Origin of the sequence: Labrenzia sp. THAF35 (assembly GCF_009363595.1) — a bacterium.
GTDB lineage: Bacteria > Pseudomonadota > Alphaproteobacteria > Rhizobiales > Stappiaceae > Roseibium > Roseibium algicola.
This window is the reverse complement of sequence record NZ_CP045381.1, coordinates 172461-229111: the sequence shown is the minus strand read 5'-3', so window position 1 is coordinate 229111 and position 56651 is coordinate 172461. Positions and strand designations below refer to the sequence as shown.

Annotated in this window: 57 protein-coding genes (2 of these 57 cut by a window edge); 27 read left to right on the top strand and 30 right to left on the bottom strand. The window is 59.1% G+C overall.

The genetic code is table 11. From position 1 onward, the window contains the following. From FIU93_RS29410 to FIU93_RS29400, 3 genes are all read right to left on the bottom strand, one after another. Positions 1-819, bottom strand: the 5' portion of a protein-coding gene (locus tag FIU93_RS29410) for an alpha/beta fold hydrolase (RefSeq protein WP_152507881.1). The gene continues 204 nt to the left of window position 1, outside the view; 819 of the gene's 1023 nt are visible here — the first part of the coding sequence; the start codon lies at positions 817-819; its stop codon lies beyond the left edge, outside the window. A 57-nt stretch (positions 820-876) separates the two neighbouring features. Further along, a complete protein-coding gene (locus FIU93_RS29405; RefSeq protein WP_077294379.1) occupies positions 877-2193 on the bottom strand; it encodes a cytosine permease in 1317 nt (438 codons plus the stop codon). Positions 2194-2676: 483 nt separating this feature from the next. Then, positions 2677-3984 carry an NtaA/DmoA family FMN-dependent monooxygenase gene (locus tag FIU93_RS29400; RefSeq protein ID WP_152507880.1) on the bottom strand — a complete coding sequence of 436 codons (1308 nt, stop codon included), beginning with the start codon at positions 3982-3984 and terminating at the stop codon, positions 2677-2679. Between the two features lie 112 nt (positions 3985-4096). On the opposite strand from FIU93_RS29400, the gene FIU93_RS29395 reads away from it, so the two are divergent. The 6 genes from FIU93_RS29395 to FIU93_RS29370 all read left to right on the top strand — a co-directional run bounded on the left by FIU93_RS29395 (position 4097) and on the right by FIU93_RS29370 (position 12686). Next, a complete protein-coding gene (locus FIU93_RS29395; RefSeq protein ID WP_286202454.1) occupies positions 4097-4882 on the top strand; it encodes an ABC transporter ATP-binding protein in 786 nt (261 codons plus the stop codon). Then, entirely contained in the window at positions 4882-5895 is a 1014-nt protein-coding gene (locus tag FIU93_RS29390) for an iron ABC transporter permease (RefSeq protein ID WP_152507878.1), read from the top strand. Before FIU93_RS29395 ends, FIU93_RS29390 begins: the two co-directional genes overlap by 1 nt. After that, on the top strand, positions 5895-6959 hold the full coding sequence (locus FIU93_RS29385) for an iron ABC transporter permease (protein ID WP_152508005.1): 1065 nt from the start codon (positions 5895-5897) through the stop codon (positions 6957-6959). Before FIU93_RS29390 ends, FIU93_RS29385 begins: the two co-directional genes overlap by 1 nt. A gap of 10 nt (positions 6960-6969) precedes the next feature. After that, a complete protein-coding gene (locus FIU93_RS29380; protein WP_152507877.1) occupies positions 6970-7935 on the top strand; it encodes an ABC transporter substrate-binding protein in 966 nt (321 codons plus the stop codon). Between the two features lie 299 nt (positions 7936-8234). Next, on the top strand, positions 8235-11258 hold the full coding sequence (locus FIU93_RS29375) for a condensation domain-containing protein (RefSeq protein WP_173017456.1): 3024 nt from the start codon (positions 8235-8237) through the stop codon (positions 11256-11258). Positions 11259-11597: 339 nt separating this feature from the next. Beyond that, on the top strand, positions 11598-12686 hold the full coding sequence (locus tag FIU93_RS29370) for a fatty acid desaturase (protein WP_152507875.1): 1089 nt from the start codon (positions 11598-11600) through the stop codon (positions 12684-12686). Positions 12687-12959: 273 nt separating this feature from the next. On the opposite strand, the gene FIU93_RS29365 is transcribed toward FIU93_RS29370, so the two are convergent. Both FIU93_RS29365 and FIU93_RS29360 read right to left on the bottom strand, forming a co-directional pair. After that, a complete protein-coding gene (locus FIU93_RS29365) occupies positions 12960-13667 on the bottom strand; it encodes a response regulator transcription factor (RefSeq protein ID WP_152507874.1) in 708 nt (235 codons plus the stop codon). Positions 13668-14245: 578 nt separating this feature from the next. Further along, complete coding sequence (locus tag FIU93_RS29360; RefSeq protein WP_023001383.1) at positions 14246-14470, bottom strand: DUF4287 domain-containing protein; 225 nt, start codon at positions 14468-14470, stop codon at positions 14246-14248. Between the two features lie 117 nt (positions 14471-14587). On the opposite strand from FIU93_RS29360, the gene FIU93_RS29355 reads away from it, so the two are divergent. The 7 genes from FIU93_RS29355 (at position 14588) to FIU93_RS29325 (ending at position 18552) form a co-directional block, all read left to right on the top strand. Then, on the top strand, positions 14588-15109 hold the full coding sequence (locus FIU93_RS29355; protein WP_023001384.1) for a MarR family transcriptional regulator: 522 nt from the start codon (positions 14588-14590) through the stop codon (positions 15107-15109). Positions 15110-15204: 95 nt separating this feature from the next. Continuing rightward, a complete protein-coding gene (locus tag FIU93_RS29350) occupies positions 15205-15582 on the top strand; it encodes a YciI family protein (protein ID WP_077294637.1) in 378 nt (125 codons plus the stop codon). Then, positions 15569-16822, top strand: coding sequence for an RNA polymerase sigma factor (locus FIU93_RS29345; RefSeq protein WP_152507873.1), 1254 nt, complete (start codon positions 15569-15571; stop codon positions 16820-16822). The genes FIU93_RS29350 and FIU93_RS29345 overlap by 14 nt, the downstream gene beginning before the upstream one ends. 71 nt (positions 16823-16893) lie before the next feature. Then, positions 16894-17358 carry an SRPBCC family protein gene (locus tag FIU93_RS29340; RefSeq protein ID WP_152507872.1) on the top strand — a complete coding sequence of 155 codons (465 nt, stop codon included), beginning with the start codon at positions 16894-16896 and terminating at the stop codon, positions 17356-17358. Between the two features lie 11 nt (positions 17359-17369). Further along, positions 17370-17765 carry a DoxX family protein gene (locus tag FIU93_RS29335; RefSeq protein WP_286202453.1) on the top strand — a complete coding sequence of 132 codons (396 nt, stop codon included), beginning with the start codon at positions 17370-17372 and terminating at the stop codon, positions 17763-17765. 254 nt (positions 17766-18019) lie between these two features. After that, complete coding sequence (locus tag FIU93_RS29330) at positions 18020-18253, top strand: type II toxin-antitoxin system CcdA family antitoxin (protein ID WP_152507871.1); 234 nt, start codon at positions 18020-18022, stop codon at positions 18251-18253. Then, positions 18253-18552 (top strand): CcdB family protein, encoded by a 300-nt coding sequence (locus FIU93_RS29325; protein WP_152507870.1) that lies wholly within the window; start codon positions 18253-18255, stop codon positions 18550-18552. The genes FIU93_RS29330 and FIU93_RS29325 overlap by 1 nt, the downstream gene beginning before the upstream one ends. 37 nt (positions 18553-18589) lie before the next feature. Here the strand turns inward: FIU93_RS29325 and FIU93_RS29320 are convergent, their stop codons facing one another. The 7 genes from FIU93_RS29320 to FIU93_RS29290 all read right to left on the bottom strand — a co-directional run bounded on the left by FIU93_RS29320 (position 18590) and on the right by FIU93_RS29290 (position 25179). After that, complete coding sequence (locus FIU93_RS29320) at positions 18590-19618, bottom strand: ATP-binding cassette domain-containing protein (protein ID WP_152507869.1); 1029 nt, start codon at positions 19616-19618, stop codon at positions 18590-18592. Beyond that, complete coding sequence (locus FIU93_RS29315; RefSeq protein ID WP_152507868.1) at positions 19615-20364, bottom strand: glycerophosphodiester phosphodiesterase family protein; 750 nt, start codon at positions 20362-20364, stop codon at positions 19615-19617. Before FIU93_RS29315 ends, FIU93_RS29320 begins: the two co-directional genes overlap by 4 nt. Positions 20365-20376: 12 nt before the next feature. Then, positions 20377-21186 carry a carbohydrate ABC transporter permease gene (locus tag FIU93_RS29310; RefSeq protein WP_152507867.1) on the bottom strand — a complete coding sequence of 270 codons (810 nt, stop codon included), beginning with the start codon at positions 21184-21186 and terminating at the stop codon, positions 20377-20379. Beyond that, positions 21176-22045 carry a sugar ABC transporter permease gene (locus tag FIU93_RS29305; RefSeq protein ID WP_152507866.1) on the bottom strand — a complete coding sequence of 290 codons (870 nt, stop codon included), beginning with the start codon at positions 22043-22045 and terminating at the stop codon, positions 21176-21178. Before FIU93_RS29305 ends, FIU93_RS29310 begins: the two co-directional genes overlap by 11 nt. Before the next feature lie 70 nt (positions 22046-22115). Continuing rightward, positions 22116-23372, bottom strand: coding sequence for an ABC transporter substrate-binding protein (locus FIU93_RS29300; protein WP_031269502.1), 1257 nt, complete (start codon positions 23370-23372; stop codon positions 22116-22118). 140 nt (positions 23373-23512) lie between these two features. Continuing rightward, positions 23513-24397 (bottom strand): MurR/RpiR family transcriptional regulator, encoded by an 885-nt coding sequence (locus tag FIU93_RS29295; RefSeq protein ID WP_152507865.1) that lies wholly within the window; start codon positions 24395-24397, stop codon positions 23513-23515. A 122-nt stretch (positions 24398-24519) separates the two neighbouring features. After that, positions 24520-25179 carry a helix-turn-helix domain-containing protein gene (locus FIU93_RS29290; protein ID WP_152507864.1) on the bottom strand — a complete coding sequence of 220 codons (660 nt, stop codon included), beginning with the start codon at positions 25177-25179 and terminating at the stop codon, positions 24520-24522. Between the two features lie 100 nt (positions 25180-25279). On the opposite strand from FIU93_RS29290, the gene FIU93_RS29285 reads away from it, so the two are divergent. From FIU93_RS29285 to FIU93_RS29270, 4 genes are all read left to right on the top strand, one after another. Next, on the top strand, positions 25280-26005 hold the full coding sequence (locus FIU93_RS29285; protein WP_152507863.1) for a DUF1428 domain-containing protein: 726 nt from the start codon (positions 25280-25282) through the stop codon (positions 26003-26005). Next, positions 26002-26676 (top strand): glutathione S-transferase family protein, encoded by a 675-nt coding sequence (locus FIU93_RS29280; RefSeq protein ID WP_152507862.1) that lies wholly within the window; start codon positions 26002-26004, stop codon positions 26674-26676. The genes FIU93_RS29285 and FIU93_RS29280 overlap by 4 nt, the downstream gene beginning before the upstream one ends. A 96-nt stretch (positions 26677-26772) precedes the next feature. Next, positions 26773-27249, top strand: coding sequence for a VOC family protein (locus FIU93_RS29275; protein WP_152508003.1), 477 nt, complete (start codon positions 26773-26775; stop codon positions 27247-27249). 25 nt (positions 27250-27274) lie between these two features. Continuing rightward, entirely contained in the window at positions 27275-28168 is an 894-nt protein-coding gene (locus tag FIU93_RS29270; protein ID WP_173017455.1) for an alpha/beta hydrolase, read from the top strand. A gap of 6 nt (positions 28169-28174) precedes the next feature. Here FIU93_RS29270 and FIU93_RS29265 read toward each other — a convergent pair whose 3' ends face one another. From FIU93_RS29265 to FIU93_RS29220, 10 genes are all read right to left on the bottom strand, one after another. Beyond that, positions 28175-28624: a deaminase gene (locus FIU93_RS29265; protein WP_152507860.1), complete on the bottom strand. Its 450-nt coding sequence runs from the start codon at positions 28622-28624 to the stop codon at positions 28175-28177. Positions 28625-28634: 10 nt separating this feature from the next. Continuing rightward, entirely contained in the window at positions 28635-30071 is a 1437-nt protein-coding gene (locus FIU93_RS29260; protein ID WP_152507859.1) for an aldehyde dehydrogenase family protein, read from the bottom strand. Positions 30072-30084: 13 nt separating this feature from the next. Beyond that, on the bottom strand, positions 30085-30948 hold the full coding sequence (locus FIU93_RS29255; RefSeq protein ID WP_152507858.1) for a dihydrodipicolinate synthase family protein: 864 nt from the start codon (positions 30946-30948) through the stop codon (positions 30085-30087). After that, positions 30945-31292 carry a ferredoxin family protein gene (locus FIU93_RS29250; protein ID WP_152507857.1) on the bottom strand — a complete coding sequence of 116 codons (348 nt, stop codon included), beginning with the start codon at positions 31290-31292 and terminating at the stop codon, positions 30945-30947. Before FIU93_RS29250 ends, FIU93_RS29255 begins: the two co-directional genes overlap by 4 nt. Positions 31293-31306: 14 nt before the next feature. After that, the gene (locus FIU93_RS29245; protein ID WP_152507856.1) at positions 31307-32083 is read right to left on the bottom strand and encodes an enoyl-CoA hydratase-related protein; all 777 of its coding nucleotides are present in this window, start codon (positions 32081-32083) and stop codon (positions 31307-31309) included. Continuing rightward, complete coding sequence (locus tag FIU93_RS29240; protein ID WP_286202475.1) at positions 32080-33189, bottom strand: CoA transferase; 1110 nt, start codon at positions 33187-33189, stop codon at positions 32080-32082. Before FIU93_RS29240 ends, FIU93_RS29245 begins: the two co-directional genes overlap by 4 nt. A gap of 71 nt (positions 33190-33260) precedes the next feature. Further along, positions 33261-34628: an FAD-dependent oxidoreductase gene (locus FIU93_RS29235; RefSeq protein WP_152507854.1), complete on the bottom strand. Its 1368-nt coding sequence runs from the start codon at positions 34626-34628 to the stop codon at positions 33261-33263. A 77-nt stretch (positions 34629-34705) separates the two neighbouring features. Then, positions 34706-35515 (bottom strand): ABC transporter permease, encoded by an 810-nt coding sequence (locus FIU93_RS29230; RefSeq protein ID WP_023001409.1) that lies wholly within the window; start codon positions 35513-35515, stop codon positions 34706-34708. Next, the gene (locus FIU93_RS29225) at positions 35515-36312 is read right to left on the bottom strand and encodes an ABC transporter ATP-binding protein (RefSeq protein ID WP_055660967.1); all 798 of its coding nucleotides are present in this window, start codon (positions 36310-36312) and stop codon (positions 35515-35517) included. Before FIU93_RS29225 ends, FIU93_RS29230 begins: the two co-directional genes overlap by 1 nt. 4 nt (positions 36313-36316) lie before the next feature. Continuing rightward, positions 36317-37360 carry an ABC transporter substrate-binding protein gene (locus tag FIU93_RS29220; RefSeq protein WP_031269507.1) on the bottom strand — a complete coding sequence of 348 codons (1044 nt, stop codon included), beginning with the start codon at positions 37358-37360 and terminating at the stop codon, positions 36317-36319. A gap of 182 nt (positions 37361-37542) precedes the next feature. On the opposite strand from FIU93_RS29220, the gene FIU93_RS29215 reads away from it, so the two are divergent. The 8 genes from FIU93_RS29215 (at position 37543) to FIU93_RS29180 (ending at position 47632) form a co-directional block, all read left to right on the top strand. Next, on the top strand, positions 37543-38448 hold the full coding sequence (locus FIU93_RS29215) for a LysR family transcriptional regulator (protein ID WP_055660965.1): 906 nt from the start codon (positions 37543-37545) through the stop codon (positions 38446-38448). A gap of 168 nt (positions 38449-38616) precedes the next feature. After that, the gene (locus FIU93_RS29210; RefSeq protein ID WP_023001413.1) at positions 38617-39546 is read left to right on the top strand and encodes a winged helix-turn-helix transcriptional regulator; all 930 of its coding nucleotides are present in this window, start codon (positions 38617-38619) and stop codon (positions 39544-39546) included. A 151-nt stretch (positions 39547-39697) separates the two neighbouring features. Continuing rightward, positions 39698-41209 carry an alpha-N-arabinofuranosidase gene (locus FIU93_RS29205; RefSeq protein ID WP_023001414.1) on the top strand — a complete coding sequence of 504 codons (1512 nt, stop codon included), beginning with the start codon at positions 39698-39700 and terminating at the stop codon, positions 41207-41209. A gap of 13 nt (positions 41210-41222) precedes the next feature. Then, positions 41223-42293, top strand: coding sequence for an ABC transporter ATP-binding protein (locus tag FIU93_RS29200; RefSeq protein ID WP_152507853.1), 1071 nt, complete (start codon positions 41223-41225; stop codon positions 42291-42293). Positions 42294-42367: 74 nt separating this feature from the next. Next, positions 42368-43639 (top strand): extracellular solute-binding protein, encoded by a 1272-nt coding sequence (locus tag FIU93_RS29195; RefSeq protein WP_152507852.1) that lies wholly within the window; start codon positions 42368-42370, stop codon positions 43637-43639. 90 nt (positions 43640-43729) lie between these two features. Beyond that, entirely contained in the window at positions 43730-44611 is an 882-nt protein-coding gene (locus FIU93_RS29190; protein ID WP_152508002.1) for a sugar ABC transporter permease, read from the top strand. Continuing rightward, positions 44608-45435, top strand: coding sequence for a carbohydrate ABC transporter permease (locus FIU93_RS29185; protein WP_023001418.1), 828 nt, complete (start codon positions 44608-44610; stop codon positions 45433-45435). The genes FIU93_RS29190 and FIU93_RS29185 overlap by 4 nt, the downstream gene beginning before the upstream one ends. Positions 45436-45637: 202 nt before the next feature. Continuing rightward, the gene (locus FIU93_RS29180) at positions 45638-47632 is read left to right on the top strand and encodes an alkaline phosphatase family protein (protein ID WP_152507851.1); all 1995 of its coding nucleotides are present in this window, start codon (positions 45638-45640) and stop codon (positions 47630-47632) included. Between the two features lie 23 nt (positions 47633-47655). Here FIU93_RS29180 and FIU93_RS29175 read toward each other — a convergent pair whose 3' ends face one another. Then, a complete protein-coding gene (locus FIU93_RS29175) occupies positions 47656-48276 on the bottom strand; it encodes a LysE family translocator (protein ID WP_286202472.1) in 621 nt (206 codons plus the stop codon). 2 nt (positions 48277-48278) lie between these two features. Beyond that, entirely contained in the window at positions 48279-49160 is an 882-nt protein-coding gene (locus tag FIU93_RS29170) for a DMT family transporter (RefSeq protein ID WP_286202471.1), read from the bottom strand. Between the two features lie 141 nt (positions 49161-49301). Here FIU93_RS29170 and FIU93_RS29165 point away from each other — a divergent pair, with 141 nt between their 5' ends. After that, complete coding sequence (locus tag FIU93_RS29165) at positions 49302-50195, top strand: LysR substrate-binding domain-containing protein (RefSeq protein WP_152507848.1); 894 nt, start codon at positions 49302-49304, stop codon at positions 50193-50195. 54 nt (positions 50196-50249) lie between these two features. Here FIU93_RS29165 and fba read toward each other — a convergent pair whose 3' ends face one another. From fba to FIU93_RS29140, 5 genes are read right to left on the bottom strand one after another with little or no spacing between them, the layout of a single operon-like run. Then, complete coding sequence (gene fba / locus FIU93_RS29160; RefSeq protein WP_055660946.1) at positions 50250-51287, bottom strand: class II fructose-bisphosphate aldolase; 1038 nt, start codon at positions 51285-51287, stop codon at positions 50250-50252. 10 nt (positions 51288-51297) lie between these two features. Then, positions 51298-52284: a class 1 fructose-bisphosphatase gene (locus FIU93_RS29155; RefSeq protein ID WP_152507847.1), complete on the bottom strand. Its 987-nt coding sequence runs from the start codon at positions 52282-52284 to the stop codon at positions 51298-51300. A 32-nt stretch (positions 52285-52316) separates the two neighbouring features. Continuing rightward, positions 52317-52772: an RpiB/LacA/LacB family sugar-phosphate isomerase gene (locus FIU93_RS29150; RefSeq protein WP_152507846.1), complete on the bottom strand. Its 456-nt coding sequence runs from the start codon at positions 52770-52772 to the stop codon at positions 52317-52319. Position 52773: 1 nt separating this feature from the next. Beyond that, positions 52774-53553, bottom strand: a complete 780-nt coding sequence (locus FIU93_RS29145) for a triose-phosphate isomerase (protein WP_152507845.1) — start codon at positions 53551-53553, stop codon at positions 52774-52776. A 4-nt stretch (positions 53554-53557) separates the two neighbouring features. Continuing rightward, entirely contained in the window at positions 53558-54322 is a 765-nt protein-coding gene (locus FIU93_RS29140; RefSeq protein ID WP_031269510.1) for a DeoR/GlpR family DNA-binding transcription regulator, read from the bottom strand. Between the two features lie 143 nt (positions 54323-54465). On the opposite strand from FIU93_RS29140, the gene tkt reads away from it, so the two are divergent. Beyond that, entirely contained in the window at positions 54466-56481 is a 2016-nt protein-coding gene (gene tkt, locus FIU93_RS29135; RefSeq protein ID WP_152507844.1) for a transketolase, read from the top strand. A gap of 26 nt (positions 56482-56507) precedes the next feature. On the opposite strand, the gene FIU93_RS29130 is transcribed toward tkt, so the two are convergent. Further along, positions 56508-56651, bottom strand: partial view of a sugar-binding transcriptional regulator gene (locus FIU93_RS29130; RefSeq protein ID WP_152508001.1) — the end only. The gene runs 792 nt beyond the window's last position; 144 of the gene's 936 nt are visible here — the last part of the coding sequence; its start codon lies beyond the right edge, outside the window; its stop codon occupies positions 56508-56510.

The window sequence follows — 56651 nt, the reverse complement described above, 5'->3', positions numbered from 1 at the left end:
TTGTATTGCCCCCAGCGCCTTCTTGTAATCGCCATGGTAGATGTCGTTGGCGCTGATATCGCCATTCTGCCAGGTCCAGAGCATGGCCAGCAGGTTGTTGGCGTCCTTGGGAAGGAAAAATCCCTCCCAGAACGCAACCAGGAAATCCTCCAGCGAGGAATATCCAAGCGTCTTCAGGTCGAGTTCTTCCCGGTAGAAAGATTGCGAGAACCCCCAACCGGCATAGACACGCGCCATCGCCCGAAGCCCTCGTTCCGGCTTCTTCTCGTACCAGCCTTCCAAAAAGGCGGCATCGGCTGTCAAGGCTGCTTTCACCCCTTCCAGGAACACGAAGTTGTGCCGGGAGCATTTGGCGGACCCGCAAAACGGCACGATCCTCTCGACCATGTCGGGATACATCGCGCCCCAGTGGAAGGTCTGCAGAGCCCCCATGGACCAGCCCGTGACCATCTTGATGCGCTCGACACCGAACTTCTGTGTCATGAGTTGGTGCTGTGCGCGGACGTTGTCATAGGCGGTCACTTTCGGAAACCGCGCCGCGTTGTAGGGCTCGGGCGTATTGGATGGTGAAGATGACAAGCCGTTGCCGAACATGTTCGGAATCACGATGAAATACTCATCGGGATCCAGCGCCATGCCCTTGCCGACCAGCCATTCGTTGTCGACGTGCTGGCCGGAATACCAGGTCGGATAAACGATGACGTTGTCCTTCGCAGCGTTGAGTTTGCCGAAGGTCTTGTAGGCGAGCTTGCACTCGCGAAGCGTTGCGCCACTCTGAAAGGTGAAGTCGCCCAGTTCGTAAATTTCGTAGTCTGCCATGGAAGGCTATCCTCTGGTCTTTGGTATTGTCCGGCGGCCTAAGCCGCCGGAAATGGGTCAGGCACCGGCCCTTGCGGCCTCTGGCATCCGGTTGAACAGGAGGTAGGCAACCCCACCGGCAAGCCCTGCGGAAATTGCCGTCGAAAACTGCGGCGCATAGAACTCGACGATCACCGCAACGATGGAACCTGCCGCCCAGGCAGCGAATGCGGTCGGGCGCCAGTCACGGTCGATCGTGGCGTTGCGGCGCTGCAGATACTGGTCAACCAGAATGATCGCGCCGATCGGCGGAACAAGGATGCCGAGCAGGGAAAGCCACTGGATGAAGAACGCCCAGACGTTGCCGGCGGCAATGACGATGCCGATGACACCCAGGACAACCGCCATCAACCGCATGCGGCTGTTGAGAATACGCGACCAGCCGGTTGCCGCATTGTAAAGGCAATGAGCGCAGACAGAGCCGAGATTGCAGTAGAGAAAGAGGAAGGCAAGGACACTGAGAAAGGTCAGCTGCTTGCCGTTCATGTAGCCGAACATGTTGTCCGTGCCGAAGGGATTGGCATCGGGAACCGCAAGGGCTGCCGTCATGATCCCTCCGACCAGCATGGCGCACATGTTGGCGAACGGAAAGGCGCTGAACGTTGCGATGACGGATGCCTTGGTATCCTTTGCCCAACGGTTGAAGTCCGCAGTCACTGTCCCGGCATCGATGAACAGGGCGATGACCACTGTCAGTCCGACACCCATCGACATGGTCGCCGCGCCGTTGTTGCCAGGATAAGCAGCGATTTCCGCCCAGCTTGTCGTCGACAGGCTGTCGGCAACCACCCAGCCGCCAAGCAGCACGAACAAGGGCACCGACACCAGCCCGATAAGGTGAAGCCCGTGTACGCCGACGAAGGTGATGCCGATGTAAAGCAGGCCGGCGATCACGGTCATCGCGACATAGTTCAGCTCGTAGGCCGAGCTGATCAAGGATCCCGTGATGCCGGTTTGCACCGCGTACCAGCCGAGCAGCAAGGTCGACAGCAGGCCGGAGGCAAGCATGTATCCCTTCCGTCCGAAGACCACGCTGGCGAGAAGTGCGAAATTCATGCCCCTGCGCGTGCCCAGAACCCCCAGCAGGCCGACATAGGCAAACATGATCAGGTTGCCCAGGAGCATGGCCCAGACCGCATTTGTGAAACCCATGCCCAGAACCAGGAGGGACCCGGTCATGGCGCCGGTGATGATCATTGGAAAACCGATCCAGACGGTCGTGACCGAAAAGGTGCTCCTGCGGGCCGACATCGGGACCGGCGTGTGTTCATATTCTTCTCCGAGAACATGATCCACTTCGTCCAAGGCTTCCGCCTCGCCGTGTAACTTGCTCATTTTTACCCCTCATTTTTATTGTTCTGCCGCGCCCCGGCAGTTGTTCGGGGTCTCTCTCGCGGCACATCGCTGAGCGCAAAAGAAAAGGCCTCCCTACAGCTTCGTTTCCGAAGACATAGAGAGGCCTTTTCGCCTGCGAATTTTAAAGTGGCCCCGTTGCCACGTTCCAATCACTTGGAGATTGAAACGTTATCGAGAGGTTTTACTTCTGTCAACAAAATCGGCACACGGTTTCTGCCGAATTTTTGACCAACCGCCTAAAAGATTTTTCTTATTAATTTCAATTAATTACGGAACATTCATCGCATAAGCGCCCGTCAGACAAACATCAAAGCACTCTATTCGGGCTGCTGTTTCGCGATGTCAGGGGTTGGAATTTTCTTTCGCCAAGCCCCGACACCGGTTTTCGAAAATGGCGCAACCTCGGCCTCTTCAACTGCGTAGTCCGCCTGCTGTGTCGCGCTTCTGCGTTTGTCTCGATGCCTATTCCAGGGTCAGATGCTCGAAGAAGGTCGAGCCTGAATAGTCCTTCCGGAAAAGGCCCAGATCACCCAATGCAGGAACCACCTGTTCCAGGAGCAGGCGTACCGCGTCCAGAGATCCGCCCGGAAAGGCGACGAAACCGTCGATCGCACCTACCGCTGCCCAATCCTTGATTTGTACGACCGCATCGGACGGTGTGCCGACGACGAGCCAGTGGGCCGAGCCGATAACTTCCGGCCGGCGCAACAGGTCTTCGACGGCCGGTTCGTCCCGCTCGATCATCCGCCGCAGAAGTTGCGAATGGGTGCGGCTGCGCACCGTTTCCGGTGGCGGGGGCAGGTCCGTGGCTTTCACCTGTCGTTCTGCCGGCCAGTCGCAAAGATCGAGCCCGGTCATTTCCAGAACTGTTGCCAGGCACCGGTCGCGGCTCACGCGTGCGTTGGTTTCGGCAAAGAGCTCCTCTGCCTCCGCCCTGGTCGGCGCAAGGTAAAGGCTCAACCCTGGTAAAACCCGGATATCGTCACCCTTTCGTCCGCGCCGTTCGGCCCGTTTGCGCAAATCGGCCCGCAAGTCCATGGCTGCAGCCTTGTCCGGTGTCGAGGCGAAGATCGCGTCCGCCACCGAGGAGGCAAAGTCACGGCCTGCGCCCGATGCCCCTGCCTGCACAAGCGGTATCCGTGTCTTGCCGAAGCGCGGCAAGTTGAGCGGGCCCTTCACGTTGAAGAACGAACCTTCGTGGTCGACCGGTTTGACGAGATCCGCATCGGCGAACAGCCCGCTTTCCCTGTCGAGCTTGAGAGCTTCACAAGGAAAGCTCTCCCAGAGCAGCCGGACGACTTCGGTAAATTCGGCGGCCCGTGCATAGCGTTCCTCCGGGCTCGGCATTTCGGACAGACCGAAATTCGCGTTGCCGTCCAGCGCGGTGACGATGTTCCAGCCGGCCCGCCCGTTGCTGAGCCAGTTCAGCGACTGGATCTGCCGGGCGACGATATAGGGTGGAAAGAAGGTCGTCGACGCTGTCGACAAGAGCCCGATCCTCGACGTCTCGCGCGCGATCGAGGCCAGCAGCAATGTCGGGTCAAGACTGGCAAACCCGGTGCCGGATGCCAGCAGCCCGGTGTTCAAAAACAGCGAGTCCGGCAGAAACGCAAAGTCCAGTTTGGCCTGCTCCGCGCGCAGTGCGACGTCGAGATAAAAATCACTGCCGTAAAGGCCTTCCACGCCACTGTCCGCACGACGCCACGCATCGCCGCTGAGCCATGTCGGGGCGAGCGACATGCCGATATGCAATTTCTTTGAGGGGGTCATCAAATCCGCTCTTGATTGGATTGGAAACGAGTTGGAGGGCTGGCTTTGGGTTTGCTGGCTCGTTTCGGATAGTATAAAGACTTCTGCATTGCAGAAGGTCAAGAGGTCGAAATTGCTGGAGACAACACACGTAAGCGCGGCTTACGGACCCTTGAATGTGCTCAGTGATGTCTCCGTCCGGTTCAGCAAAGGCCGGCTTACGGCGATCGTCGGGCCGAACGGGTGCGGCAAGTCCAGCCTGTTGAAAGCCATCATGGGCTTCCTGCCGATCAGCGCCGGCGACATTCTGCTGGAAGGCGCACCTCTCCCTGGCATCGGCCGGAAAGCTCTTGCCCGCCGGATTGCCTATCTGCCTCAGGATTGCTTCTGCCCGGATTACATGACACTTGGCGAGCTGATCGAGCTTGCCGGCTATTCGCGGTATTCGCTGACGGGCGGTCCGTCGGCGCAGGATCGTGATCTCTTCAAACAGGTTCTGGAGACTGTCGGCCTCAGCGACCGGGCCGGTTTTCCCGTCAACAAATTGTCCGGTGGTCAGCGTCAGCGCGCCTGGATCGCAATGGTTCTGGCACAGGATACCGATGTCATCCTGATGGACGAGCCAGTCAATCATCTGGACATGAAATACCAGTTCGCCGTTCTTGAACTTGTCAGGGAGCTGATCGAAACCCACGGCAAGACGGTGATTGCCGTTCTGCACGACCTGAACCTGACCACCGCCTTCGCCGACGAGGTCGTGCTGATGCAGTCTGGCCGGTGCATTACGGCAGGACCGGTTGCGGACACGGTCACCAGTGACAACATCGAACAGGTCTTCGGTCTCAGGACCCAGATCTTTCCACGCGATGGGCGCCTCGTCTGCTTTCCGGAGCGCATTGGGCACGCATCGGTAGCCTGATGGACCGGCGTAGTCTCCACCTTCTGCTCATCCTTGCAATGCTTGCCATCGTGCTGGTGGTGCATTTGTTCTTCGGTTTCCGTGCAGCCGATCTACCGAACCTGATTGCCGCGCTCCAGCGTTTCGAAGCTCAAAGTTACGAAGACGCTGTCCTTCTGTTCCAGCGTTTACCGCGCACCCTGATTGCGATTTATGCCGGCGGCATTGCAGCGGCCAGCGGCTTCGTCCTGCAGAGCCTGGTGCGCAATCCCCTAGCCTCCCCGGCCACACTGGGCGTCAATTCTGGTGCGGCTCTGTTTCTGGTTGCCAGTGCGCTCCTGTTCGGCGCCAGCGCCGAGCTGCAGGGCATTGCGGCGCTTGCCGGAGCACTTGCCGGTTTTCTCTCCAGCCTTGCAGTTGCCCGGCTCGCAGGGCGCCGGAACGACCCGCGCGGATTGTCCCTTATCCTGTCCGGCGCCCTGGTTTCCATGCTGTTCACCGGCATGACCAACGCCTTGCTGTTGTCCGACCCGGCCCGCCGCGCCGATTTTCTGAGTTGGGTAACCGGCAATATCAACCACGTCTATATCGACCGCCTTGCCATGTTCTGGTGGATCGGGGCCCTTTCCGTCGTAATCCTGCTGCTGTTTGCCCGGCCGCTGACCCTGATCCTGCTGGGCGCCGACAAGGCCGCCTCAACCGGTGTCAACGTTCCTCTTGTCTCACGTCTTGCCATCGGAGCAGCCGTGCTCGGGTCCGGCTCCGCGGTTGCGGTGTGCGGTCCGATCGGCTTCGTCGGGCTGGTCGTGCCACATATCGTGCGCCCCTTCATGGGCAACAATCTTGTTCACGCCCTGCCGGCCTCCCTGATCGTGGGAGCGATTGTCGGTCTGGCTGCGGACCTCATCGCTCGGGAAGCCTTTTACCCCTACGTCGTGAACACCGGCCTGGTTACGGATCTGATCGGCGGGATCGTATTTATCGTGATCGTCAAACGCTTCTATCTCTCCTCCGGTAGCCGGGAGGTCTCATGATCAGAGGCGGTAGAGCAATCGACGGCAAACGGGTTCTGCGTCTGACCGGCGGACTTCAGATGAGGACCGGCAATCTGCTTGCCGGAGCCTGCCTTGTGGCTGCTGCGCTTGCACTTGCAGCTCTTGCCACCGGCCTCGGGCTGACGGACACCGGGCTAACCGATCTTTTCCGAACGCTTGCCGGTGAAAGTTTGCCGGGTGCGGAGAACTATGCCCTCTGGACGGTACGCCTGCCTCGGATCCTGCTCGGGTTCATGGTCGGCTGGGCGGTCGCACTTGCCGGGGCAATGCTTCAGTCGGTTGCCAGGAACCCGCTGGCTGACCCGGGACTTTTCGGCTTCAGCCAGGGGTCGATGACGATGATCATGTTGCTGCTGGCCTTCCTGCCTGCGGCCCCCAAGAGCCTTGTGGTTCTTGCTGCGCTCGCCGGTGGGCTGACGGTTGCCGGTCTGCTTTTGTGGCTTGTCGGCAGCGAGCGATCCAGCGGCCTTTCCATCGTCCTGATGGGGATAGCAATCGAGACGGTCCTGTCCTCATTCGGATCGCTTCTTATCCTGTATCTGCCGACCGAGACCTCCATCGCCCTTTCCGAGTGGCTGGCCGGCTCGCTGTTCCAGGCCAACTGGACAGTCATCGCCGCCTTTACGCCGTTGTTCGTTCTCAGCCTCGCGGCAATCTTCGTTCTCGGCCCTGCCATGGCCACCTATGACCTGGGCAGCGAAATGGCGATGGCACTGGGCGAACCTGTTGGCCGTTCCCGCCCGTTGATCCTGCTCACTGCCGTTGTGCTGAGCTCCGCTGCCGTCACGGCGGTTGGGCCCCTGGTCTTTCTCGGCGTGCTGGCACCTCACATCGCCGGCTTTCTTTCACCGGCCGTCGCCCGGGCGCGGCTTTTCCTGTCCGCCTTGATGGGCGGGATCCTCGTCCTGATCGCCGATGCACTGACACGCGGGCTTGGCGGCTCCCTGCCGATGCCCCTCGGTCTCAGCCTGACCCTGGTCGGCGTGCCGCTCTTCATCATCGCGCTGCGTCTGCAGGCGCTGCGCAAACTCCAGTCACACTGAAAGGATCTTCATGCGTTTTCTCGTCTCCTGCGCAATCGCAGCCCTACTGGCGACAAGTCCGGTCCTTGCAGCCGAGCGCACCGTCACCGACGACACGGGCCGGAAGGTCACTATACCGGAGCAGCCCGAACATATCGTCGTCATGCACGAGCCGTTGCTCGGCATCCCGCTGATGGATCTCGGTCTCGATCTTACCGGCAGCTTCGGCCGGGCGGATGACGGCAGTTTCGTTATCGCAGTCGACTTCATCGACACCGTTCTCGGCGAAGGCAAAACAAAACCAAAGGGTTTCGGCCCCGTCGGGCAGCTCGACCTTGAAAAACTGAGAGCGCTGGAACCTGATCTGATCGTCGCGAGCGAACTGGATGCCGGCAAAGCCGATCAACTGGCCACTGTCGCGCCGGTCTATCTGCAGAATGTCGGCAGCTCGAAGGTCTACGGTTTTGATGTCGAGGAAGACCTCGCAGCTCTCGTCGGCCGGGAAGATGTCTTTGCCGCCCGCAAGGCGGCCTATGAAAAGCGCGTGGAAGATCTGCGCGCCAAACTGCCCTTCAATCCTGCAGGCAGGACCTACCTTCCCGTCTTTCTGACCGACCAGCTCAATGTTGTGGGCGATTCCTCCGGGATGGTTCAGGCACTGGAAGATCTCGGATACAGCCGTCTGGAAGTCGGCGCGCCGAGTGGCGCTTCTCCGGCAGGCGGTTCCATGATGCTCATGCCTTTGAGTGCGGAGGAATTCGGCAAGCTCGATCCTGATGTTCTTGTCCTGCTCAACAGCTACATGGCCGGCGGCCGCGATGAGGCCGGAACCCGTGCTTCGCTGAGCAAGATTGTTCCCGGTTGGGATCAATTCATGAAACCGGCCAAGGAAAACCGGATCCTGTTCGTCGATCCCGCCAAGGTGATTACGCCGAGCGTTGCAAGCGCGGAACACATGCTGGATGCGATCGCAGGCTGGAACGAGACGACGCAGTAAAACCGGTGCTGCTCAGTCTATCGGTTTTCTGCATCGAACATGCCCGGGCGGCACACCGAGTGCTTGCCCGGGTGTCTTGCCTTCTCCCGTCCAGAAATCATATCCGGCCCACCTGGATACCCGGACTTAAAAAACATGAGTATTTAGTACAAGTTTAATTGCTCCCGCTGGCTGTGCCTGCTAACAAATGCAACTCATATCCGCTTACTCAGTGAGCCCCCGCGTCGTCGGCCCGAATGGCTGCGGACGAGCTCCCAAGGCAAGCAATCAGCACGACACATGAGTATCGGGAGACTGACATGACCGGAGGCTTCGACCGCCTGTTGACAGCAACCGAGTTCGAGCGTTTCGACGCGGAACTCAAATCCCTGGACGGGTCAACCCAGCCTGCCGTCCCGGCTGGCCGTTTGCCGGAAAAAGGCCGGGAGCCGCACACCGTCACGCAGCATCAGGAACGGATCTGGCTGGCGCAACAGCAAGATCCGGACAAGGTGCTGCGACATGCCCAGACCTACCGGCTCGGTGGCACACCCGATATCGCACGCCTCGCCCGCGCCGTGGACGCGATGGTCGAAGCCCTTCCCGAGCTGGCGATGCGCTATCGCTTCAGTGACGAGGGAGAACTCGTGAAGTCCCTCTCGCACGGGCAGGACGGAACACTTGAAATCATCAAAGCTGAAAACCAGCAGGAAGCCGTTTCACTTGTCCTGGCCGCCCAGAAAGCACATTGGGACAGCGAAGCCGACCCCCCTTTCAAGGTGCTGCTGATCCTCTGCGGTCAAGCGGTGATCCTGGGCCTGCTCATGCACCGCATTCTCGAGGAGGTCTGTTCACCGGAAGATGTCCTGAGAAGTCTTGCGGCAACCTATGACAGCAAGGTCATTGCAGCACCGGCGCCGCATCAGGTGAAGCATTTCGAGCCTGATTTTCCCGGCCTTGCGCCGGTCACCTGGTTGCGACGGGGCGAAGGGTTGGCCGATACGGCCGTTATCGATTTCAACGGAACACCTGGTCTTCTGCCAACGGGCGACCGGCTTGCGCGGAGGTTCGGAACCATGCTCGAACCTGTCTTCAATCATGACCAGGTTTACTCTACTTCGGACCACACCACATTGCTGGCACGGGTTGGGGTTCGTTTCGCGCAATTCCTGTGCACGCTCGGCGGTCACGAACGGATCGAAGCCATTTTTCCGGCACGGCAGACAGGCAGCCTGACTGACCATTGCGGCGGTTTTGCCCGTTCGGACAGCTTTGCTGTTTCGGTTGAACGGGATACGTCTCCCGAAGATATTGAACGGCAAGTTCTGTCTCATCTGAATGCGGTTTCCAGATCGGAAAAACACGACAACAACGCACTGGCGGCGGACCTTCCAAAGGTCTGGATTCAACGGCTCGCCGATCCGAAAACCATCGTCCCGACAGACACACTTGCCTTCGACCGGATACCCCTGCCGACATATGAAGCCCGCCCCGATTTCGAGCTGGCAGTTGGCTTTGACACAGAAGGCAGGGCAATTCTTGAACTGGTCACGGGACAGAGGATCAGGCGACATGCCGGCAGTTTGGTGCTGGATCTGTTTTCCGAATACCTCCGGAACCCGGAAGGTCTTTCAATCGCGACGGGCAAGCAGCTTCTCCCGAGCGAAAGTGCCTGTGTTTCTGACGCTCCTTTCCACACACGGCAAGGAACTTCCCTCGACGTGACGGCCATTCAGGCGGCCATCCTGCAGGAGTTTCGGGATGCCCTCGCGGTTGCAGACCTCACACCAGACGACGACTTTTTCGATTTCGGCGGACATTCGCTGGTTGCCACCCGGATCATCGGCCGCCTGCTTCATGATCATGGCATAGAGGTTCGTTTCAACGATCTTTTCGGCAACCCCACAGCAGCAGGTCTTGCCCGGCACGCAACACTGGTCGATGGGGCCGGCGAAAGCGTTGGAAACCACAATGTCGAGATCAGAAACGGCAAGGCCAGCGACGCTGCCACACCTCTAGCTCTTGCGCAGATGTCGCTCTGGAAGATCTATTCGGCTCTTGGATACCGCGAGATTTTCAACTTGCCATTTGCCCTGGATTTTCTCGACCCCGTCGATGAAACCGTTTTCGAGGCCGCCTTTGGTGACCTGATGAAACGGCATGCCGCTCTCAGGACCCTCTACTTCGAAACGGAAGAAGGTGATGTCTTGCAGAAGGTTGTTCCCGTCGAGGAACTGGCGATCTACAAATGGTTCTGGACCAGTACGGAAAGCGCCGGTGCGGACCGCAATGCCGAAGCCATTTATTGCTTCGACCTTGCAAAGGAATTGCCGGTCAGGTTGCGGTTTCTCACCGATCCGGAAACAGGTCGGCAAGTGCTTTCGTTCCTGTTCCACCACCTCGCGCTCGACGAATGGTCCGTCAACCTGATGATGGACGAACTGGTTGAAGCCTACCGCGCACGCAGCCTTGGCGTTGCGCCCGAATGGCCGGACGAACCAGCACCTTTTCACGAGTTTGCCCGCAAGCAGGTGCAGTCGGGCGTCAATGCCGGGCACCTTGCCTTCTGGACGGACATGCTCGGTGATGCACCCAGGGAACTGGTTCTCTTCACCAACGAACCCAAACTCCCCGATGAACCCGCCACTGACGATTGTTCAGTCGCAGGCGGCTGGGTTGAAATGCGGCTGGAGAGCGACGTTTCCGAGGGGCTTTATGCCATTGCCAAGGAAAACAGTGCTTCCCTTTTCAACGTCGTCTATGGCGCGATTTCCGCCGCGCTTCAGGCCCTTGGGGGATTGTCCGATCTGGTGATCGGCACCTCTGCCGCGGGCCGTACGGACCCCGATTACTTCGACACGATCGGCTACTTCACCACTGTCGTCGCCCACCGGGTTCGCTTCGGAGACGATCCGACTGTCGGCACCCTGATCGGCAACATCAAGGACATGATCAACGGATCGATGCCCTTTACCGACATTCCGATCGACCTTGTGGAAGACGCCCTAGGCATGACGCCTGGAACGGACCACCTGTTCGATGTGTTCATTCAGATCCATGCGCAAAACAAGTTGAACGGCAACCTGCCAGCGCCGGATGGCGGTACCATCGCGTTTCGCCAGGTCGACCCGGACAAGCATGAATCCCATCTCGGACTGCAATTTGAAGTGATGGAAGAGGTCATCGACGGCAACCGCGCCATCCGCGTGCTGATGAGCTACCAGGCCAGGCGCTATTCGCCTGCGCAGTTAGAGGCAATCCGCGCTTCAGTCATGTCAATGTTCACGCAATTCTCGCGTGGTGATGCCTCCAACATGAATATTTCCCAACTGGCCAGGACCTGACCTTCTCACATCATCGGAAAAACACCTTCGGGCTGACAGCCCGAAGGCCTCCGGCCTCAGGCGCAGCTCCTGCAACCGCTGACCGCCTCCGGCTGGACTGACTTTCGTTTCACACCGGCGCGAGACGACGAATTTCTGAAATGAATTTGATAATCGGTGGTATTTCCGTCGATTTTTCTGAATAGTTTTCCGTAAATGCAAAAATAAGATTGTAGATGCGGCAGAAAACCTGCAGACCAACTTGACCGGCAACGTCGGTTTAATCGCTGCTCGATATCCACGGACGTCATTCCTGGAGAAACGATCAAACTCCGGAATACTGCGTGGAAGGCCGCATGAATGACCGTAACCTCTAATATTAGCGCGCCCGAGCTCAGCCACGGCTCTGAAAATCCGTCGTTGAAAAATCCAATTGCTGATCGCCAGAGCCGGTCCTGGATCGCAGCTCTTGCCAAATTCCGGAACATCAGTGCGCGCCGCAGCAGTTTCGAGATTGCAATCACGGTCCTCCCCTTCATTGCACTGTGGGGAATTACCGCGACACTCGTCTTGCACGGCTACTGGTTCGGGTTGATCCTGACGGTCCCGGCGGCGGGGTTTCTGGTCCGGCTTTTCATCCTGCAGCACGATTGCGGCCATGGGAACTTGTACGCCCGGCGCAGCATGAACGACTGGATCGGCCGGGTCATCGGGGTACTTACCTTTACCCCTTACGATTACTGGCGCCGAACTCACGCCATCCACCATGCCTCTGCCGGGAACCTCGACCGTCGCGGCGTCGGTGACGTCGATACACTGACCGTGCTCGAATACAGAGCCCTGTCCCGCTGGGGCCGCCTGCGCTACTGGCTCTATCGGCATCCGGTCGTCATGTTCGGGCTGGGACCTGCGTGGCTGTTCGTCGCCCAATACCGGCTTCCCTATGGCCTGATGCGCGCCGGAATGCAGCCCTGGGTGTCGACAATTGCGACAAATCTCGGGATCGCGGCACCGTTTGCGCTCATGATCTGGCTGGTCGGCGCAAGCACCTTTTTCCTAGTGCAGGTCCCGATTACTCTGATGGCAGCCAGCGCCGGTGTTTGGCTCTTCTATATCCAGCACCAGTTCGAAGAGACGCATTGGTCTGAGGAAAGTGACTGGGATTTCCAACATGCCGCGCTTGAAGGCAGTTCACACTACGACCTGCCGCCCCTGTTGCGCTGGTTCTCCGGAAATATCGGCATCCACCACGTGCACCACCTGTCTCCCAAAATTCCCTTCTACCGGCTGTCTGAAGTCCTCAAGGAACATCCGGAACTGCGCAATGTCAGCCGACTTACTTTGCGTCAGAGCCTTGGCTGCGTGAAGCTGGTCCTGTGGGACGAAAACGCAAAGCGCCTTGTCTCCTTCCGCGATGAGCGGCTAGCAAGACTGGCCGCCCCGGCCTGACCGGGTTCGAAGCGGCAAAGCCCGTCAGGAGCGTCCTGAAAAAGGACCAATGAAACAACGAGGCGTGACGGACACCACGATCGCGCGCTCAAAGCGACGGGACAACCGCAGCATGAGGCAAGTTGTATCTAAATGGAATTACGATAACTACAGATACAATTTTCAATAATCTTCACACCAGCACCTCGACAACGCCCATAGACTTGTTTCAGCCAATTTATATTCAGCAGATTGGACCATTCCCAGTCGTTGGCAGAGTTTTCGAATTTCGACCTAACCGTTACCACCGGCGGATCGATGTATCTGAAGATATGCAGCAGCTGCTTCAGTCCTGTTTGATACGCCCATCTTCGAAATGATGTGGTGAATGTGAAGTTTGATCGTGTGCTCCGACAGCGAGAGATTTGCAGCAATATGCTTGTTTTGCTGCCCTCGTGCGATCAACTCCAGCACTTCCCGCTCTCTGGGTGTCAGCGAACTTACGATGTGTGCCCCGGACACGCCGCTGGCAGCAGTCGCCTTGCGAGCCTTTTCCAGCTGCATGCTCCTGTCGATCTCGAGAAGTTCGACAAGATCCGGCGGCATGTAGGAGCCACCATGCAACATGATCTGGATCGCATAGAGCCAAAGATCCAGACGGAGGTTCATGGGTATGACGTTATTGATGATACCGGTTTTCAGACATTTTCGAATGTGCAGCTTGGATGTGTACTCACCGTTATAGGTTAGACACAGGATGGCATTGGGATACGTGTCCTGGAACACTTGCAACAAGTCGGGATTCATCGCGCCGAAGGCTTCATCAACCAGGATCAGGGAAGGCAAAACACCTTCCTGTTCGGCCTTTTCAACCAGGACATCCCAGTCAGTTGAAACCTGCACAACGAGACCCGGCAGCTCCCGAACCAATGAATTTTCCAATGGTTTAGGCAATTTCTCCCTGGGACCTATAAAAAATAAGTAACGCAAATGCTCGGACATAGAACGTCTCCCGAAGGACCATGACCAGCTCTATTGATTACGTAAAGGAATTTCGGGTCATGACTCGGCTAAAAAGGATCAATGGATTTTAAATTTCAGCCAACACTTTAGGGCAATTAGTCTACACCGGGGAAAAAATCAGTGACATAAATCATTATATCTAATCGCACAGATATCATCGCTGCAATTTCTTCTTTTTATTCAGAATACAAAAGCCTTCACCAAAAGCAACACTCGACACGGACGAACATATTTAATGCAATTACAGTCGAAATCACCTCAGTTTCATTGATTTTTTCATGTAGGTTTTGATTATGACCAAACGCTTCTCCAGGCAAATATTTAGCCGGAGAATTCAACTGGCAATATATCTTCAAACCGCCACTTAAACGCTAAAGCTTACCTGTTTCCGCGTGGCACTTAAAATGCTTGAGAAGCACAACCAGCAAACAAACAAATCGGTGAAGACTGACCGGCTTTTGCCTGTCGCTCCGCTGGCGACATCCTGGGTGGTGGAGGCGATCTCATCTTTAGCGGCGCGCACTTGAAAACAGGCCCATCACCGCTCAAGCAATCGATCACTTCTTGTCTTCAGAGAGCGTGGCCGCGACGATCGCATTTGCATGTCCGTGCCCAAGCCCGTGCTCTGTTTTCAGAAAGTCGACAATTTCCATGTGCTTCTTTCCGGCCTGGGCGCGCACGAGAGCTTGCCACTCGCCGATAGGCTTGCCGTATTTCTTTTCGATAGACGGAAAGTACGACGCCGGCCCCTTCACCTTGGCGACCTGATCTTTTTCAGCCACCGCACTCTCCTCTCGTGATGCATGCAACGCCCGAGACCAAGCACCTGACGTCGCCGGGTTGATTTATCTTGCGCGAAAGATAAACTGAATTGTCTCGCACGCAAGATAAAATCGAGAATGAGCAAAAACGATACGGATCACGTTGAACGCCGACGCCGGCAATGGGAGCTGGAGTTGCCAGAGGTTGATACGCGCGGCATGGCAATCCTTGGCCGCGCACGAGTGATCACCCATTTGGCCCGGCCGGGCATCGAGGCCATTTTCTCAAGACACGGCCTCGATAGCCGGGAATTCGACGTTCTATCGACGCTGCTGCGCTCCGGATCACCTTATCAGCTTCGCCCCACTGAACTGTTCAATTCCCTGATGCTTACGTCAGGAGGGCTAACTGGCATTCTGGCTCGCCTGGAAAGGGCCGGATTGATCGAAAGGCCAAAGGACCTTTCAGACGGCCGGAGCTCGCCCGTCCGCCTATCCAAGAAGGGGATGGACCTAATCCGGTCCGCTTTCAAGGAAGACATGGCTCACGAAGCCCGATTGATTGACTGCCTCACAGATGAGGAACAGCGCACGCTTTCGGCATTGTTGGGGAAGTTGACGAAGGCTCTGGAAGGATCGGAAGGCGGTCGCAAGAGCTGAAAGGCCAAACAGCCTTACTGCTCTTGCCAAAAAACTATCCGTAATGTCGCAATTCGAATGTCAGAACCGTCCTTGTAACTATGGAACCGTTTTTCATGTTGTACATGCTGCTTTGCTATAATGATGAAGAGGTCACCTCCGCGTGGAGTGACGAGGAAGACGCCGCTGTCATGAAACGGCTGCAGGTCGTCCACGAGAAGTGGGCTGATCAGTATGAGCTGGCTGCCCGCCTCATGCCCACCAAAACGGCCTCTACCCTCCACAAGAAGGAAAATCTCGTTACCGATGGCCCCTATGCGGAGACCAAGGAACAGCTGCTCGGCTTTTATCTGGTCGAGGTTGAGGATCAGCAGCAGGCCCTGGACTTTGCCAGAGACCTTACCGAAGCCAACCCAGGTGGAGCCTATGAACTGAGGCCGGTCAAGAGCTTCCACCCGGGCACCACGACTGACACCGACAATGCAACCGCCTGATCTCACATGGATTGACAGCAAATTGACTACCTCGCGGCCACGGGTGATGGCCGCATTGCTCCGGTATTTTCGTGATCTGGATCTGGCCGAAGAAGCCTTTCAGGAAGCCTGCCTGCGCGCCTTGAAAAACTGGCCGGACAACGGACCGCCGCGAAACGTGGAAGGATGGCTGATCACCGTCGGCCGCAACCTGACGCTGGACGTGCTGAAACGAGAGGCAAGGACCTCCGGCCTGCCCCCCGAAGACGTTCTGTCGAACGTGGAGGATGCCGAACCGGACCTGGTTGAACGGCTCGATACGGCGGACTACCGTGATGACATCCTGCGCCTCCTGTTTATCTGCTGTCATCCGGATCTGCCGGCAACCCAGCAGATCGCGCTTGCATTGCGCATCGTATCCGGCATTCCGGTTGGTGACATCGCCCGGGCATTTCTGGTCGGCGAACACGCGATGCGGCAGCGGATCACCCGTGCAAAGGCGACGATAGCCAACGCTGGCGTGCCGTTCGAGACACCGGATCAGGCAGAGCGGGCAAACCGCCTGGCGGCTGTATCCGCGATGATTTATCTCGTCTTTAGCGAAGGCTACAGCGACCCTGATCCGGCTGGCGAGCGCTCGGGTCTGTGCCACGAGGGTATTCGCCTGGCCAGGCTGCTGTTGCGGATGTTTCCTTCCGACCCGGAACTCATGGGACTGCTTGCGCTCATGCTGTTGCAGCATTCCCGTCAAGAGACGCGAGTTGACGCAAACGGCCTGTTGGTCCTCCTGGAAGATCAGGACAGATCACGATGGAACCGGCCCATGATAGCCGAAGCCCTCGTCCTCATAGACAAGGCGATGCTCCGCCGCGGACCGGGGCCCTATCAGATACAGGCGGCAATCGCTGCTCTGCATGCGCGTGCTGCGACACCGGAAGACACCGACTGGAAAGAGATCGACCAGCTATACGCCGCACTCGAGCGTCGCTCGCCATCTCCCGTTGCCACACTCAACCGTGCCGTTGCGGTGTCGAAAACGGAAGGGGCCGAGGCTGCGTTGCAGATGATCGAACCGCTCTCAGTCAAACTTAGCGGATATTTCTATTTTCATGGCGCGCGTGGGGCGCTGCTCAAGCAACTGGGGCGGACAAGCGAGGCACGCTGCGCATTTGATCAGGCCATTGCCCTTGCCGGGACTGTTGCGGAAGCCGCTCATATTCGCCAACAGCTCGACCAGATGACAGGCCTTGAAAAAAACTGAACTCATTTGTCGCACGTGCCCTCCTTCATTCGTCCTTGAGCTATCAACAACAGCGCAATGGACGAAATCAGATGTCAGAACAACAGCATGCACTCGAACTGATCCTTGATCTGGATGCTCCGCGAGAAAAACTCTGGCGTTGCTGGACGGAGCCGAAACTGCTTGAAAAGTGGTTCTGTCCCAAGCCCTGGTATGTCTCCGATGCCCGTATCGATCTGCGGCCCGGCGGCGAGTTTTCCTGTCGCATGCATGGTCCAAACGGCGAGGAATTCCCAAATACCGGTGTCTTTCTGGAAGTCGTTCCAAACGAACGTCTGGTCACCACCGACGCATTCCATCCCGGCTGGAAACCAACCGGCCGCCCCTTCATGGTGGCTGAGGTAACCTTTGAAGATCTGGGTGGTGGCCGGACCCGTTACCACGCTCAGGCTCTGCATTGGACGAAGGAAGCGAGGGAAGAACACGAACGGATGGGGTTTCACGAAGGCTGGGGCAAGGCTGCCGAGCAGCTTGAAGAACTTGCCAAGTCTATCTGATGGAGCGCGAAATGAGTAACGGGACCACCATGCATTGGGCAGGCCGCATTCTGACGGGCCTTTTCGCCCTGTTCATGCTGGGCGCTTCCATTGCGCCGAAGCTGCTCCATCTGCCTGTAGCCGAAGACACGCTGGCCGAACTTGGCTGGCCTTCGGGGTACGCATTTCCGATTGGCTTGATCGAACTGGCCTGTCTTGTTCTTTACCTCATTCCGCGCACCAGCGTGTTAGGAGCAATCTTGATGATGGGCTTGCTCGGCGGTGCCATGGCAACCCAGATCCGGGCCGGGTCACCCCTGTTCAGCCATGTGCTGTTCAGTCTTTATCTGGGCCTGTTCATGTGGGGTGGCCTGTGGTTACGCGCTCCGGACCTGCGCAGGTTGTTCCCGTTGCGGGGATGGACTTGAACTGACACTCCCGATCAATCGAGAAAGAGCCTGTCCAAGGGAAACTCTTGCCGCTCACTGGCCTTGTCCCCTTCCCAGTGTCCCTTCGTGAAAGGATACTCGTCTTCCTGGACAGTAAGGGCGCTTCGCGTTGGACAGGTCTTTCTCGAGGCCATCGGCATCTCAATTTTCAATGCGCATTTATAATGCGCATTGAAAATGCGTAAGCGTGCCGCTATTATCCGGGCACCGGGTATGAATGGTTTGGAAACACGATGGCACGCGTTCACGCACGCAAAGCGACCAATTTGACAATTGACATGACGCTGGTTGGTTCGGCGAAGGAACTGGGCGTGAATATTTCCCAGGCAGCCGAAGAAGGTATCCGGCGCGCGGTTTCACAAGCCCGGGCGGAACGGTGGAAACTGGAAAACAGGGCAGCCCTGAACAGCTCCAACGACTTTGTCGACGAACACGGTCTGCCGCTTGAAGCGAGACGCCTGTTTTAATGGCCAGAAATCAGCTCTACCGGCTGAAACCGGACAGCGTTCTGGTGCTGGATGTGCAGGCTGACCTTCTGGAAAGCCTCAACACACGCGTCGTCGTGCCGCTTTTGCCCAGGACTCGCGCACCGGTGCCCGCGGCCTACCTGAATCCGATATTCGGCTGGGAGGGCGAGGAATACGTCATGGCGACCCAATTCCTCGCCGCCGTGGCGGTTTCCCAGCTGGGAGACCCGATCGGCGGCCTCGACGAGAACTTTGCGGAAATTACCCGCGCGCTGGACACCCTGTTCCAGGGCTTCTGATTACCGGTTCAGCCGGTTTCAAAAGACGCCGTACCGCTCAAGCCATTTCCACCCGGCTTTCACTTGCTGCATCGAAGTAGATGGCCTGATCGGTGTCATAGCCGATCCAGACGGTTTCGCCTCCGGAGGTCATGTCATGCCGCGGGGCGGTCACGATCAACCTGCCGACGTCGCTTTCACAATGCAGGACCAGATTGGCTCCGGTCATCTCCGAAAAGACAATCCGTGCGGGGATCGCGGGAACGTCCGGTGACGAGGTGTGTACCTTCATATGCTCCGGCCGCATGCCGACCGTGAGGCCTGTTCTGCCGGACCAGAAGGGCAAGGTTTCTATGGGCAGAAAATTTGTCGGCAGCATTCCGAGGAACCCGGCGACGAAGCGGTTCGCCGGCCGGTCGTAGATCGTGCCGGGCGTGTCGAACTGCAGAAGATCTCCATCTTTCAGGACGGCGATCCGATCCGCCAGGGAAAGGGCTTCACCCTGATCGTGGGTTACGTAAACGACAGTCGCCCCCAGTTGCCGGTGGAGCTCCTTGATTTCCGAACGCATGGCAACCCGCAGGGCGTTATCAAGATTGGACAGCGGCTCGTCCATCAGGAAGATGGAACTGTTGCGCGCCATGGCCCGGCCCATCGCGACCCGCTGACGCTGGCCGCCGGACAGGGCGCCCGGCTTTCGGTCGAGATAAGGATCAAGCTTCAACGTTCTGGCCACTTCCTCGGCTCGGGTGTTGCGCTCTGACTTGGCGACGCCGCGCAACTCCAGACCAAAGGCAATGTTCTGGCGCACGTTCATATGCGGATAGAGGGCGTAATTCTGGAAGATCATTGCAATGTCCCGATCCTGCGGCGCAACGTCATTGACGCGTTTGCCACCGATGCGGATATCGCCCTGATCGCATTTCTCCAGGCCGGCGATGAGGCGTAGCAGCGTGGATTTTCCGCAGCCCGACGGGCCGACGATCACGATGAATTCCCCGGCTTGCATGTCCAGCGAAACACCATGCAGAACTTCCGGTCCGCCAGGATAGGATTTGCGGATATCTGTCAGTTCTATCCCGCTCATGACCGCCCCTCCCCCTGCCAGCGGTTCCGGATCGCGATCGCAAGGCTGGGCCGGTCAGTAGTGAAAACCTTCACACCGAGCCGGAGCGTCTTTTCGATTTGCGCACAGGTATGTGCTGCCCAGCAGCCGAACTGAAGTCCGGCATTCTCGACAGCAGTCATCAACTCTTCATCTGCGCAATCGACATGAACACCGATTTCCGGGATCCCATGAGCCTTTGCCACTTCGAGTGTGCCTGCGGCTCCCAGTTGCTGAAGAACCGGCGGGCTGACAAGCCATAGTCTTGGCCGCTCTGTTGCCCTGGCCAGCTCGTCCTGTGTTTCGACCAGAAAGGAGGAAAAAACCGTACGCTCCAGCATGCCTTCTGCGGCAAGCATTGCGACCACCTTAGGAACGAAGTCGGCATACGGCCTGCGATCCGGGCCAGGCTTGATCTCGCAGCGGAAGCCAACGGCACTGCGCCGGTAAATCGCGCAGAGCTCCTGGAGGGACAGCGGATGGCCTCCCGCGCCGTAATCGATCGTTGCCGAGCGAACCTCGGCCTCGCGCAGATCGCAGATCGCGCCGGATCTGTCAGTCGTTCGCTCGAGTGTCGCATCGTGGTGGACCATGATGGCGCCATCTGTCGTCGGGTGCAGGTCGAATTCGACTTCCTCAAGCGCCATCCGCGCAGTGGCTTCGAAGCCCGCCGGTGTGCTGTCGCCAAACTCCAGGGTGCCGCCGCGATGAGATGCAATACGTGTCATTGAAACTTCCATTTACTTGACCGCACCCATGGTGATGCCACGCACCAGGTGCCGTTCGACGAATATGAAACCGAGCAGGACGGGAAGAATTGTGATGGTGGAAGCCGCCATCACCAGCGGCCAATTGATTACGTCTTCACCCGGGTTGACCCGGTAGAGACGCGCAAGACCGATCTGGAGCGTGTAGAGGTCTTCATCACCAACTGCCACCAGCGGCCAGATGTAGCTGTTCCATTCCGTGATGAAGATGAACAGCCCCATGGAGAATATGGCCGGGCGGGCAATCGGCACGATTACGCGCCAGAGCACCTTGAGCGGTGTTGCTCCGTCCATATAGGCCGCTTCATCCAGGGCGATCGGAATGCCGCGGATGTACTGCCGCAAAAAGAAAGCCGCGAAACCGTTGGAAATCGCCGGAAGAATGAGCCCTGCATAGGTGTCCAGCAACCCCACCTTTGCAAGGGTCAGGTAGTTCGGGATCAGCGAGATATGGCTGGGGATCATCAGGGTTGCCACCACGGCCGCAAACAGCAGGTTGCCGCCAGGAAAACGAAACCTGGCAAAGGCAAATGCGGCCATTGTCGACACCGTCAGGGCAATGAACGTGACCAATCCCGATACGACGATGCTGTTCAGCAGATAGCGGGCAAAATGGTATTGCCCAATGGCCAGTTCGTAATTCTCCAGGGAGAACTCGAATTTGCCAGTGTAATAGGCGTCCACCGTCTGGAACGACATGAAGACCGAATAGAGCGCCGGAGACAGGAACAGAAGGCCGGCAATCAGTGCAAGCCCTGCGAGGATGCGGCTGTCAGGCTTCATAATGCACCCTCCGGCCCAGAACCCGTGCCTTGAAGAGGGCCAATGCCATCAACAGCACGAAGAGCACAACGGCCAGTGCAGAGCCCTGCCCGATATCGAACAACGTGAAGCCGACACGGTAGAGCATGTTGACCAGCATGTCGGTGGCCCCCGCCGGACCACCCTTGGTCATGACGTCCACGACGGTGAACACCTGAAAGGCCTCGATCACCGAGACGACAAGCAGGAAATAGGTTGTCGGCATTACCAGCGGAACGGTTACACGGCGGAAGACGCGGCCTTTCCTGCCGCCATCGACGGCGGCGGCGTCATAAAGTTCCTGCGGGATTGCCTGAAGCCCGGCGATGTAAATGACGATATCGTAGCCGAGCTGCTTCCAGGTGTTGACGATGATCAGCACCCAGAGCGCGAGCTGCGGGTCCTGAAGCCAGGGAACCTTGCCGAAGCCGAGAGTTTGCAGGAAGGCATTGATCATGCCGTAGTCCGTCGCGAACAGCCAGGAAAACACCACCGCGATGGAAACGGTGGACGTAACAGACGGCAGGAACAGCGCGCCGCGCAGAATACGGGACGGCAGAGCCTCCCGGACCAGGTAACTTGCAACCACAAGCGCAAGGCAAAGCCGGATCGGAACGGAAATGACGGCAAAGATCGCAGTCACCTTGAGCGAGTTCCAGAACTCGTGGGACGAGAACAGCAGCCGGTAGTTTTCGAAACCGACAAGGGGCATCGTCGGCGACAGGAAATCCCATTCCCGGAAGCTGAGATTGAGACTGGCTGCAATCGGAATGTAGGTGAACACCGCGATGAAGGAGATCAGCGGCAGCACCAGAATATAGGGTATCAGGCGGGACAGCATCGGAAACGGCTCCGGAGACACCGGGCTTCTTCTGGAAGCCCGGTGCTGATGTCGAAAGAAAATCGGGCGATCAGTTGGTGCGCTCGGCTTCCTTTCGGGTGCGGTCCGCGAAATCCTTCAAGGTTTCCGTGACATCACGCTGACCGAGGGCCATGGCCTGCCACATGTCGTATTCGGTTGCGCGCATCCAGGTGACCACCGGCGGGCGCGGACGGCCACGGGCGAAGTCCAGCTGGTCGATCGCAACCGTGATGCCGGGCTTGTCCTGAACGGCGGCGGCGGCCAGCGGCTGTTTGGCGGTATTCTTGTTGATCGGCATGTAGCCGGTGCCGGAGAACCAGGTGGCGTTGGACTCGGGTGAGGCGGCAAAGCTGATGAACTTGTAGGCGGCGTCCTGTGTTTCCTTGTCGGCTGACGACAGAATGCCGATACCTGCCCCACCGATCGGCACGGCGCACACCTTGTTGCAAGGCATCGGACGAACGGCAAGGTTATCGCCGAGCGCCTTCTTGGAGCGACCGTAGTTGCCGGTTGAATTCAACATGATGCCGACCTTGCCGGCCAGGAAGGCATCCCTGCCGTTGTTTTCCTTGGTCACGCCGTCGGCAGAGGCAACCTTGTGCTCATGTACCAGCGAGGCCATCCATTCATAGGCTTCGATCGTGTTCGGGCTGTCGATCAGGATCTCGCCGGTCTTGCTGTCGATCAGGTCACTGTCGTTATCCATGATGAGACCCCAACGTGCGAACTGGCCCGGTGCGGCAATGCCCGTGATGCCTTCGTCGCCCAGCTTCTCGGTAATCTGTTTGGATACCGCCAGAAGATCGTCGTAGGTCTTGAGCGCCGGCTCTTCGGCAAAGCCGGCCCGCTCGAAGATCTCCTTGTTGTAGTAGAGCACCGGCGTGGAAGAATTGAACGGCACGATGTAGTTCTTGCCCTCAAAGACGCCGACTTCGCGGGCAAAATCGAACAGGTCGTCCTTGAGCGGGTCGTTGTTGACCTTTTCGGTCAGATCCAACAGCACGCCGCGGTCAGCGAAGAGACCATACCGGGTAACTTCCATGATCACCGCGTCCGGCGCCCGGCGCGCCGGGATGGCAGCCTGGAGCTTGGCGACGATATCATTGTAGTTGCCGATGAACTGGGCATCGATCTTGATATCAGGGTTGGCAGCCTGAAAGTTCTCGATGATCTCGCCAAGCGCTTCGCCGCCGCTCCCATCGAAGCTGTGCCAGAATTCAACCGTGACGTCCGCCTGCGCGGCACCGACGCTGCCAGAAAGGCCGATCAGGCCCGCCAACAGCACTTTCTTCAAATTCTTCAACATGGAGTCATCCTTGTCAGAGTGAACTATTTCCGTTTGCGCACGAGACTTTGCCGCCGGTTCCAACGGCGGTCTTTTTTGGTTTGTTCAGCGACTTCCGTGTCCGGCCCCGCTTCCGGGAAGGGGCAGGTTTGCTGGCGAACTCATCTGCGCCAGCGTGGCGGCAGCGATTGACGAAATGCCTTGAATTCCTCCAGGGACCGGATCGATCTACCGCCATCGATACCGGCCAGATCGAGAATGACCGCGTTGGCAATGGTCATCGGCACGACCAGCGACTGGGATTCGCCCGCCTCACCGCGCGAGGCGCAGATCTGATGATCGGGCGCGGGGTCGAACCGGGCCGCGAGCAGGTCCGTCAGCGCCAACCTTGTCACGCCGCGCATGGACGCAATCCCGTTTGCATCGCTGATTTGCTGGGAAGGGCGGCGGAACGCGAGCAGCCAGACGACATCGTCCGGTGAGAGCCTGTTCAGCATCTCGGCAAAGTGATGGGTGCGGTCGCCAAGGTCGGCGGCATCATAGCCGGAGCGCTGCAAGCGCAGGGCAATCAGTGAGGACAGGCTCGCGGCATGACCGCGACCGAAAATGAAGATCTTGCGGGCATCGCGCAGGGCTTCGGAGAAGGCGCGGATATCGCTGTCGGGGACGGCAGTACGCAAGGCCTCGAGGGCGGCAATTTCACTGTCGAGCACGGACGACAGCACTTGCCCTTCTTCCGCCCGCACCAGACGGGCCGCCATGCGGGCGGCCGGGTTCTCGAAGTCGTTGCCTTCCTCAACCAGATTTGCCTGCAGGTAGGCTCGAAATTCCGGATAACCTTCAAAGCCGAGCCGCTTGGCCAGACGCACCGCTGCGGCGGGATGCACGCCCGCGCGAAGGGACACTTCCTTGCCGTTTTCGATGGCGGCTCGGATCGGGTCCTTGACCAGCACATCGAGTAGACGGGTATCGGACCCCGTCAGCCGGGAGGCGTTGCGGGTGATGAGATCGGACAGGAAACCGGAGGATGGCACAGGTTTTGACATGCCATCGTTCTAGTTTTGCAATTTGAATTGCAGGCTACAGTTCGATGAAATTTTTATTACAAAGCCCGGAGCCGGTACAGGTACTGGCACGGGCGACAGCACCAACTGGCCCTCCGGCCAACTCAGGCCTTCCGTTGCAGTTTGAACCGCGAGACGAATTCAGCAGCAAGGGACGCGTCTCCCGACACCTCGACCACGCCTTTGGCGATCAGATCCGCAAGCGGAACTGACCCATAAACGGCTGAAGCCATCCGGTTGCCGTTGCCGGAAAGCACAAAGGGCGTGTCAGGACGGGAAACCGCCTTGGTGTGAACCCTGCCGGAGCTCAGCTGCATCTCGAATGCCTCGCCCTTGAAATCGAATCCGGCAAGCGCGTCTCTTTGCGCCGCAGCCTCCGGAACGACGTTGACACCCATGGATATCATCAAGGCAGACGGGCTGATGAAACGCGTCGGATCGTGACCGGGCACCAGCAACGCCCACCGGCACAGCGATTCCAGCACAGGCAGCAGAGCCTGGCCCGCCTCCGTCAGGGAATACACCCCCAGTCGCTCGTCGTGTTCGATAACATCGACCTCGACGAGCTGTGCAAGACGGCCGGTCAGAACACTCGCGGTTATGCCCGGCAACCCGGCGCGGATCATCTGAAAGCGTTTTGCGGAAAACATAAGCTCGCGCACGACGAGCAGAGCCCACCTGTCACCTATTAGGTTCAGGGCGTGGGCGGCCAGGCACCCCTCGTCATAACGAAGGCGCGTTGTTGTTTTTGTCTCTTTGGTCATTTTTTCATACTGGCAGTTGTTTTTTCATACTAACGCTGTCACGATAATGCTGCAACCGGGATGTTCCCATCATCCCGACAAAAAGGAGGAAATGATCGCCATGTCCTATTTCACAGGTGCGGTAGCGGCTGTTCCGGCCGCAAACAAGCAGAAATATGCCGACCACATCGCCGCTGCCTGGCCTCTGTTCAAATCCTACGGCGCCACCCGCATGGTCGAAACCTGGGGTGTTGATGTTCCGAAGGGCAAGGTTACGGACTTCTACGGCGCCGTCGATGCCAAGGAAGACGAGGCAATCGTGTTTTCCTGGATCGAATGGCCGGACAAGGCTGCTGCCGATGCTTCCTGGGAAAAGATGCAGAACGACCCTGCCATGAAGGAAATTCCGGAAATGCCCTTCGATGGCAGCCGGATGATCTTCGGCGGATTTTCCCCTGTCTATGAGGCAGGCAGGCACAGCGACGCTGGCTATTATCAGGGGTTTCTGCTGGCGGTGCCCGAAACGAACAAGAAGGCCTACGCCGAGATGGCGGACGAAGGCTGGAAGATGTTCGAGAAATTCGGCGCTCTCGGGATGATCGAAAACTGGGGCACGGATGTACCGCGCGGCCAGAAGACCGATTTCTACCGGGCCTCCAAGGTGGAAGACACCGAAGTGCCCGTCTTCAGCTGGGTTGCCTGGCCGGACCGCGCCACATGTGATGCCGCTGCCAAAGAAATGGAAGCGGGGATGGCCGACATGGACATGTCCGCAATGCCTTTCGACGGAATGCGGATGATGTGGGCCGGCTTCGATCCGCTCTTCGACTCGGAGAAAGCCGCATGACCCTTACCCTCTACACCTTCGACTGGCTGCCGGAGTTTCCACGCGGGTTCGTGCGGGATCTACGGGTCCGCTGGGGCCTGGAGGAGATTGGTCGCAGCTACCAGGTTGCGACCGTGCCCGCACACCCCAAGAGCACCGAACACCGCAAGCTGCAGCCATTTACGCAAGTGCCCGTAATCCAGGACGGTGAGCAGACGCTTTTCGAAAGCGGAGCGATCCTTGTCTACCTTTGCGAAGGCACCCCGTTGCTGCCGGACGAGCGGAAAGCGGAAATCTGGCAGTGGCTGTTCGCCGCGCTGAACACGGTTGAATTGTCGGTGATGCACTGGGTCAGCATGATCCTGGCCGGGCGGGTCCCGGAATTCTTCGGCCCTCCTCCGGCAGCTGACGTCAGGGCTCACGCCAAGGCAGACATGGAAACCAAGCTGACTGCGCTACAGCTGGCTCTGGGCGACAAGGAGTGGCTCGACGGTGACTTCTCCGTCGCCGACATCGCGATGGTGGACGTGCTGCGCGTGGTCGCGGCCGAAGAGGCCCTTGATGCCCATCCGCATCTTGCAGCCTATGTCGAACGGGCAACATCCCGCCCCGCTTTCAAGAAGGCCATGGCAGATCACATGCAGCATTGGCAGGCGGCGGACGCCGAACAAGCGAAACGCAGCACGGGCTGACGCGGGCTTTTCCGCAAACAATGTCATGTCGCCTCTGGATCTTTGAGTAGAGCCATCCGGGGCGACGGTATAACTCCAGGACTGGAAACAATGTCGATTGCAAAGAACACGATTTGCCTCTGGTACGAAAAAGACGCCGAGGCCGCGGCACGATTTTACGCTGAAACCTTTCCAGACAGTGCCCTGAAAGCCGTCAACCACGCCCCTGGCGACTATCCTTCCGGGAAAGAGGGCGACGTTCTGACCGTGGAATTTACCGTGCTGGGCATTCCTTGTCTCGGCCTGAACGGCGGTCCCACATTCAAGCACAGCGAAGCGTTCTCTTTCCAGGTTTCGACCGAGGATCAGGAAGAAACAGACCGTTACTGGAACGCCATTGTCGACAATGGCGGCGAGGAAAGCGCCTGCGGATGGTGCAGGGACAAATGGGGCATTTCCTGGCAGATCACGCCGCGCACGCTGATGGAAGCCCTGGCTGCCGGTGGCGGCGAAGCAAAGCGCGCCTTTGGCGCAATGATGGAGATGAAGAAAATCGACGTGGCAGCCATCGATGCGGCCCGCCGGGGCGACTGACCGTACCCGAATGGCCGGAGATTTCGTGAACCAGCCCTGTAATTTCGAGAAATCCGATATGAAGAAATCACTATTAGGTGCAGCTGCAACGTTGCTGATCACAAGCCTTGCGCAGGCAGACACGGTTACCGTGAACGGTCACGACGTCTATTACGAAGTTCACGGAGACCTGGAGACCGGCGAAACGCCGGTTCTCCTCCTTCACGGCGGCATGCAGAGTATCGCCTCAAGCTTTGGCGCCTTCATCCCTGAACTTGTCGAGGACCGGCCAGTGATTGGCGTCGAGCAGCAGGGGCACGGACACACGCCTCTGAATAACGAACCAATCACCCTGGAGACCATGCGCATTGATACCATCGGTGTGCTTGATGCCCTGTCAGTGGAAAAGGTTCATGTCGTCGGGTTCTCGGCGGGTGGCATGCTGGGACTTGACCTTGCGGTCAACATGCCGAACAGACTGGCCTCTCTGACAAGCATTTCCGGCAGCGCCTCGCCAGACGGCTTTGTGCCCGGCATCATCCGAATGCAGAAGGACCCGGACTATGTGCCGCCGGCCGAAGTTCTGGCGATGATGCCGAGCGAAGAGGAATTTGCGGAGATGTTCGCCGAGATTGCGGCCGTGAACCCGGGAGGTGCCGAGGCCGCGCCGGTGACGATGCAAAAAATGAGCAGGTTCATAACCACGGACTGGGGATGGACAGAGCAACAGGTCGCGGCAATTCCCGTGCCGTCGCTGATCATGAACGGTGACAACGACTTCATCCTGGCAGAGCATGCGCTCTATCTGTCAAAAACCATTCCCGACGCCCGCCTGGCAATCCTGCCCGGAACCACGCATATGAACATTCTGAAACAACCAGAACTCAAACCGACGATCAGAAAATTCATCAATGACATGGATAGCCAAGCCGGCGAATGAGGTTTCCTACAGCAATAGCCGAATACCAGCTTCCTTGAGCATGATCTCGGAAACCTCAAAACTGTGATCGAGCTTGCCATCATGCGATGGTCTGGGCGGGCATTCCACACAGGACAGCCCGCTTTGAATGATCGCTCTCGCGCAGTCCGCACAGGGAAACCGGTTGACGTAGAGGGTGCAACCGGCAAGCGCTACACCGGCGCGGGCTGCGTTGTAGATCGCATTGCGTTCGGCGTGTTCCACCCAGAAGAACTTTTCACCGCTCGGGCGATCGAGACGGGTTTCGTCCGTTCCGGAGACCCCGCGCGGCAGGCCGTTGTAACCTGTCGCGCGGATTTCCTGGCCAGGCCCGACAATGACTGCGCCCACCTTGAAGTCGCGATCTTCAGACCATTGTGCGATGTGATCGCACAGCCCGAGAAACCGGTTGCGCCATTTGCCGGATTTGCTGTCCAATGTGCTTCTCCTAGCCTGCAAACAGGTAGCTGGTCTTGACCGTGGTGAAGAATTCCGCCGCGTAGCGGCCCTGTTCACGTGGTCCAAAAGACGATCCCCTGGTGCCGCCGAAGGGAACGTGAAAATCAACACCGGCGGTCGGCAGGTTGACCATCACCATACCGGCCCTGACACGCCGCTTGAAGTCGCGGGCATGTTTCAGGCTTGTGGTGCAGATACCGGCTGACAGGCCGAATTCGGTGTCGTTTGCAACTGTAATGGCTTCCTCGAAGTCGGCCACCTTGATGACGGATCCACAGGGACCGAAAATCTCTTCCCGGTTGATGCGCATGGAATTGGTCGTCTCGAGAAACAGTGCCGGGGCCTGAAAATAGCCGGGCACGGCAAGTTCGAGCCGCTCGCCGCCAATCACCTTTGCGCCTTCTTTCCGGGCGAGGTCCACATAGGCAAGGTTCGAAGAGAGCTGTTTTTCGTCGACCACCGGTCCAATCTGGGTAGCGGGATCAAGCGCATCCCCGACCTTCAAGGCCAGCATTGCTGTTTGCAGTTTCTCAACGAAAGCGTCGTGAATTCCCGCCTGCACGATCATGCGCGAGGACGCGGTGCAGCGTTGGCCGGTGGAAAAGAACGTCCCGTTCAGGCATGCGGAAACGGCGACATCCAGATCGGCGTCATCCAGCACCACCATCGGGTTCTTGCCACCCATTTCAAGCTGGCACTTGCGTTTAAGCCGTCCGCACACTTCGGCAATATGGCTTCCCGTGGCAACGGACCCGGTGAAGGAAACCGCATCGACATCCGGATGGGTGACGATGGCCTCGCCAACAACAGAACCGCGCCCCATGACCAGGTTGAAGACACCGGGCGGACAGCCGCATTCATCCAGCAGCGTTGCGATCACATGAGCGCAGCCCGGCGTCAGGTCCGCCGGTTTCAAAACGACGCAATTGCCATAGGCCAGCGCAGGTGCTGCCTTCCAGGCGGGAATGGCGATGGGAAAGTTCCACGGGGTGATCAGGCCGATCACACCGACCGGCTCACGCGTAACCTCAACGTCGATATCGGGCCGCACGGAGGCCTGCATATCGCCGGTCACGCGCAACGCTTCACCGGCAAAGAACTTGAAAACCTGGGCGGCGCGCATGGTTTCACCGATGCCTTCCGCCAGCGTCTTGCCTTCCTCGCGCGACAGCAGGCGGCCATATTCTTCGGCCCGTTCCGCCAACTTTCGCCCAACCGCTTCCAGCAGATCATGGCGGGTCTGCGGCGTTGCCGTTGCCCAGCCCGGCGCGGCCTTGCGCGCTGCCGTGACGGCGGCATCGACATCGTCAACGCTTCCCTGGGCATAAAGGCCAACGACGTCATCGGTGTTCGAAGGATTGCGGTTTTCGGAATAGGTGTTGGAAGGCAGCCATTTGCCGCCGATCAGATTATCGTGCTTTGTCATTGGAATTCCGGTTTCAAAGGGTTTCGGCAATGCGGTCGAGAGACCCGCATGCGGCATCGTCCAGTTGTTGAAAGGGAGGCAGGACGCGGTTCCAGGCACTTTCATCAGCGCGCCGGCCGACAAGATATTTGACCGCAGGCACCAGCGGGTGGGCAGCAATGTCCGCCCGTATGCTGGCGACCCGGCCAGCCACTGCCTTGTCTGCAGGATCCTGCAGGAGCCGCGCACAAAGGGGCGCGCTGATGTTCACGGTGGCGGAAATGCACCCTGCGAACCCGGCTCCAGGGCCTTCCGCGAGTGCCGTTTCAGAACTTGGGAACACCTTCAGGTCTGGCAGCCGCCGGACAAGCTCCCGGCAATAGTCGAGATCGCCGGAAGAATCCTTGATACCCGTGAACCTTTTCGGATGGGCTTTTGCCAGACGCTCGACGACATCCGCCGGTATCTTCAAGCCCGTCATCTGTGGGAAATTATAGAAATAGATCTCGATCGGTGTCGCGCCGAGTGCCCGGTCCAGCGCTTCGTACCAGGCAACCAGCCCCTCTTCGGTGACAGGCTTGTAGTAGAACGGCGGCAGGACCAGCGCGACGCCATAGCCCATGTCGGCAGCTGCGCGCGTGAGGTCCAGCGTGTCCTCAAGGGACGTGAGACCCGTGCCGACCATAAGACGGCTTGTATCAAAGGCCTCGGCCGCCCAGGCCATCACTTGCTTGCGCTGGGCCAGACCTAGAGAATTTGCCTCACCGGTCGTACCCAGGATGTTCAGGGCATCGCACCCGTTGGCCATCGCCCAGGTGCAATGTTCCAGAAAGGTATCTTTCACCGGTGCGCCATGCGCATCGAGCGGTGTCGGTACCGCCGCAACTATCCCCTTCATGTCGTCTGTTCCTCAAAATCGCGTTTGAAAAAATCCCGCACCGCAGGGTGGTCCCGGAAAGGCGTATCGCCCCTGGTCCAGCCACCTGGCGAAACCAGCCCTCCGTTCGGACCCTGGAACACATCCTTGTTGATCTCGATGAACGCCCGGTCCGCACCGGTCACCTCGTCGTCGTAGCGGATCGCGTCGACCGGGCAGATGCTCTCGCACATGCCGCATTCGATGCATTCTTCGGGGTGGATGTAGAACATCCGCTCGCCTTCATAGATGCAGTCGACCGGACAGGACGTGGTGCAGATCCCGTCCTTCACATCAATGCATTCGCTCTTGATGATCAGCGCCATCTTGATCTCTCAACTCATTTGCCTTGCCAGACCGGCGCGCGCTTTTCCCGGAACGCCCGAACCCCTTCGAGGGAATCTTCTGACGTGAGGGCGGCGATCAGTTCGGGAGACCGCACGGCCTGTGCCTGGTCGGGCGGCATTTCACCGGTTTCGCGTACCGTGGCCTTGATCGCCTGCACGCAAAGCGGCGCACTTGCCAGAATGTCGGCAATCCAGCGGTCCACTTCCGCATCGAGTTCGTCCTGCGGCACGACGGCATTGACGAGCCCGTAGCGCTCCATCTCCACCGCGCTTGCCATCCGGCCGGTCATCATCAGTCCGACAGCGATATTGCGGGGGACAAGACGCTGAAGCAGTGTCATCCCGCCTGCCAGTGGAAGGTTGCCCACCTTTGCTTCGGGCAGGCCGAACCTGGCCTTATCGCTGGCAATCACGATGTCGCAGCCGAGAACCATTTCCATGCCGCCGCCGAGCGCAAGACCGTTGACGCGGGCAATCACCGGCACCTTCAAGGAGCGCCTCAGGGCGATGCCTCCGAACCCAAGCGGGTTTGCGGACGCCCAATATTCAAGCCCACTCAGTCCGTTATTATCCTTCAGGTCCGCACCGGCGGAAAAGGCACGTTCACCCGAACCGGTCAACACCACGCAGCGCACGGTCGGATCGGCTTCGATCTTCCGCCAGATGGTTTCCAGCTCGTCCGAAGTTGCCCTGTCGACCGCGTTCATGCGCTCCGGGCGGTCGATGACAACCCGGGCGACATGGTTTTCGAGGGTGAAAAGGACACTCATTCCGCCGCCCCTGCCACCTGTTGCAGGCCGAACTCCGCAATGACTTCGTCGGTGTGTTCGCCCAGGCGCGGCGGCGCGTGCCGCAGTTTCAGGGGGGCTTCACTCAAGTGCACGGGTGACCCCACGACCCTCAAGGGGCCAAGGACCGGATGGTCGAAATCCAGCAGCATGCCGTTGATGGCGGTCTGCGGGTCTTCGAGTGCCTCTCCGAGCGCCCGCACGGGTGCGCAAAGCAGATCCTGCTCTTCCAGCCTGGCGATCCAGTGCGCCGTCGTGTCCGTTGCGAAGACAGCCCGAAACCGGTCCTGCAGATAGGGCTTGTTGGCACGCTGGCTGGCGAGGTCCGGATAGGTGGGTGAAAGGTCCTCGATGCCAAGCGCGGTGCAGATGTCGCGCAACGGATTAGCCTTGAAGGCACCGACCACCACCAGAGCACCGTCAGTGGTGTCGAAGACACCGGTCAAGGGCATGGCGGCCCAGTTCAGCACTTCGCGGTGCTTGGTCCACTGTGCGGCTTCCTGCATCTGCATCGCGATCATGGAATCGTAGAGCGAAACGGAGACCCTCTGGCCGCGACCGGTCTTCGTCCGTGCCAGCAAGGCCGCCAGAATGCCCTGAACCAGGTGCATGCCTGCCGTATAGTCGCACAAGGTGGTGGGATAGATGGACCGCTCGATAGACGGGTCAGCGGTCTTTTCCATGACACCGCTCATCGCCTGGGCCAGAACGTCCTGCCCGCCCTTGTGGGCATAGGGGCCCTTCTCGCCAAAGCCCGTTCCGGATGCACAGATGATGCGGGGATTGATCGCCTGGAGCGCCTCATAGCCGAAGCCCAGACGGTCCATGACACCGGCGCGGAAATTGTCTACGACCACGTCCGCGTTGCGCACCAGATCGTACACCATCTGCTTGCCCTCATCGGACTTGGTGTCGATCTCGACAGACCGCTTGTTACGGTTCAGCGACGAGAAGACGGCGTTGTTCATGCCCTCTTCCGACCGCACGTCGAAGAAGTGCCGCGACAGGTCGCCTGCACCGGGGCGCTCGATCTTGATGACGTCCGCACCGAAGTCGGCCAGCATCTGGGTTGCACATGGCCCCAGCATGACCTGGGTGAAGTCCAGAATGCGGACACCGGAGAGTGGGAAAGCTTGGGTATTCACGTTTGTTATCCTTTTTATTCTGCCGCGACGGTGCCTTCGACGAGCGCATTTGCTGATGGGATGTCGCCGGGGTCGGCGCCCTGGGCACGCATGCGTTTCTGGATCGTGGCAACGTCGGCGTCGCGCAGTGCACAGTTCTGTTCCAGAGCGACCGCAACGGCGACGCCCGCGGCTTCGCCCTGCGCCATGCACGGCGGTATTTCCCGCGAAAGCTTCTGGGCTTCGCTCTCAACCGAGTAGTGGCGGCCAGCAACGATCATGTTGTCGATGCCCTTGGGCAGCAGGGCCCTGTAAGGCGTGTAGTAGTCCCTGCCCCGGCAGACGCTGTCGGAGAAATGACGGCGGGAGCGCACGTCATCGCGGGTGACCACATATTCGCCCTGCAACAGACGGGTCTGGCGAATGCCGAGTTGTTCCGCGGCACCCAGCATCTTGGCGTTTTCGAAACCGGGCAGATTGGCGCGCACGAAGGCGAGCAGCTTCATCATGCGCTCGCGGCCTTCGACTTCCGCCGCCAGCATGTGTTCCGGCGACAGGCCGTCATACCCCGGCATGTGCGGGCAATTGCACCAGACGATGCCCGGCAGCGGCGTCTTCAGCCACCACATGCCCCAGGCTCCACCGATCACCCGGCGCACCTGACGGTCCAGGGCCTTGTATTCTTCCGGATTTTCGAACTCGAAGGCTTCCGCCTTGTCCGTGTCGACGTCGCACAGGCGGAACACGGTTGTAACGATGTACTGTCCGGTCTGGAAAGACGCCCCTGCGGAGGATGCAACATCCAGATCGCCGCTGGCATCGATCACCATCTTCGCCTTGATCGCCTGACGGCCAAGCTTGGTCTGGCAGATCACTCCGGTCACACGGCCGTCTTCCACCATTGCTTCGGAAAACCACGAATGCAGGCGCAAATTGACACCTGCCTCACGAGCCAGGTCGAGGCTCACCCGTTTCCAGCAATCGGGGTCGAAGGCAACTGCGTGAATGATCGGCTGAGGCATGCCGGTCTTGTGAAAATCGATGCAGCCCCAACGGGACCACTTCTTCCACATTTCCCAGTTGGTCAGGCAATCTTCCGGCGGCGGAAAAACTGCGCCATCCTGAGCCGACATCCGGTCGACGAATTCGTTGACGATGCCCGTCGTGACAATTTCGTTGCCCTCGTTGACCATATCATCGAGCACCAGAACCATTCCGCCGGAGGCCATGCCGCCAAGGTGGTGGTAACGCTCGAGCAGGGTCACCGAGCAGCCGTTTCTGGAAGCCGATACGGCGGCACTCAGGCCGGCGGGGCCACCGCCGATGACAACCACGTCGCAGTCTGCGACGACCGGAACCTGCTCATTGCGGGTCAAGGAAATCTGCGTTGTGTTGGTGCTCATTTCGGCGCACTCCTCCCGTTGGGCCGCCAAGCGACGGCCCGGTTTCAGTTCAGATTTTCGTTTGGTTCAGATCCGCTTCACCACCGCACGATCATGCGTTCGGCAATGGAAACAGCGGCAAACATCAGCACCGACAGGCCCGACGACAGGAAGACTGTCGCGTAGAGCAAGGCGGAGCGGAAATTGAACGTGGCATCGATGATCAACGCACCCAGCCCGACATCCGCGCCAACCCATTCCCCGACGATGGCGCCGATGACACAGGTGGTGGCTGCGATCTTCAGTGCCGAAAACAGGAACGGCAGCGAAGACGGCAGGCGGATCTTCCAGAACACTTCCGACTTGGAGGCGGACAGGATCCGTGCCAACTCCAGCGCCTGAGGGCTGACCGACTGCAGGCCGCGTACCATATTGACCAGTGTCGGGAAGAAACAGATCAGGGCAGCGATGACGACCTTTGCGGTCAGTCCGGCTCCGAAGATCAGAACCAGGATCGGGGCAATGGCCAGGATCGGAATGGTGTTGATGAACACCGCGATCGGGAAGAACGCCCGCTCCACCATCCGGCTGTGCACGAAGGCGATCGCGATCAGCACTGCAGCCACGTTGCCGACGACAAAGCCGAGCACGCTTTCGAACAGTGTTGGCCAGAAGTTCCGCATCAACTGCGGAAATTCGGTCACCAGCGTTGTTGCGACTTCGCTCGGAGCCGGGGCGATGTAGCTCGGCACTCCAAAGGCCCGGACGCCGATTTCCCAGGTGGCGATCAGGCCGACCGCAGTCAGCACCGGGGTCGCGACAGCAGTCAGCCGTGCCCTGCGCGCCATGGCCTTTTCGGCAGCGTCATCATCCACCGGCATGCCCATCGTTTCGTCGACGGCAGTCATCAGCACGCCTCCAGAAGTTTGCGCAAATGCGCGGAGTATCGGGTGAATTCCGCCGTATCCCGCAACTCGGTGGTGCGCGGATATGGCAGATCGATATCGACGATCTCGTGCAGGCGGCCCGGATGCGCCTTGAGCATCAGCACCTTCTGCCCCAGAAAGACCGCTTCCGGGATCGAGTGGGTTACGAACAGGATCGTCACGCCGGTTTCCTCCCAGACCTTCAGAAGCTGAAGGTTCAGGTGGTCGCGGGTCATCTCGTCGAGCGCACCGAAGGGCTCGTCCATCAGCAACAGCTTCGGTTTGCAGACCAGTGCACGGGCAATCGCCACACGCTGGCGCATGCCTCCGGAAAGCTCGTGCGGCAGTGCGTGTTCGCGGCCCTTGAGCCCGACGAGCTCAAGCAGTTCCATCGGCGACTTGTCGCTGACGGGGATCTGGATCCCGCGGCTCTGCCCCATTTCCAGGGGCAGCTGGACGTTCTCCAAGGCCGTGCGCCAGGGCAGCAGCGTCGCGTCCTGAAACACGAAGGCAAATTCCCGTGCCAGACGGGCAGCCTCGGTCGTCTTGCCGAAGATCGACACGTCCCCGGATGCAGGCGGGATGAGATCAGACACCAGCCGGAGCAAGGTCGACTTGCCACACCCCGACGGACCAAGGATGGAATAGAAGGCTCCCGCCTCGATCTCCAGGCTGATGTCCTGGATCGCGGTGAACTGACCGAACTTGACCCAGGCATTGCGCAGGCTGGCTGCAGGCACCAATGTGCCTGCGTCCAGATTTTCCAATACCGCTTCCATGGCCTTAACCGACCTTCGGGCGGCTGTCTGCGGTGCTCTCCAGGACCGACAGCGTCATCACATCGTCGACGGCAGGCGCCCCGTTCGCGAATTGCTCGAGATTTTCGTAAGTCTCGATCTGGGCCTGCCAGTTTTCGCGGGTCATGGTGCCCCAGCCGTTTTCGGCGGTCTTTTCGTTGAAGGAATATCCGACCACCAGCGGCACCGCCTTCAGTTCGCTTTCCCTGTCCAGGTTCGGCAGGCGCTCGACCAGATAGTTGACGGCTTCTTCCTGGTTCTCACGAACCCAGCCCCAGCCGCGCGAGATGGCGCGGATCATGGCCTGCACCTTGTCGCCATGCTCGTTCAGCACCGTGTCCGTGGTGTAGAAGGGGTTGGCATAAAGCTGGATGCCGGCATCCCACAGGGACATGTCGACACGCTGGTCCCCTAGGATCGAAAGCGCGTTGACGTTTGTCTTCCAGCCGGTAATCGCATCGACCTGCCCCGTCAGCAGCGGCGCCATGTCACTGCCGATGACCTTCAGTTCAACCTGATCCTCGGATATGCCGTTCTTGGCCAGAAGCGCGCGGAACAGGATCCGTCCGGTCGCCTGAGTGCCGATGGTCTTGCCGATCATGTCCTGCGGTGTCTTGATCGGGTTCTTCTTGAGCGAGAAATACGTGTAGGGATGCTGCTGGTAACCGGCGGCAATACATTTCACCGGAATGCCCGCCGAGCGCGCCAACATGAGAGAGGGGCTGGAAGACACCTGGCCGAGATTGGACCGCCCGGAAGCGACGGACGCCACACCATCGACATTCGGCCCCCCCGGCACGATTTCGAATTCAAGACCTTCTTCCGCAAAATAGCCCAGCTTGTCGGCCGCGATTTCTCCCAGGTTGCCGTTACCGGCCAGCCAGCCGAGCTGCATGGAAACCTTGAAGGTGTCCTGAGCAAAGCCTGGGACGATATTCACAAGTGTTCCGGCGCCTGCCAGACCAGCGCCCGCGGCCATGGTCTTGAGCATCGAGCGGCGGTTCAATCCATTCGAGAATAGGTATGACATACTGTTGGTCCCCCTCATTTGAGATTGGGCGGTTTGTGGCCGACTGTTCCCCTTGCCGACTTCACAGTGAACTCTAACGGGAAGATGCACGGTGCAAAAAGTGCAAAAACATGCTAACGGTGATGCATAAAATGCACCGCACTTTGTGATGCACTGTTTGCCACTCTGTCCGGGGGGACATCGTGCATTCGAATTTTCTGCGTTATTTCGACGAAGTCGCCCGCCAGGGCTCCATCCGCAAGGCATCTGCGGTTTTGAACGTGTCTTCCACCACGGTGAACCGGAAGATCATCAGCACCGAGAACGAGATGGGTGTTCGCCTGTTCGAGCGCACCCCCGAAGGCGTGACGCTGACCGATGCGGGGGCCATCGTCCTGGAACACTGCCGCAAGACGCTGCAGGATTATGAACGCACCCGCACCATGCTGGACGATATCCGCGACCTTCGGTCCGGGCACCTCAACATTGCCGCCATCGATTCCGTAACCTACGGCCTGTTGCCCCGTATCCTGCTCGACTTCAACCGGATCTATCCGCAGGTCACCTATTCGATCACCACCGCGCAGCCGGACGAGATCATCACCGCTGTCGCGGGCGGGATCGCCGATATCGGCATTACCTTCACCTTCGATCTGCATCCAAACGTTCGGGTTATTTCCGACAAGACCGCGCCGATCGGCATCATCATGCGATCCGACCATCCCTTCGCAGGCCGAACTAACCTTGCCATAGAGGAACTCTCCGGCCAGAAAATGGTGCGCACCGTGGATGCGCGCGGCCGCAATTCCATCATCGATCAGGCAATCTCGGGCATGTCCTCTGCGCTCTCGACCAACTGTTTTACCGACACCTTGCACGTGGCAAAACAGATGATCCTGGCCGGCCGAGGCCTCGGCCTTTACACCAAGATCGGTTTCATTGACGAAATCGACCAGGGCATTCTCCGCTTCGTGCCCTTGATGCATGACATCCTGTCCAACCTGCGCATTGGTGTCGTCATGTCCGCCTCTTCCGGCATCTCGCCGCCCGAACGGTTGCTCGGCAACGAAATCAAGCGCGCCCTCACCCAGCTCCGGCTGGATTCCTGAGTTTGCAAGAACACTGCCTCTCGGCTGAAGACCTGTTGTCCGTGAACTGCACTCTGTCTGCCGTATGGTTCAAATCGACATTGAGAACCGGCGCAGTGAAACAGCAATTGTAATTATCGAAAAAAGCGATACAAATAGCTGTTCCAGATTTACAGCCGGGAACAACCCATGCGCGCAAATTTTCTGATCGTCGATCCCGTCAAGGACAAGATCGCCATGAAGGCGATCGCTTCCCAGCCTCGCCTGCACCTGTTGCAGGAGCTGGTACGGACACCCGGGATGAACATCAACGCGCTTTCGGAAGCTTCCGGCATGCCGCAATCCTCCGTCTCCACCCACATCCAGGTTCTGGAAGAAGCTGGCCTGGTGCGAACGGAAGTGCAGCGGGCGAAGAAGGGCAGCCAGAAGACGACCTTCGCCATCTACGATGAGATCATCCTGGCCTTCCGCTCGTCGGAAGAACGCATCGAGCCGAACCAGATCGAAGTATCGATGCCGCTCGGCCTTTACACCAACAGCCTCGTCACTGCTCCTTGCGGCATCTGCTCGACCGAAGGGATCATTGGCCTTCTCGATGTGCCGGAAACTTTCATGGATCCGGAGCGGATGAAAACGGCTTTGTTGTGGTTTACCAGTGGCTTCGTCGAATATCAGTTCCCAAACAATGCCAAGCTGACTGGCAAGCAGATCGACGGTCTGGACGTGGTGATGGAGGTGAGTTCCGAGGTGCCGGGCACCATGAGCAACTGGCCCTCCGACATCGTCCTGTCGATCAACGGCAAGGAAATCGGCGTCTGGACGTCCCCGGGTGATTTCGGCGACAAGCGCGGGGCCTACACACCCGACTGGTGGAAGCTTTCCGGTTCGCAATACGGCATGCTGAAGACCTGGAGCGTCGGCAGGAACGGCACCTTCGTGGACGGTCACAAGATCTCCGATATCAAGACAGAAGACCTCCAGCTCGACGAACACCGGTCGGTTCGGTTGAAGATCGAGGTAAAGGCCGAAGGACGGCACCCGGGCGGAATCAACGTCTTCGGCCGCGGTTTCGGCAATTACGATCAGGACATTATTTTGCGGCTGCACACCCGCAATTGACCGAAACTGCACTTGAAAAGACGTGGGGACATTCACTTCTGGTTGCACCGCAACAACATTGTCCAGTTGACAATTTTCGCCAAGCTCGCATTCTTATCAGAAATAAAGATTCATATCGATTTATTCGATATATATTTCTGGGAGAATGCGAATGAAGGCACGCGTCACCGTGCATCGGGATTTCCGAATCAGTTCCATCGATGAGCGGCTTTATTCCGCATTCATTGAACACATGGGACGGGCGATCTATTCCGGCATTTATGAACCTGACCATCCGCAGGCCGATGCCAACGGCTTTCGCAAGGACGTGCTGAAATTCGTACAGGACCTCAGGATCCCGGCCATTCGTTACCCGGGCGGCAACTTCGTTTCCGCCTACAACTGGGAAGATGGTATCGGCCCGAAGGACAAGCGCCCCGTCCGCCTCGATCTTGCCTGGCGCAGCAAGGAAACCAACCAGGTCGGCATTGACGATTTCGCAATCTGGGCGGAACAGGCCGGCATCGAGATGATGCTGGCCGTCAACCTGGGTTCGCGTGGTCTGGAAGAGGCACGCAACTTCCTGGAATATGTGAATTTTCCCGGAGGCACCCAATGGTCCGACCTGCGCCGTTCCAATGGCCGCGAGGATCCCTACGGGGTCAAGATGTGGTGCCTCGGCAACGAAATGGACGGCCCCTGGCAGATCGGCCACAAGGTCGCCACGGAATACGGCCGGCTGGCCAACGAGACGGCCAAGGCGTTCAAAGGCTTCGACCCGACGATCGAGGCAGTCGTCTGCGGCAGTTCAAACGACCGCATGCCCACCTATCCCGAATGGGAACGCGAAGTCCTGGAAGAGTGCTACGAGAACGTCGACTACATCTCGCTGCACAAGTATTTCGGCAACAAGAGCAAGGACACGCTCAACTACTTCGGCAAGATCGAGGAAACCGGCCGCTACATCCAGACCATTGGCGGTGTCATCGATTACGTGAAGTCCAAGAAGCGTGCGAAGAACGACGTCCATATCTGCTTCGACGAGTGGAATGTGTGGTACCACATCCGCGAGGACGACAGCCGCCGCATCAAGGAATGGGACTGGCCGGAAGCACCCCCGCTGCTTGAGGAGAACTACAACTTCGAGGACGCCCTCTTCGTCGCCGGCCTGCTCAACGAGTTCATCCGCCGCTCCGACCGTGTGCGTATTGCCTGCATTGCCCAGCTGGTCAACGTAATCGCCCCTATCCGGGCGGAAAAGGGCGGGCCCGCCTGGCGTCAGACCATCTATTACCCCTATCAGTTCGCGTCTCTTTACGGCCGCGGTGATGCACTGAACGTTGCTGTGGATGCACCTACCTACGACTGCTCCGTTGCCGACGACGTCTGCTACCTCGACGTTGCCGGGGTACACGACAAGGCAGCAGGCACACTGACGCTTTTCGTCCTGAACCGGCATCTGACCGAAACGGCCGATCTCGACGTGTCCTTGACGGGTTTCGGCTCGCCGTCCCTGGCCGAACATCTGTCCATGGAAGGCTACGGCCTCAATGACACCAACGGTCCGGACAAGCCGGACAACGTGGTTCCCGGCAAGGGGACAGGTGTTGGCGTGGAGGATGGTCAGCTCAAGGGCAAGCTTGCGCCGCTTTCCTATCATGTCCTGCGGTTGAGCGTCGGCTGAGGGGATCCATGCAATGGGGGTTCAGCTTCGCAACATACGCAAGGTCTTCGGCCCGGTCGGGGTGATCCATGATGTCAGCATGGACATTCCGACGGGTGAATTCGCGGTCTTTGTCGGTCCTTCCGGTTGCGGAAAATCGACATTGCTGAGGATGATCGCAGGCCTCGAGGACACAAGCGGCGGCAAGATCTCGATCGAAGGCACCGATGTGACCTGGCAGGAACCGGCCAAACGCGGCGTTGCCATGGTCTTCCAGTCCTATGCGCTTTATCCGCATCTTTCCGTCTTCGAGAACATGGCCTTTTCCATGCGTCTGAAGCGGGCGCCGAAACAGGACGTGCACGACAAGGTGATGGAGGCGGCCCGCATCCTCCAGCTTGAGGAACAGCTGCAGAAGAAGCCGTCTCAACTCTCCGGAGGCCAGCGTCAGCGGGTTGCGATCGGACGGGCGATCGTGCGCCAGCCCAAGGTGTTTTTGTTTGATGAGCCTCTGTCGAACCTGGATGCGGAATTGCGCGTCCAGATGCGGCTGGAACTTGCCCGGCTGCACAAGCAGATCGGCGCGACGATGATCTATGTCACCCACGATCAGGTCGAGGCCATGACACTGGCCGACCGGATCTTCGTCCTGAAACAGGGCGTCGTGCAGCAGGCCGGAAAGCCGCTTGATCTCTACGACGACCCCGACAACAAATTCGTCGCCGGTTTCATCGGATCGCCGGCCATGAACTTTCTGCCGGCAATAGTGCTCGGCCGGGAAGGCGACTGCCTGCGCATTGCCATCAACGGAACGGACGCAGTCCTGCTGGCGAAAGTTTCCGGCGATCTTCCGGCCGACAGCCGGGTCACCGTCGGATTGCGTCCGGAACACCTGACCAGCGCGGACACGGGCATTCCCGTGACCGTGGAAATGGCGGAGGACCTGGGAGGTGTTTCCTACCTGCACACGCATATGCCGGACGGCCGCGAGATCGTCGTTGAATGGCGCGGCAGCCGCCATGCCGGGGGCGGTGAAGCAATCAAGCTCACCTGCACGCCGGAACAGGTTCTGGTCTTCAACGAGCAGGACCAGCGTATTCGGTAGACCTGCTGTCTGCCTGGTACCTTTGAACCGGCCTTGATGGGAAATGCCGGTTTTTCATACGGGAGGAAGAGTCGATGAAATACCTTAAGACACTTCTGGCAGCGGGGGCGATGAGCCTTGCCAGCCTGCCGGCATTTGCCCAGCAGGACATCACCTGGTGGGACTTTCTGAGCGGTGGTGACGGCGTTCGCATGAAAGCGTTGATCGCACGCTTCAACGAAGAGCATCCGGACATCAAGATCAACGGAACCACTCTGGAATGGGGCGTGCCCTTCTACACCAAGGTGCGCACTTCCGTTGCCGTTGGCCAGGGCCCGGACGTGATGACCTATCACCTGTCGCGCATGCCGCTCGGGCTTGAGGAAAATGTGCTGGACGTGATCAGTGATGACGATCTTGCCGCCGCCGGTCTCAGCAAGGATGACTTCTTCCCGGCAGCCATTGCCGCCGCGAGCGATGCGGACGGCAAGCTCCACGCAGTGCCGTTCGATATCCACGCGATCGTGCTCTACGTAAACAAGAGTTATTTCGAAGGATCCCGCTTCCTTGATGACCAGGGCAACCTGACCGGCATTGAAAGCCTCGCCGATTTCGAGGAAGCGCTTGCGCTTGCCAAGGAAAACGGCTCCGAAGCGCCCGTTTCCTACGCAACGGGTGACGACGGCGGCACCTACCGGGTCTTCTTCACCCTGCTCAAGCAGCAAGGCGGCGAGCTGATCACCGATGGCGAGGTTCTGGCAGGCGACAATCTGGACAAGGCCGCCAATGCCATCGAAATCATGACCAACTGGCACAAGCAGGGCTGGCAGCCGGAGCAGGCCGAATACGAAGCCTCGGTTGCGTTGTTCACGTCCGGCAAGGCCGCTTTTCACATGAACGGCGTCTGGGAAGTGCCGACCATGGTCGACATGGCGGAAAAGGGAACGCTCGGGTTCGACTGGGGTGCGGTACAAATTCCGACGCTGCTTGGAACCACGGCCACCTGGGCGGATTCCCACGCCTTCGCCATTCCTCAGGGAACGGAAATGAGCCCGGAAAAACGCGCGGCGGTGATGACCGCAATCGGCTGGATGGAGAAGAACTCGATCTCCTGGGCCGGGGCAGGACATATTCCAGCCTACAAGCCTGTCGCGACCAGCGATGAATTCGGGGAAATGGAACCGAACGCCACCTATTCGTCACTCGCCGAAACCGCGGCCTACGACCCAAGGTCGCCGATCGCAGGGGTGGCCTCGCCTGTCTATGATGCAGCCATCAACATCATCTCGCCCGCCATGCATGGCTATCTGGAGCCTGCACAGGCAGCACAGCAGATGAAAGACGAGCTTCAGTCGAAGCTTCAATAGACGAAGGCTTTGCCCGGGACGCCTGCCGCACGCACACCATATGCGGCAGGCGTCTCCTGCGGCGAGAAAAGGACGATTACTCAAGTGGCCATGATTACCAACCGGCGCAGGGAAGTGGCGGTCGCAATGACGCTCATCGCGCCCTTTGCCTTGACCTTCGTGCTGGTCTTTCTCTATCCGACGATCCGGATGATCGAGCTGAGCTTCACCAACGCGCCCCTGATCGGTCCGGGGGAATGGGTCGGCCTTGCCAATTTCAAACGGCTGCTTACCGACAACCTCTTCTATACATCTCTGAAGAACAACGGTTATTTCGTTCTCCTGACCGTCGTTCCGACGACCGCACTGGCCCTTGCCATTGCAATGATGATCACGCGCCTCAAGGGGCCGCTTCAGGCGCTGATCCTCGCGCTTTTCTTTCTTCCCTACATTCTGCCCGTGTCGGTGGTGACGCAAATCTGGGCCTGGATGCTGGACTTCCAGTTTGGGGTGCTGCAGCCGGTGTTCGCGTTCTTTACCGGCAAACCGGTACCGGTCTTCAAGAACCCCTATTGGGTCATGCCGACGGTCGCCACGGTGACTATCTGGTGGACCAATGGCTTCAACGTGCTTCTGTTCATCGCGGGCCTTCGAAACATCTCCAGCGACTACTATGAAGCAGCGGCACTGGACGGGGCGACACGCTGGCAACTGTTCACCAAGGTCACCTGGCCCCTGCTCTGGCCGGTAACCGCCCTTGTCCTGACCCTTCAGTTGATCCTGCAGCTCAAGATCTTCGACCAGATCTACCTGTTGTCGTCCGGTGGGCCGTTCAATTCGTCCTACGTTCTGCTTCTGATGGTCTACCGGGAAGCCTTCCAGTTGAACCACGGCGGCTATGCTTCTGCCATCGCCCTTGTTCTGTTTGTGCTGATCGTGGTCGTGTCGGTGCTGCAGTTTCAGTTGCTGCGCGCGGGAGGGAACAAGCAATGAAGACCCGCAAACTGGAAAACTGGGTTCTGGGCATCGGCAGCCTCTTGGCGGCGGCCATCTGGATCTTCCCTCTCTACTGGGCGTTCATCACCTCGATCCGCACCGAGGAAAGGGTCGTCAGCGAAGGCGCGGGTGTCATTCCGGACGAGTTCAACCTGACCTCCTACATCGACGTTCTGTTCGATACCAAGCTGCTCAACTGGTACTGGAACTCCATCGGCACATCCGTGATCATCACGCTGGTTGTCATTGTCTCCGGCATGATGTGCGCCTATGCCATCTCCCAGATGCGCTTTCCCGGCCGGAGGCTGCTTTACGGCGTGGTGCTCGCCAGTTTCATGGTGCCCTCGCAGGCGCTTGTGGTGACGCAGTTCATCCTGATGAACGACATGGGCCTGATAAACACCTGGGCCGGCATCATCCTGCCGCAGCTCATCGTTCCGGTGGTGATCATCGTCTACAAGCAGTTCTTTGACGCCGTACCGAAGGAAATGCGCGAGGCCGTCGTCCTGGATGGCGGCGGTGACTATACGCTGCTGTTCAGGATCTACCTGCCGCTCAACTGGGGCATCACGACCGCTCTGGCAATCATCACCTTCATCATGGCCTGGAACCAGTTTCTCTGGCCTTTCCTCGTCATCACAACGGAGAACCAGATGACGATCCCGGTCGGGATCACCCAGGTGAACGATGCCTTTGGCGTCTATTACGCCCGTCTGATGTCCGTCGCGCTTCTGGGTGCCATGCCCGTCGCCGTTGCCTATCTGATCTTCCAGAAGAAGGTGACGGAAGCCGTCATGATCTCCTCGGGCGTGAAAGGCTGAAACCTGCCCTTTCGGGAGCATTTCTTCTTCCGGTTTCCTGAAACTCTTCAGCCCCGCGAACAATGTCGCGGGGCAATCGGTCTTCTGCAGGCACTTGGATGCGGGCACTGCAGTTCATATGTCTACGTCGACAAGATCAGAATGACGAAGACAGTTGAGCACTCACACCGTGTGTGTTTGGCAGACGGATGAGGAGTTCAGAATGACAGTTGGAGCCGGTCTCCCGATCGTCCTGGCGGGACCGATCCTGCGCCATGTCACGGCGAACAACGTTAGCGTCTGGCTCGCCACATCCCGACATTGCGATGTTCGATTTGAGTTTTTCCCCGAAGCACAGCCGGACCTTAACCAGACATATGAAACCGGCGACCAGGACTGGCAGGTTCTGAAGGCGGGAGAGAGCCTCTATTATCATCTCGTCGATATCGAACTGGGCACTTCGCTCCCCATCGATGTCCTGATTTCCTATCGCCTGAGCGTCAAGCCGACTGGTGAAGCAGGGACAGCGTGGCAGGATCACACGGTTTGGGCGCCCGATCTCTGCTATCCGGGACGTGACCTGCCCTGTTTCAAGGTGCCGGACCGTATCACCTCCCTGTTTCACGGGTCCTGCCGCAAGCCGCATGCGCGAACCCCTGACGGCCTTGCCGGAGCCGACCTTGTCCTGAGGCAGGCCCTCGGCCCTGAGGGCGAAACCACAGCCAGCAGTCCCGCCTTGCCATCGCTGCTCGTGATGAGCGGTGACCAGGTTTATGCCGACGACGTTGCCGGACCGATGTTGCAGGCAATCAGCCTGCTTGTCGAAAAACTGGGCCTGCCGGACGAACCGCTGGACGGCGTTGAGCCTGACCTGCCGGCGTCGGGCAACGAACTGCGGAATGTCGGCAACCTGCTCTATCACCGCGATACGCTTCTGCCCCGGGTCTACAAGAACAAGACCGTGTTCGACGTCCTGTTCGGAGGCACCGAAAAACCGGTTTTCACAACCCAGCACGCCCGCAACCACCTCGTCACACTTGGCGAAATGCTGGTCATGTATCTGTTGGTCTGGTCGCCGGCGTCCTGGCAAGGCATGCCGGAGCTGAAAGCGCCGGAAGGCCTGGAGGCCAAGGACGCGGAGATGTACGCAGAAGAGACGGTAACGCTAAAGGATTTCCGGGCTGATCTGCCTGCCTGCAGACGGGTCATGGCGCATCTTCCGACGGCAATGATTTTTGATGATCACGACATCACCGACGACTGGAACCTGTCGCTTGCGTGGGAGCAGGCCGCTTACAGCCACCCCTTGTCGCGCCGGGTTATCGGCAATGCGTTGGTCGCTTATGCTCTGAACCAGGCCTGGGGAAACCGGGCACGCACGATCGGTCCGGACATTCTTCCGCCCGTGCAGGCCGCCCTTGCCGATCCCGGTTCCGAGGCGCATGAGACCGCGATCACCACGCTGCTGGAGTACGAGGAGTGGGACTACCAGTGGCAGACGTCCCCGCCGTTGATCGTTCTGGACACGCGTACGCGGCGCTGGCGGTCAGAACGCAATGCGCATAATCCGTCTGGCCTTCTGGACTGGGAAGCGGCCACCGACCTTCAGACCCACCTGAAAGGCAAGGACGCCGTTCTGCTTGTGTCCGCTGCCCCGATCTTCGGCGTCAAGCTGATCGAAACGGTGCAGAAGATGTTCACGCTGGCCGGCAAGCCGCTGACTGTCGACGCGGAATACTGGATGGCGCATTCGGGAACCGCCAGTGCGATCCTGAATGTGTTCGGTCACCGCGGCACCCCCCAGCACTTCGTCATCCTCTCCGGCGATGTGCACTACTCGTTCGTCTATGACGTCGAACTGCGCCAGACCGCACCGAGCCTGTCCGGTGCAACCGACGACGGTCCGAAGATCTGGCAGATCTGCAGCAGCGGGATAAAGAACAAATGGCCGGACAAGCTGATCAAGATTCTGGATCGCGGCAACCGATGGGCTTTTTCACCCCGTTCGCCGCTGAACTGGTTCACCAAGCGCCGTGGTATGCGTGTCATTCCGCGCAAACCCGTTGGAACGCCACATGGCCGCCGGATCCTGAACGCGTCGGGGATCGGCCTTGTGGAGCTGGACGAGACAGGCGCGCCCATCGACATTAACCAGGTTCTGCCGGACGGTTCGCTGGTGTCGTTTGAACGCCGTGAAGCCGAAGCCCGGGACGACTGACCGTTCCGGCGGACGGTGCTGCTTCAGCGCGTTACCGCCATCAAGGCGCTTCCACCGATCATGAACCCACCCCCGGCATAGCCCATGCGGCGCCGGGCGAGGCGTGTCTGAAAAAGTTTGCGCGCACGCGCGGCGATCAACGCATAGCCCGCCAGAAGCACCATGACGACAACGCTCGAGGTCAGCGTCAGCACAACGAGTTGAACCGTCATGTCCGCGGTCGGGTCAATGAATTGGGCGAGGAAGGCCATGTAAAAGACGATCGCCTTGGGATTGAAGATAGCCGTCAGGGTACCTGCCCAGAAGCTGCCCCACGCAGACCCTGTGCGTACGCCCGGTTCAAGGGAAACGCTGTCGCGATGTGCCTCCCTGATCTGGCTGTACCCCAGCCAGGCGAGATAGACGACGCCTGTCCATTTCACGATCTGGAACAGCACCGTGGACGCGGCCAGAATGGCGCCGACACCTGCGAAGGAAAGGCCTGTCAGAACGATACTTCCGACAACGTCGCCGAGAATGCACATCACAGCAGCGGTTTTGCCGCGCATCAAGGTTTGCCCGACAACCAGCATGACACTCGGACCCGGAATGATGGTCAGAACGATACAAGCGAGTGTGTAGGCAAGCCAGGTTTCCAGAGACACGTTCAACTCTCCCTTGGGGTCAGGCAGCGGCGGGTTGCGGCAAGAGGCAGTGAGGCGAGGAGCGCGGCACACCCGATGAGGAGTATGCCGACCAGATCTGCCCTGTCTGGCATATCCGCGAAGATGACGACACCCCAAACCACCGCGAAAACGAGATAACCATTGTCGAAAAGCCCGATCAGTGGCGCCGGTGCCAACTGATAGGCAAATGCCACTGCCACCGTAATGAAGGCAAGCAGCAGACCCAGCAGGATCAGAAGACCCCAGGCAGCAGTTGAAAGAGCTGGCCAGGCGCTCAGCAGGAACCCTGCCCCGGCAGGGACGGAAAAGAGATGAAGCCCCAGCACATAGGCACCGCCCACCAAGGCAAGCACCAGGTTCAGGTTGAACGCCATTGCCAGCGGTGCCTCCTTCCGGCACCTGGCCGACGTGACGACCGCCGCAAGCGCATAAAAGAAGCCTGCCAGCAAGGGCAAGACCATTGCCGCAGACATGTCATCAATTCCCGGCCGCAGGAGCATGACAACTCCCGCCATCCCGAGGACAATTGAAACCGTGCCTTTTGCACCGACGGGCCTTCCCTGAAAGACAGATGTCAGAATGGCCATCCACAGGGGCGCGGTGTAATAGCAGGCTGCCGCAAGTGACAGCGGCATCAGCGGCAATGCGGCGTAGTAACAGCCCCACATCAGCGCAAGGCAAACGCTGCGCGTCCAGACCCAGGCGTTTGCCGCAAGAAGGGGCTGCGATGGGCGCCCTTTGTACGCGAATGCCAGCCCAAGCAGAATGGCTGCGACGAATGAGCGGACCAGAAGCAACTGCCCAAGCGCGATACTGCCGCTGTTCAGTTTGACCAAGGCGTCGGACAAGGACAGCAACAGCACTGCTCCGGTAATCGAAATGATCCCGGCAAGGAGCGATCCAGCTTGTTGTTTCAGCAGAAATAAAGATATCATTTCAGCATGGAAGCATGTCTCTTATCTTTGTAAAAATGAGAAATTTCGAGAAATACATGACTGAAACGCATGCATAAGGACGACCTCTCACTGGCCCGCCTGAAACCGTTCGAGGCTGCTGCGCGATATGAAAGTTTCACACGCGCGGCCGATGAACTCGGCCTGACCCAGACGGCCATCAGCCGGCAAATTGGTCAGCTTGAAGAGGAACTGGGTGTCCGTCTGTTCGAGCGGCGCAACCGCGCGGTGTTCCTGACCGAGGAAGGAAAACGCCTGGGCCAGGTTGTCGGAGAAGCACTCAGGGCAATCCGCACGGAAGTTGCCGCCATCCGCGGGACAGGCGATCCAGATACCATCGTCCTGCGATGCCAGCTTTGCGAAGCCTTCTACTGGCTAATGCCGCGTCTCTCTGGTTTCCATGCGGCACATCCTGAAATCCAGCTTCAACTGGTCAGCGCATTGGAACCCCTGACGGAAGCTCGCGAACCATTTGACGTCGCCCTTCAGACCACCGGGCGGGCGGCCGGAGCGGCACGGTTGGTGTTCACGGCATCCGACGAGATCTTCCCGGTCTGCGCTCCGGCACTCTTGAAGGACGTTTCGTTGCCGCTGACACCGCAAGAGGTCTCCACCTTGCCGCTCCTGTCTCACCGTGTGGTGCCACAGGACTGGTTCGACTGGCCGGACTGGTTCGAAGCTGTCGGCGTTCCGCGATCCGCCCACAAGAAGGTCATCTATTTCGACAGTTACCCGCTTGTTCTTCAGGCCGCCGTTGCCGGTCAGGGTGTTGCCCTCGGCTGGAAGCGCACGGTGGACGGCCTGGTCGACGAAGGCAAGTTGCGCTCCATCTCTGATGTTGCCCTGAAGAGGCCAAGCGAGATCTCGGTTTACCGAGGCACCAAACAGTCGCGGCACAATGCCGTCGACCAGTTGATCGCCTGGCTCCGCGCAGAGCTGGCGTAACTCGTTGATATCATTCGAAAAACCTAGTTTGGCCAGACCAATAACGCGTGATGTTCAGTTGTAGCGCTGTGCCATCGCTTCCAGCGGCAACGGGCGAATGCGGCTGGCGTGGCCGGCTGTTCCGAAAGCCTCGAAACGGTCGCGGCACACCTGCGCCATCAACTCCATGGCCGGCTTCAGGTATTTGCGTGGATCGAATTCGGACGGATCGTTCGTCAGGGCCTTGCGTACGGCTGCCGTCATTGCCAGGCGGTTGTCAGTGTCGATGTTCACCTTGCGCACACCACTCTTGATGCCGCGCTGGATTTCCTCGACCGGAACGCCCCAGGTCGGGCGAATATCACCGCCGTAGGAATTGATGATTTCCTGGAGATCTTCCGGCACCGAAGACGATCCGTGCATGACGAGGTGCGTGTTCGGCAGACGGGCATGAATGGCCTCGATCACGTTCATTGCCAGAACGCTGCCATCCGGCTTGCGCGTGAACTTGTAGGCGCCGTGGCTGGTGCCCATGGCAACGGCAAGCGCATCGACACCCGTGTCGGCAACGAAGCGTTCAGCCTCTGCCGGATCGGTCAGGAGCTGGTCTTCGCTCAGCTTTTCGGTCGCGCCATGCCCGTCTTCCTGATCACCCATTCCGGTTTCGAGCGAGCCGAGCACGCCAAGTTCGCCTTCCACCGAAACACCGGCCGCATGAGCCATGTCCACGACCTGCCGGGTGATGCCCGCGTTATAGGCATAGTTGGCAGGCGTCTTGCCATCCGCTTCCAGCGACCCGTCCATCATCACGGAGGTGAAGCCATGCTGGATAGCCGTCACGCAGGTTGCCAGGTTGTTGCCGTGGTCCAGATGCATGCAAACGGGAATATCGGGATAGGTTTCGGCGAAACCATCGATCAGGCGGGCCAGCACCCTGTCGCCGGCGTAGGCCCGTGCACCCCTGCTTGCCTGCAGGATGACCGGCGCATCGCAATCGGCCGCGGCGCGCATGACAGCCATGCCCTGTTCCATGTTGGAAATGTTGAACGCAGGCACAGCGTAGCCGTTGTCAGCTGCGTGATCCAGCAGCTGACGCAAAGTGATGCGGGCCATCAAAAGCTCCTTAGGTGTTGTCCGTGCAATAGGTAATGAACATGTCGACGTTTTCGGGTGACCCGAAAATCAACGGAATGTTCTGGTGCAGGCTCTCGGGCATCAGGTCGAGGATGGGCGTTTGCCCGTCCGTCGCCTTGCCGCCGCCCTGCTCGATCAGAAACGCGATCGGCACCGCTTCATAGACCAGACGCAAGCGCCCGTTCTCATAGCCGGGCCGCCGGTCGCCCGGATAAAAGAACAAACCGCCCTGAAGCAGGATCCGGTGAAACTCGCCAACCGCCGAGGCAAGCCAGCGCATGTTGTAGTTTTCGCCAAGACGCCCCTCCTTGCCTTTCAGAACGTCATCTGAAAAGCGCCGGACCGCATCCGGCCAATGACGGGCATTGGAGGCGTTGAAGGCAAGTGTTCTTGATTTAGCGGGCACCTGATGGTTCTCCCGCAACATGCGGAACACGCCCGCAGCGCGGTCGAAGACAGCAAGGTGAAGGCCGTTGCCCAGGCTGAACCCCAGGTCTGTGGAATGGCCAAACGAAACATATCCTGCCGCAATGACGGATCTGCCCGTGCACAGAAAACCCTGGTCCGATGCCGGCAGGATCGAGAACAGGGTCCCGAGCGGAGCGCCTGTTCCAATACTGCCGGACCCGTCGATGGGGTCGATGGCAACGTCGAGCGTGCCTTCCGGGTTGAGAAGAATGATCTCTTCGGCTTCTTCCGAAAGCAGCTGGCGGACACCTGCTGCCCGCAACACCTCGACCATGTGAAGATGGGCACCGACGTCGAGTGCCTTCTGCTTGTCGCCACTTTCATTGGTGCCGACGACTTCGCCGGGGTCCCCCGGCAACCGGCCCGCGGCAAGCCTGTCTGCCAGGACGCCGGTCGCATCCGCAATGGCCTGAAGAACGGCGGCGGTATCGCTCGCCCCATGCTGTCTTGCCAGATACGCCTGCAGCGTTTCGGCATTTACGTCCGTATCGTTCGGAAGTCTCAGCATGGTCTCATCATTCCTCAGGTCAGCAATTTCGATCAGACCGCATGATACTTCGAATCAACGGCATTGATCGCTTCAACATTGCTAGCAGAGCGGCCGTTGACGTCGAATGTTTCCTTCAGGAAGGCGTCGGCGATGGATTTGGCGAGTTCGGGGCCAACCACACGCGCGCCCATGGTGATGATCTGGGCATTGTTGGAAAGGGCTGCCCGCTCGGCGGAGTAGGTGTCGTGTGTCAGTGCGGCGCGAATGCCCGGCACCTTGTTGGCGGCAATGCACACACCGATACCGGTTCCGCACACCAGGATCGCCCGGTCGTAGGCACCGGAGATCACCTGGCTGGCAACACGCTCGGACAGATTGGCGTAAAACGCATCTGGCCCTTCGGGCGTTCTGGAGATCTCGTCGACCTCGAAACGATCCTTCAGGTAGTCCGCCAGCAGTTTCGCAAGGCCTTCGCCTGCACTGTCGCCCGCAATTGCAAGTTTCATGTCAAACCTCTCCGAGTTTCGACGAGCACCTGGCGAGAATGTCGAGGTAACCCTCGACTTCCCAGGCTGATCGTCCGATGAACAGCCCGTCCACATGAGGACAGGAAATGAGCTCTTCGCAGTTTCCGGGATTGACCGACCCGCCATAGAGGCAGGGGATACGCCGGTTGAGAACGTCCTCGGCAACGGCAATGATCTCCGCCTGGCGGGCGTCGGCATAGCCCGACGTTGCCGGCACACCATTGACGCCGATTGCCCAGACCGGTTCATAGGCAAGCAGGATCTCGGCCTGTTTCTGCCCATTGGACAGATTGCCAAGAGCCGCGCGAACCTGCGCCTCAAGCACCGCCTGTGCCTGTCCGGCCTCTTTTTCCGCCAGCGTTTCACCGATGCAGATCAACGGAACGAGCCCGTGACGCACGGCCGCTTCGGTCTTCAGGCCGACGGTCTCATCGGTTTCACCGAAAAAACTGCGCCGTTCGGAATGCCCAAGTTCGACAATGTCGAGACCGCAATCGGTCAGCATGAGCGGCGAGACTTCTCCCGTCCACGCCCCTGCATCTTCCCAGTGCATGTTCTGCGCGCCGACCTTCACCGATGTGCCTGCGAGCATCGCCTTCACTTCGCGCACCGCGGTGAAGGGAGGGATGACAAACCGCTGGATCCGGGGATCACGATCCGCGTCGGACGTGACAAGCCCGTCCGCAAACCGTCTGGCATCTGCCAGCAGCTTGTTCATTTTCCAGCTCGTACCGACCCATTTTCCGGTGAGGGCAGCCATTCGCTCAGTCCTTTGCGATCATCAGCTTGAGCCCCGCAGCCTCGATTTCCTTCGCCGCATCTCCGGCCGGCTGGTCATCCGTGATGATCCAGTCGAACCGATCCAGATCGGCAAGGGTATGAAGTGCGGTGCGTCCGAAACGCGTGTGATTGACGAGCAGGCAGCGCCGAGACGCAGCACCCATCATCTTTTGCTTGGAACGAACGACGTTGTCGTCCATGTGAAAGGCCTTCAGGTCCGCTACGGCCGGGGTCGACACGAAAGCGATATCCGCGCGCAACTGCGACAGCGCCGCTTCGGTAACGACGCCGAAAAAGCCGTTGAACTTGGCCGAATAGACGCCGCCGAGGCCCAAGAGGGTGATGCCGGGCTCATCCCGCAAACCATCGAGAATGGCGGCGTTGTTGGTGATGACCGTCAGCGGCCGCTTTTCCGGCAGCATTGAGCCGAGCACTGCGGCCATCGAACCGTCGTTGATCATCACGGTCATGCCTGGTTCGATCAGCTCGAGCGCCGCACGGGCCATCCGCTCCTTCGCGGCCGCGTCCTGGCGGGCCCGGATGCGGAAGTCGCTTTCGAACTGCGTTCCTGAATCCGCAGTGGCACCCCCGCGCACCTTGCGCAGCACGCCGGCCTGTTCGAGCTCGTCCAGATCCCGGTGAATTGTCATTTTCGAGACGGCAAATCGCTCCGCAAGGTCGTCGAGATCGACTTCCCTGTGCTCCACGAGCAGATCCATGATCGCCTGTCTTCGTTCTTCGCGTTTCACGCAAATCCTCCTCGTCCGGCGTTCACCGGATGCTTGATACCTAACATCACAAAATCACAAAATCAAAGTTATTTTGTGATTTTGTGATTTATTTTTGTGACATCCTCCGCTACGCCTATGCCGTAAGCGCAGAGGAGGACCTCATGACTACAGACACATTTCTATCGTCGAAAGCAGCCCTGGACCCGGAAAATTTCAAACTCGCCAACTGTATTCGGGCGTTGTCCATAGATGCCGTTGAGGCAGCCGCTTCCGGACATCCGGGAGCGCCCATGGGTCTCGCGGATGCAGCGACCGTGCTGTTCCGCAAACACCTGAAGTTTGACGCGAAAACACCGGACTGGCCGGACAGGGACCGTTTTGTGCTGTCAAACGGTCATGCCTCCATGCTCCTCTACAGCCTGCTGCACCTGTGCGGCTATGAAGACATGACGATCGAGGAGATCCGAAATTTCCGGCAGTGGGGCTCGATAACCGCAGGTCATCCCGAGCATGGTCACGCCAAAGGCGTCGAAACCACCACCGGCCCTCTTGGCCAGGGCATTGCGACCGCCGTCGGCATGGCCCTGGCCGAACGGCGTCTTGCAGATGAGTTCGGTGATGATCTCGTAAATCACAATACGTATGTGATCGTCGGTGACGGCTGCCTTCAGGAAGGCATTGGTCAGGAAGCGATCAGCCTTGCAGGTCATCTGGGCCTTGGCAAACTGATCGTTCTCTACGACGACAATTCCATCACCATCGACGGCCCAACCAGCGTTTCCTTTTCCGAGGATGTTCCCACCCGCTTCGCTGCCTGTGGCTGGCATGTTCAAACGTGCGACGGACATGACGGTTCTGCAGTCGACGCCGCACTGACCGCAGCCAAGGCAGCCACCGACAAACCCTCGATGATCGCCCTGAAGACCGTGATCGGCTTTGGCTCCCCCAACAAGTCAGGCACCGCCGGTGTACATGGCGCGGCGCTTGGCAAGGACGAAGCGGACGCGACCAAGAAAGCTCTCGGATGGACGGCTCCTGCTTTCACCATTCCGGATGATCTCGCCGGCAGCTGGAAGAAGATCGGTACACGTGGCCAGGACAGCCGCGAGGCCTGGGAAGGCCGGCTGGCAGGTGCGCCTGAAGACAAGCGCCGCGAATTCGAAAGACGCGTGAGCGGCACCTTGCCGGCAGGCTATGAGGCAGCAGTCTCCAGTGCGCGCGACAGCCTCTTTTCAGAGCCCAGGTCCGCTGCCACCCGCAAGGCAAGCCAGATGGCCCTGGAAGCCCTTGCCCCGGCCTTGCCGGAAATGATCGGGGGATCAGCCGATCTGACCGGATCGAACCTGACCCGCGTTCCTGCGGTCAACAGCCAGTTTTCGCGCGAAGCGTCCGGTCGATACATCGGTTACGGAGTTCGCGAATTTGCCATGGCGGCAGCCATGAACGGCCTCGCGCTGCATGGCGGCTTTCTGCCCTACGGCGGCACTTTCCTTGTCTTTTCCGACTATGCAAGGAACGCCATTCGCCTCTCGGCCCTGATGGGGCTGCGCTCCATCTATGTCATGACACATGATTCCATCGGTCTTGGCGAAGACGGCCCAACCCATCAGCCGGTCGAACACCTCCTCTCGCTGAGGGCAATCCCCAACCTGACGGTGTTCCGACCGGCAGACACGGTTGAAACGCTGGAAGCCTGGGACTGTGCCATTCGCTCCATGAATGCGCCGAGCCTTCTGGCCCTTTCCCGTCAGGCTGTCCCGCAACTGCGCCTGGAGCGGACAGAGGAAAACCTGACGGCACGCGGTGCCTATGTCATCCGCCAGTTCGGAGAGGGCCGCGACATCACGCTGATCGCGACCGGAACCGAAGTCGCACTGGCGGTCGAGGCAGCAGAGGGCCTGGCAACCGATGGACTGGCCGTTGCGGTCGTATCGATGCCGTCGTGGGAACTGTTCGACGCCCAGCCGGACGCCTACCGCGCCGAAGTTCTCGGCACCGCCCCGCGCATCGCCATCGAGGCCGCGGGAAAACTTGGCTGGGCCCGTTATGTCGGCAGTGAAGACAATGTCATCGGCCTGAGTGGTTTCGGAGCTTCTGCGCCGGCCGAACGTCTCTACGAGGAATTCGGCATTACGAAAGAGGGGATTGCCCGCAAGGCGAAGTCTCTGGCCGGCTGATCAAGCCGTCTGCGCATCCTGACCGGTCACGCTCCGGTCAGGGCATGCGCGGTGGTCTCGTCGGTGATGAGGCCACGCAGGCGTCCGCTGCGCAAGATGGCGCGAATGGCCTCAATCTTTTCAGGGCCACCTGCAATCGCGATGATCTGACTGTCGGCCCGTTCGTCCAG

What these genes read in the sequence shown, in the direction of transcription:
- FIU93_RS29405 (WP_077294379.1), bottom strand. Translation starts at nt 2,193, where the DNA reads ATGAGCAAGTTACACGGCGAGGCGGAAGCCTTGGACGAAGTGGATCAT.
- FIU93_RS29400 (WP_152507880.1), bottom strand. Translation starts at nt 3,984, where the DNA reads ATGACCCCCTCAAAGAAATTGCATATCGGCATGTCGCTCGCCCCGACA.
- FIU93_RS29390 (WP_152507878.1), top strand. Translation starts at nt 4,882, where the DNA reads ATGGACCGGCGTAGTCTCCACCTTCTGCTCATCCTTGCAATGCTTGCC.
- FIU93_RS29380 (WP_152507877.1), top strand. Translation starts at nt 6,970, where the DNA reads ATGCGTTTTCTCGTCTCCTGCGCAATCGCAGCCCTACTGGCGACAAGT.
- FIU93_RS29375 (WP_173017456.1), top strand. Translation starts at nt 8,235, where the DNA reads ATGACCGGAGGCTTCGACCGCCTGTTGACAGCAACCGAGTTCGAGCGT.
- FIU93_RS29370 (WP_152507875.1), top strand. Translation starts at nt 11,598, where the DNA reads ATGACCGTAACCTCTAATATTAGCGCGCCCGAGCTCAGCCACGGCTCT.
- FIU93_RS29365 (WP_152507874.1), bottom strand. Translation starts at nt 13,667, where the DNA reads ATGTCCGAGCATTTGCGTTACTTATTTTTTATAGGTCCCAGGGAGAAA.
- FIU93_RS29355 (WP_023001384.1), top strand. Translation starts at nt 14,588, where the DNA reads ATGAGCAAAAACGATACGGATCACGTTGAACGCCGACGCCGGCAATGG.
- FIU93_RS29350 (WP_077294637.1), top strand. Translation starts at nt 15,205, where the DNA reads ATGTTGTACATGCTGCTTTGCTATAATGATGAAGAGGTCACCTCCGCG.
- FIU93_RS29345 (WP_152507873.1), top strand. Translation starts at nt 15,569, where the DNA reads ATGCAACCGCCTGATCTCACATGGATTGACAGCAAATTGACTACCTCG.
- FIU93_RS29340 (WP_152507872.1), top strand. Translation starts at nt 16,894, where the DNA reads ATGTCAGAACAACAGCATGCACTCGAACTGATCCTTGATCTGGATGCT.
- FIU93_RS29335 (WP_286202453.1), top strand. Translation starts at nt 17,370, where the DNA reads ATGAGTAACGGGACCACCATGCATTGGGCAGGCCGCATTCTGACGGGC.
- FIU93_RS29330 (WP_152507871.1), top strand. Translation starts at nt 18,020, where the DNA reads ATGGCACGCGTTCACGCACGCAAAGCGACCAATTTGACAATTGACATG.
- FIU93_RS29325 (WP_152507870.1), top strand. Translation starts at nt 18,253, where the DNA reads ATGGCCAGAAATCAGCTCTACCGGCTGAAACCGGACAGCGTTCTGGTG.
- FIU93_RS29320 (WP_152507869.1), bottom strand. Translation starts at nt 19,618, where the DNA reads ATGAGCGGGATAGAACTGACAGATATCCGCAAATCCTATCCTGGCGGA.
- FIU93_RS29315 (WP_152507868.1), bottom strand. Translation starts at nt 20,364, where the DNA reads ATGACACGTATTGCATCTCATCGCGGCGGCACCCTGGAGTTTGGCGAC.
- FIU93_RS29310 (WP_152507867.1), bottom strand. Translation starts at nt 21,186, where the DNA reads ATGAAGCCTGACAGCCGCATCCTCGCAGGGCTTGCACTGATTGCCGGC.
- FIU93_RS29305 (WP_152507866.1), bottom strand. Translation starts at nt 22,045, where the DNA reads ATGCTGTCCCGCCTGATACCCTATATTCTGGTGCTGCCGCTGATCTCC.
- FIU93_RS29300 (WP_031269502.1), bottom strand. Translation starts at nt 23,372, where the DNA reads ATGTTGAAGAATTTGAAGAAAGTGCTGTTGGCGGGCCTGATCGGCCTT.
- FIU93_RS29295 (WP_152507865.1), bottom strand. Translation starts at nt 24,397, where the DNA reads ATGTCAAAACCTGTGCCATCCTCCGGTTTCCTGTCCGATCTCATCACC.
- FIU93_RS29290 (WP_152507864.1), bottom strand. Translation starts at nt 25,179, where the DNA reads ATGACCAAAGAGACAAAAACAACAACGCGCCTTCGTTATGACGAGGGG.
- FIU93_RS29285 (WP_152507863.1), top strand. Translation starts at nt 25,280, where the DNA reads ATGTCCTATTTCACAGGTGCGGTAGCGGCTGTTCCGGCCGCAAACAAG.
- FIU93_RS29280 (WP_152507862.1), top strand. Translation starts at nt 26,002, where the DNA reads ATGACCCTTACCCTCTACACCTTCGACTGGCTGCCGGAGTTTCCACGC.
- FIU93_RS29260 (WP_152507859.1), bottom strand. Translation starts at nt 30,071, where the DNA reads ATGACAAAGCACGATAATCTGATCGGCGGCAAATGGCTGCCTTCCAAC.
- FIU93_RS29255 (WP_152507858.1), bottom strand. Translation starts at nt 30,948, where the DNA reads ATGAAGGGGATAGTTGCGGCGGTACCGACACCGCTCGATGCGCATGGC.
- FIU93_RS29250 (WP_152507857.1), bottom strand. Translation starts at nt 31,292, where the DNA reads ATGGCGCTGATCATCAAGAGCGAATGCATTGATGTGAAGGACGGGATC.
- FIU93_RS29245 (WP_152507856.1), bottom strand. Translation starts at nt 32,083, where the DNA reads ATGAGTGTCCTTTTCACCCTCGAAAACCATGTCGCCCGGGTTGTCATC.
- FIU93_RS29240 (WP_286202475.1), bottom strand. Translation starts at nt 33,189, where the DNA reads ATGCTGGGGCCATGTGCAACCCAGATGCTGGCCGACTTCGGTGCGGAC.
- FIU93_RS29235 (WP_152507854.1), bottom strand. Translation starts at nt 34,628, where the DNA reads ATGAGCACCAACACAACGCAGATTTCCTTGACCCGCAATGAGCAGGTT.
- FIU93_RS29230 (WP_023001409.1), bottom strand. Translation starts at nt 35,515, where the DNA reads ATGACTGCCGTCGACGAAACGATGGGCATGCCGGTGGATGATGACGCT.
- FIU93_RS29225 (WP_055660967.1), bottom strand. Translation starts at nt 36,312, where the DNA reads ATGGAAGCGGTATTGGAAAATCTGGACGCAGGCACATTGGTGCCTGCA.
- FIU93_RS29220 (WP_031269507.1), bottom strand. Translation starts at nt 37,360, where the DNA reads ATGTCATACCTATTCTCGAATGGATTGAACCGCCGCTCGATGCTCAAG.
- FIU93_RS29210 (WP_023001413.1), top strand. Translation starts at nt 38,617, where the DNA reads ATGCGCGCAAATTTTCTGATCGTCGATCCCGTCAAGGACAAGATCGCC.
- FIU93_RS29205 (WP_023001414.1), top strand. Translation starts at nt 39,698, where the DNA reads ATGAAGGCACGCGTCACCGTGCATCGGGATTTCCGAATCAGTTCCATC.
- FIU93_RS29200 (WP_152507853.1), top strand. Translation starts at nt 41,223, where the DNA reads ATGGGGGTTCAGCTTCGCAACATACGCAAGGTCTTCGGCCCGGTCGGG.
- FIU93_RS29195 (WP_152507852.1), top strand. Translation starts at nt 42,368, where the DNA reads ATGAAATACCTTAAGACACTTCTGGCAGCGGGGGCGATGAGCCTTGCC.
- FIU93_RS29190 (WP_152508002.1), top strand. Translation starts at nt 43,730, where the DNA reads ATGATTACCAACCGGCGCAGGGAAGTGGCGGTCGCAATGACGCTCATC.
- FIU93_RS29185 (WP_023001418.1), top strand. Translation starts at nt 44,608, where the DNA reads ATGAAGACCCGCAAACTGGAAAACTGGGTTCTGGGCATCGGCAGCCTC.
- FIU93_RS29180 (WP_152507851.1), top strand. Translation starts at nt 45,638, where the DNA reads ATGACAGTTGGAGCCGGTCTCCCGATCGTCCTGGCGGGACCGATCCTG.
- FIU93_RS29165 (WP_152507848.1), top strand. Translation starts at nt 49,302, where the DNA reads ATGCATAAGGACGACCTCTCACTGGCCCGCCTGAAACCGTTCGAGGCT.
- fba (WP_055660946.1), bottom strand. Translation starts at nt 51,287, where the DNA reads ATGGCCCGCATCACTTTGCGTCAGCTGCTGGATCACGCAGCTGACAAC.
- FIU93_RS29155 (WP_152507847.1), bottom strand. Translation starts at nt 52,284, where the DNA reads ATGCTGAGACTTCCGAACGATACGGACGTAAATGCCGAAACGCTGCAG.
- FIU93_RS29150 (WP_152507846.1), bottom strand. Translation starts at nt 52,772, where the DNA reads ATGAAACTTGCAATTGCGGGCGACAGTGCAGGCGAAGGCCTTGCGAAA.
- FIU93_RS29145 (WP_152507845.1), bottom strand. Translation starts at nt 53,553, where the DNA reads ATGGCTGCCCTCACCGGAAAATGGGTCGGTACGAGCTGGAAAATGAAC.
- tkt (WP_152507844.1), top strand. Translation starts at nt 54,466, where the DNA reads ATGACTACAGACACATTTCTATCGTCGAAAGCAGCCCTGGACCCGGAA.